This window comes from Devosia sp. GW821-FHT12F11, assembly GCF_058806655.1.
Map to the genome: position 1 here is coordinate 112,722 of NZ_JBXAPX010000006.1, position 54,948 is coordinate 167,669.

Sequence of the window (54,948 nt, forward strand, 5' to 3'; positions counted from 1 at the left end):
TGCCCGAACCGGATTCGCCGACGAGGCCGACCGCCTCGCCAGGGCGGACGGAGAAATCGATGCTGTCGAGCACCTTCAGTTTGGGGCGCGGCGCGAACAGTTTCTGCCGGTTGAGGTTGTAGACCTGGCTCAGCTGCCGGACTTCGAGCAGCGGCCGCGCATCGGCGGGGAAAGGGGTCACGGCACTCATTGCGCGGCCACCTCGCCGGCGAGGCTGATCGGGTGCCAGCAGGCGGCGCTGACGCCGTCGCTGCCCAGCTCCGGCATGATCTCGCGGCACTTGTCGGTGGCGGCAGGGCAGCGCGGGTTGAAGGCGCAGCCGGTGGGCAGGCTGTGCAGCGGCGGCACCATGCCGGGGATCGAGACGAGGCGCGACGAGCCGTCGAGCGCGATATTGTCCATGGTCGGCTGGCTGTCGAGCAGGCCGCGCGTGTAGTGGTGCCTGGGGTTGCGGAACACTTCCTGCACCGGGCCGATCTCGACGATGCGACCGGCATACATGACGGCGACGGTGTCGCACATGGCGGCGATGATCGGCAGGTCGTGGGTGATCATCAGCAGCGCCGAGCCGCGATCGCGGACGGCGCCGTTGAGCAGGCGCAGCACCTGCTTCTGCACGGTGACGTCGAGCGCGGTGGTCGGCTCGTCGGCGATGATCAGCTGCGGGTAGCATGCGAGCGCCATGGCGATCATGATGCGCTGGCGCTGCCCGCCGGAGATCTCATGCGGATAGGCGCGGACCAGCTGCTCGGGGCGCGGCAGGTTCATCTGCTTGATCAGCTCGATGGTCTGCGCTTCGGCGGTTTTCTTGTCGGCGCCGGTATGGCGGCGGATGACCGAGCTGATCTGGTCGCCGACGCGGCGAACCGGGTTGAGCGACGACAGCGGGTCCTGGAACACCATGGAGAGGGTGCGGCCGCGGCGGCTCGACAGCGCCTTGTCCGACTGGGTGACGAGGTCGACGCCGTCATGGAGGATATTGCCATGGGTGCTCCAGCCCATCGGGAGGAGGCCCATCAGCGCCAGCGCGGTCATCGACTTGCCGGAGCCCGATTCCCCGACCAGCCCCATGCGGCCGCCCTGCGGGATGGCGAAGGAGACGCCGCGCACGGCGGTGACGTCACCGTTGGAGACGACGAGGTTTTTGACTTCGATGGCGTGCGGTTTACCGGAGGTCATCAGCTCCTCCGCTTCAGCTTGGGATCGAGCACGTCGCGCAGCCCGTCGCCGAGGAGGTTCAGGCCGAGCACCACGGTGACGATGGCAAGGCCCGGCCACATGGCGAGCGGCGAGGAAATGCCGACGGTCTGCTGCGCTTCGTTGAGCATCATGCCCCACGAGATCGATGGCCGGGTGACGCCGACACCGAGATAGGAGAGGCCTGCCTCGGTGAGGATGCCGGCGGCGAAATAGAGGGTGAACTGGACGATCATTACACCGGCAATATTGGGGATGACGTGGCGCGCCAGGATGAACAGCTTGCCGCGGCCATAGAGCTTGGCGGAGGTGATGAAATCCTCCTGCAGCACGCTCATCGCGGCCGAGCGGATGACGCGGGTGAAGGAGGGGGTGAAGAAGGCGGTGAGCGCGAAGATGGTGGTGAGCGCGCCCGAGCCCATGGTGGCGGCGAGCACCAGGGCGGTAACCATGCCGGGGATCGACAGCATGATATCGGCGCCGCGCGAGATGGTTTCGTCGGCGATCTTGCCATAGGCGGCGGCGACCAGCCCGGCGATGGTGCCGAGGATCAGGCTGATGGTGGCGCCGCCGGCGCCAACCAGGATCGAGGTGCGCGCCCCGACCATCAGCTGCGCGATGATATCGCGGCCGAGCCCGTCGGTGCCCAGCCAATGGTCGACGGTGCCGGGCGGCAGCATGCGGTTCTTGATGTTGGGAATGTTCGGGTTCGAAGGCAGCCAGAAGAACGAAACGATGGCGACGACCAGGAAGCCGATGGTCAGCACCACGCCGACGACCAGCGAGGCATTGAGCTCGAGGCGGCGACGGCGGCGCGGGGCGACTGCTGGGGCAGCGGTGTTAGTGGTGGTGGTGTTCATGCTGCTGCCTCCCGCTCACGCCGCGTTCCGGACGCGTGGATCGAGCACGCCGTAGAGCAGGTCGACGACGAAGTTGACGAAAATGACGAAGATGATGATCAGCATGACGGTCGACTGCACCACGATCACTTCGCGCGCCGCGACGTTGGCGAGGATCATGCGGCTCAATCCCGGCAGCGAGAACACCATCTCGATGATCACGGTGCCGCCGATCAGCTCGGCGATCTGCAGGCCGACAATGGTGACGATGGGGAGCGCCGCGTTGCGCAGGCCCACGCTGAGCAGCGCCTGGGTGCGGGTCATGCCGACGGCGCGGGCGGTGCGCACATAATCCTGGTTCATCACGTCGAGCACGGCGGAGCGGACATAGCGGATCAGCACCGCGGCCATGATCAGGCCCAGCGACAGCACCGGCAACACCAGCGAACGGATGGCGCCGATCGGGCTCTCGCGCCAATCGACCCAGCCGCCGGTGGGGAGCCAGCCGAGCTTCACCCCGAACAGCACCGAGAGCAGAATGCCGGCCCAGAACACCGGCACGGCAATGCCGATCTGGCTGATCAGCGCCAGCACGGCGCCCGAGGGCTTGCCGACATTGCGCGCCGCGTAGGTGCCGACCGGAATGGCGATGATGAGGCCGAGCAGCAGGCCGGAGAGAGCCAGCGGTACGGAAACGGAGAGGCGCGCGGTGACCAGGTCGGCGACGCTTTCCTTGGTGCGGAAGGACTGGCCGAGATCGCCCTGCAGCATGTTGGTGATCCAGTTGAAGTACTGGACCGGCAGCGGCTGATCGAGGCCGTAGGCATGCGCCAGGGCGTTGATCGCCTCGGCGGTGGCGTCCTTGCCGAGGACGATGGCGGCGACATTGCCGCCGGCGGCGCGAATGAGAATGAAGATGGCGAGCGAGGCAACGAACACGGCGCCCAGAAAAAACGCAAGTTTGCGCAGCGCGTAGATTGCCATTCAGCTCAACTTCCTTCCTTGGAGTCGTCTGTCTCGGACTGGCCCACCCACCGGGTCATCCCCGCGAAAGCGGGGATCTCCGTTTGCTGCGCGTACCGAAACAGAGGTTCCCGCTTTCGCGGGAATGACTCCGTGCTTAGTCACAGTCGAGGCCGCCAGCGTTACGCCGACGGCCCGCGGGTTCAATAGTCAGCACTTACCAGTGCAGCTTGCCGATCTCGATCGCGACGAGGACGCGCGGCTCGAGGAAGCCCTTGAGCTCGCCGTCGAACAGGCCGACGCCCTTCTTGGCGATCAGCGGCACGATGACGGCGTCCTTGCGCAGGATGTCCGCCGCTTCCTTCATCTTGGCGAGGTAGTCCTCATCCGTGGTGGCCTTGTCGGCGTCGCTCAGCGCCTGGGTGTATTCGGCGCTGCAGTAGGTGCTCCAGCCGGCCTTGTCCGGGCTGGGGCAGGCCCACTGGGTCGGCTCGGCGTCGCCCGACATCACGGTGATGTCGAACTGCGGCGGACGGCCCTGGAAGATCAGCTGGCTGTAGCGCGCCAGGTCGATGGCGTTGCGGGTGACGTTGAAGCCGGCGCCCTGCATGGCCGGGATCATGATATCGGCCGGCAGCGACAGGTCAGGCACGTCGCTCAGCGAGGCATATTCCAGCGGGGTCGAGGCGAATTCCGGCGCCTTGGCCATCGCACCTTCATAGTCGAACGGGTAGGGGCAGGTCTCGGGGCTTTCCGGCGAGTACCAGGGCTGGTTGGGCAGCGCGAAGGTACAGGTGTTCTCGGCCCCCCACGAGGCGCCGAAGGCGTCGTTGTAGGACTGCCGGTCAAGCGTCGCGGCGAGCGCCTGGCGCAGCGCCGGATCGAGCTTCTGGTTGAACACCGCGTAGGTCGGCTCGCCGATCTGCGGATAGGTGACGAGGGTGAACTTCTTGTCGAGCTCACGCTTGGTCAGCTGTTCCCACAGGTCGATGGTGATCACCGGAACGGCGTCGACTTCACCGGCTTCCAATGCGTTGAGGCCGGCAGTGCCGTCGGTCACGATGCGCACGGTGGCGGCAGTAATGGTCGGCTTGGTGCCCCAGTAGTTGGGGTTGGCCTCGAACTCGAAGGTCGAGTTGGTGGTGTAGGACTTCAGCACGTAGGGGCCGGTGCCGATCGGGTTGGTGGCGATGCTGCCGGCGGCGTGCTCAGGCTGGATCAGCCCGGCGACCGAGCCCATGCCACGCCAGAAGTTCTGGCTCGGCTGCGACAGCGTCACCTTGACGGTCTGATCATCGACCTTCTCGATTGAGCTGACGGCATTGTAGGCCGACGAGTTGTTGACGACCGGCGAGGCCTTCATCGTGTTGAGCGAGTAGATCACGTCTTCGACGGTCACCGGGGTGCCGTCGGAGAAGTTGGTCTTACGGATCTTGAACTCGTAGGTCAGCTTGTCGTCGGAAATGGTCCAGGACTCGGCGACGCCGGGCTCAACCGAGCCGTCCTTGTTGAAATAGACCAGCGGCTCGACGACGTTGGCCGGAATCCACAGGCGCAGTGCCGTGAGGCCGCTGGTGACGTAGTCGAGCGTGCCCGGATCCTGGCGGGCGATCAGCACCACCTTGTTCTCTGCGGCGCGCGGCGAGGCCGCCATGGCTTCGGCGCCGCCAAAGGCTGCCAGCATGATCGCAGCCGCGGCAATGGCGCCGAGGCGCTGGCCGAACTTTCCCTTAGACTGCATGTTGAATCGTCCCTTCCGATTGTCCCTGAAAATCTGTGCGTCGCGCGGCGCCTCCACATCTGTCCCCCTGTGCAGTCGGCAGTGCACCGCGCTTCGTGCTGCCGGCATATCCCATAATGTGGAATGCAAACTCTTTTTGCATGCCGATAGTCTGCATAGGATATGTGCGTATGGCAAGTAGCTTCCCGTTTCAGCCCCAAAACGAGCAGCAAATTAATGTTGGGTCGCTGATTTGCGTTCCGCTATATGGAACGTTGCTTGCGTAAGGGCATGATTTTGCCGCTGCGGCGCACCGGAAGGGCAGCGGGAAACGCCAGGATAGCGCATCGCGAGCGCTGATCGCTGCGTCGAATGGGCTCAGCCGCATCGCGGGGCTTCAGATGACTTCTCAACGGCGCAGCGATTGCCTAGTTTGCACGCCGCCTGGAGGAGACGTTTGACGTGAAGATCGGAATTGTCGGGCTTGGCGCCCGGGTAGGGTACCTGGCGCGGATCGCCGTGCAGCAGGTGCCGGGCGCGCAACTTTGCGGCTATGTCGATCCGACGCCATACGGGATGCCGGAACTGACCGGGGCGGGGATCGATGCGGGTCCCGCCTACGAAACACCCGAGGCGCTGCTCAGGGCCCAAAAGCTCGACCTCCTGATGGTCGGCTCACCCAACCACATGCACCTCGACCACATCCGGATCGGGCTCGAGGCCGGGCTCAATGTGTTCACCGAAAAGCCGGTGGTGACCACCGAGGAAGACACGTATGCGCTGCTCGAACTCCTGAGACAGAGCGGTGGCGCGGACAGCGTGATGATCGGGCTGGTGCTGCGCTACGCGCCGCTCTATCGCGACCTGGTCCAGAGCTATCGCTCCGGCGCACTCGGCAAGATCACTTCGATCGAAGCGAGCGAGCACATCGCGCCCTATCACGGGGCCTTCTTCATGCGCGACTGGCGCCGGCGCAGCGGCTATTCGGGCGGCTTCATTCTCGAAAAGTGCTGCCACGACATCGACCTCTACCAGGGGTTGGTCGGTAACCGGCCGGTACGGGTGGCGAGCTTCGGCGGGCGAAAGACCTTCGTGCCCGAGAACATGCCGACCAAGGCCGGGATCAACGATCTCGACGTGTACTTCCGCAAGCCCGGTGGCTGGGAGAGCGATAGCCGGGTGTGGGACGGCGATGGCGACATTATCGACTACCAGACGGCGCTGGTGGAGTATTCCGGCGGTGAGAACCTCTGCTTTCACACCAACCTGAACGTGCCCGACGAATACCGGCATTTCACCGTCATCGGCACGCATGGCATGGCCGAGGGCGATTTCGTGCGCAACTTCTACCGCGTGCACGATGCGCGGACCGGCGAGCGGATGGTCGACAAGCGCTACGAGACCAAGGGCAGCTCGGTGCATTACGGCGCCGACGAGCAGATGGTGGCCGATATCTTCGCCCACCTGACCGATGGGGCGCCGCTGCCGGTTTCCATCGTCGACGGGCTGGTGGCGGGGATGACGGCGATCAAGATCGACGAGGCGCGGGCCAGCCGGCAGGTGATCGAGCTCACCGAGACCTGGCGGCAGTTCGACAGCTACGGGCTCAGCTGACGGATTCGCCGTTGGAAGGGCTTTGCGGCCTCAAGCGGCGCCGATATGTTCGCGCGGAATTCTCGGAGGACAATCCCATGCACAAATCCATCGCAGCCCTCGGGCTCGCGTCCATCCTGGCGCTCGGCGTCTCCTCGGGGGCTCTGGCCGCCGGCGAGAAGGTGTCGGTGATCACCCCATTCCTTGCGGCGATCGCGACCGGCGAGATGATCGAGGCGTTCAAGGCCAAGGCAGCCGAATATCAGTGGACTGTCGACGTGGTCGACACTGCCGGCGACATGGCGGCCTTTGCCAGCCGCGTCGAGGATGCGACCACCAGCGGCGCCAACGCCATCGTGCTGGTGTCGGTCGATCCGGCGCAGATTCAGGATCAGGTCGACAAGGCCAAGGCGGCGGGCGTGCCTGTCATCACCATCGACGGTGCCAAGAACGCTTCGAGCGTGCTGAACGTCACCTCCGACAATTATGTGCTCGGCGAGACGATGACCAAGTTCCTGTTCGACCAGATCGGCAACAAGGGCAACATCGTGCGCTTCTTCTATTCGGCGCACCCCGGCGTGCATCAGCGCGAGCTGGCGCTCGACGCGGCGCTGAAGGCCAACCCGGAGATCAAGCAGGTGGCCGACCACTACGTGGCGGTGCCCGGCCAGGTGGATGACAGCCGCGCCGCCATGGATGCGATGCTGCTCGCCAACCCGGGCGACGGCGCCATAGACGCGGTGTGGGCAGCCTGGGACGAGCCGGGGATCGGCGCCAACCTCGCCATCGAGGCAGCGGGCCGCAAGGGCATTGTCATCGCCGGCATCGACGGCAACCCGCAGGCGATCGACCTGATCAAGGCCTGCGGCGCCTATGTCGGCACCGTGCGCCAGGGTTTTGGCGAGATGGCCAATATTGCAGCCGGTGAGCTCAACACCATTCTCGCCGGCGGCAGCGCCAAGGCCGACGAACTCTACGCGCCGGTGGAACTGATCACCCGCGAGAGCCTCGGCGTCACCTGTCCCTGACGTTGCTGGACCTTTCCGGGATCAGCCGGCGCTTCGGCGCGACGCATGCGCTCGAGGACGTGAGCCTCGCCCTTTCCGAGGGCGAGGTGCTCGGGCTCGTCGGGCCGAACGGCGCCGGCAAATCGACGCTGATCAAGATCATCGCCGGCGCCGACCGGCCCGATGCCGGAGAGATCCGTATCGACGGCGCGCCGGTGCAGTTTCATTCGGCGCATGATGCCTATGCGGCAGGGATCCGGGTGATCCACCAGGATGCGCCGCTGGTGCCGGGCTTCGATACGGTCGAAAACTGCTATCTCGGCCGCGCCTATCCGCGACGCTTCGGACGGATCGACCGCAAGGCGATGCGCGCGGCGATTGCCGAAGTGGCGGCCGAGATCGCGCCGGAACTCGATCTCGACGTGCCGGTGATGTTCCTGCCGCCGGCCGAGCGGCAATTCGTGCGGCTGCTGCGTGCGGTGGCCGACAAGGGCCGGCTGCTGATCCTCGACGAGCCGACCGCCGCCCTGCCGGCGGAGGATGCCGAGCGGTTCTACGAAGTGCTGCGGCGGACGCGGCAGCGCGGCACCTCGATCATCCTGGTCAGCCACCGGCTCGACGAAATCGCCGATTTCTGCGGCCGCGCCGTGGTGATCCGCGACGGGCGGATCGTGGCGCATTTCGCCGAGGGCGAAGTGAAGCCCGAGGCGATGATCGCGGCGATGGGCGGCAGCGCTTCGGAGCGCTCGACCCGGGAGACCGATACCAGTGCCCCCAAGGTCATCGAGATCGATGGGGTGACGGCGGGCGACCTGACCCGGCCGGCGCAGCTTGATGTGCATGCCGGGGAAGTGCTTGCGCTTTACGGGCTGGCCGGTTCGGGACGATCGAGCCTGCTCAACGCGATCTGGGGGGCGATCCCTTGGGCCGGCAGGATGCGGCTCGCCGGCGCCGATTATGCGCCGCGCTCGCCGCGGCAGGCGATTGCGCAAGGGGTTTCGTGCGTGCCGGCAGACCGGCATCGCAGCGGGTTGTTCCTCAGCGAAGACCTGGTGTTCAACAAGACGCTGCCGCTGCTTTCGGGCTATCGCCGGATGAGCGGGCTGCCGGTCCCTGACACCAGGGCTGAGCGCGACGAGTTCCTCGTCGCCGCGGAACGGGTGTCGCTCAGCTATCGCGACCCACGGCAGCTGGCGCGGACGCTGTCGGGCGGCAACCAGCAGAAGCTGATCTTCTCGCGCTGGGCCAACCGGCACTCGCGGGTGATGCTGCTCGATGAGCCGACCGAGGGCGTCGACGTGATGGCCAAGGCGACGATCAAGGACATCATCCGGGCCATCGCCGCCGACGGCAACGCCGTGCTGGTCTCGACCTCGGATCGTGACGAAGCGCTGGAGCTGGGCGACCGCATCGCGGTGTTCCGGCAGGGCGGCATCGTCAGAATTTTCACCCGCGCGGAGGCGAGCGCCGAAGCGCTGTCGGCTGCCGCGCAGTCTCGGGAGGCGGCGTGACCCGCACCAATCTCAATCGTTTCGGCACACTGATCGCCTTCGTGCTGCTCTGCATCGGCTTCTCGATCGCGGCGCCGGCGGCCTTCGCTTCGCCGGCCAATGTGTTCAACCTCGTCCAGCAGATGGCGACGCTGGCGATCGTCGCGACGGCCGCGACGCTGGTGATGACCATTTCGGAGTTCGACCTGTCGGTCGGGTTCTCGGCGTCGCTGGCGGCGGTGATCTGCTTCGTGTTGTTCGGGCAGGGCTATGACGTGTGGCTGGCGGTGCCGGCGGCGCTGCTGGTAGGCATCGTCGGCGGCGCGGCCAATGGGGTGCTGGTGGCGCGGTTCGGCATTCCGTCCTTCGTCGCAACGCTGGCGCTCGGCACCATCCTTTCCGGCTTCGCCTTCGGGCTGAGTGGCGGGCAGAGCCTGTTCCAGTCGGTACCCGACGGCTTCAAGAGCCTGGCGCGCGGCGACCTGTTCGGCATTCCGGTCCTGGGCTTCTGGATCGTCGCGGTGCTGGGCATCGCCGCGTTCGTCCTGACGCAGACCGAGTTCGGGCGGCGGCTCAGGGCGATCGGCGGTAATGCCCAGGCGGCGCGACTCGCCGGCTTGCCGATCATCCGCGACGTGATCGTGACCTTCGCCATTGCCGGCGGCCTCTCGGCGCTGGCCGGGTTGCTGCTGGCCTCGCGGCTGGGCAGTGTGCAGCACACCATGGGAGAGCCGCTGCTGCTGCCGGCCTATGCGGCGGTGTTCATCGGCACCACCGCGTCGCCGACCGGGGCGCCGACGGTGGCGGGAACGCTCCTGGGCGTGGCGATCACCGGGGTGATGGTCAACGGCATGACCATCGTCGGGGTCGAGCCGTTCGTGCAGAAGATCATGACCGGCGTGATCATTCTCGTCGCCGTGCTGCTGCGCCGGGTGGGGCGGTCGAAGTGAGTATCCTCGTGCTGGATTGCGGCAGCTCGGCGCTGAAGGCGACGGTGTTCGCCGATGATGGCGCAGTGATCGCCACCACCGATGCCGGCTACCCCGAGCAGAGCGCGCCGCATCGGCGGGCGCCGGAGGACTGGTGGCGCGCCGCGGTCGAGGCGGTGAGCAGGCTGCCGCTCGACGGCGTCGCCGCCCTCTCGCTGACCGGGATGATGGAGAACCTGATCGCCGTCGATGCGGTCGGCCAGCCGGTGCGAGATGCAGCGCTCTACTCCGATCCGATCGGCACGGAAGCGTTCGAGGCGGTAGTGGCAGGGCTCGAGGCGGCCGATGCAACCGCCATCCTCGGCAACGCGCCGCGACCGCTGATGACGGCTTTCAAGCTGCTGGCGCTTGGGCCGAAGGGAGCCGAGTGGGTGCTGCCGGGCTCGAAGGATTTTCTGGCGCTGCGGCTTACCGGCGTCGCGGCCACCGATCCGAGCTGCGCCAGCACCACCGGGCTGATGGACATCGGGACGCGCGACTGGTCGGAGGCGCTGGTCGAATTGCTCGACGTCGATCGTGGGCTGCTGCCGCCGATCCTTGCGGCCGAGACGGTGCTGGGCGGGCTCACGGCCGAGGCCGCGATAGCCCTGGGGCTGCCCGCCGGCATCCCGGTGATCAACGGTTGCGGCGATGCCGCGGCCACCACCATCGGCAGCGGAGCGGAGCGGCCGGACGAGGTCAGCATCTACCTGGGCACCAGCGGTTGGGTGGCCGGCGTCACCGCGGTGACGGAACGGACGCCGCGGCCCTATTACCGGCTGTCGCATCCGCTGCATGGCGGGCTGATCGAGGTGGCGCCGATCTTCTCGGCTGGTGCGGCGGCGCAGTGGGCGCGCGACACGCTGGGGCTGACCCTCAACAAGGCCGAGGAGTTGGCGGGCGAAGCCGATGTCGCGCCGGGTGGCGCGCTGTTCCTGCCCTATCTCAACGGCGAGCGCACCCCGTTCGTCGACCTCGAGCTGAGGGCCGGGTTCGTCAATGTCGCGGCCAGCGACAGCGCTGCGACGCTCTATTATGCAGCGCTCGAAGGCGTGGCGTTTGCCATCGCCGCCAACGTGCGGGCCATGGGCGCGGCGGGGCCGGTCTACCTGGTGGGCGGTGGCGCGCAGAGCGCGATTTGGCCGCAGATCATGGCTGACGTGCTGGGGCGCGAGGTCACGGTGCCGCAATATCCGGTACTGGCCGCGAGCCTCGGCGCCTATCGCGCCGCGGCGAAGGCGCTGGGGCTGACGGTTGGAGTGGCAGCGCGGGGCAAGGCCTATCTGCCGAGAGCGGATCGGGCGGAACGGATCGCGCGGCAGCAGCGGCGGTTCGAGCGGGTGACCGGGATGCTGCGCGAGCTGGCGCGGATTTAGGCGCACCGGCCGTAGGGTCAGTTAGTCTCCACCCCCAGCCGCCAGCATATCGCTCAAGTCCCGCGAAAAATGCTTGCGGAACATGGTCAGCTGGGCGGCGCCGAGTGGCGTGGCGCGGGCGCCCAACGTGCCGGCGACGAGGCGGGGGCGCCGGGCGCCGATGACCACCAGTTCACCCAGCGCCTGCTCCGTCGCTGCGACCAGCCGCTCGGTGATCGGCTGCGGCGCGGTGCTGTCGATAATGGCGTGATCGATCTCCAGCACTGCGCCGGTATTGACGATGATCTCGGCGAGGGCGCTGCCTGATGCCTCGACCCAGGGGGCGATGTGCGCTTCCCAATCTGCCCACGGCCAATCCGAGGGGTTGCCGACCGGCAGTTCGATGCCTGCCTCGGCCAGGCGTCGGCCGAGGGCCGTTGTCGAGGCGATGTCGTGGCCGAAGCTGCGGTGGCCGTCATGGCCGTTGACCAGCATGGATCCGAGGTTGGCGGAATTGCCGGTCGGCCCTTCCCACAGCGTATGTTCGGCGGTGATGCCGGCCCCGAGATAGGTCGAAACGAACAGGTGCACCAGGTTGGCTGGGCGCGGCGGCGGCGACATCACCATTTCGGCGAAGCATGCGCAGTTGCCGTCGTTGAACCAGGTGGTGGCGAGGCCCGTCGCCGCTTCGAGCCCACTGCGCAGGTCGAGGGCGCGCCACGCCTCCAACTGGCCGGGCGGCGGGTCGACATTGCCGATCAGGCTGCCGAGATTGCTGGGTGTCGCGAGGCCGATACCGGCAACGCGTTGCTGTTGGGCTGGAGTAAGCCGGGCAATGAGCCCAGCGATGGCCTCGGCCGCCTCGGCGAGGATGGTCGTGGCATCGGGATAAGCAAAATCGCGGCGATAGCGACCGAGATCCTCGCTGCCGAGGTTGATCAGGGTGATGTCGAGATGGCGCCAGGAAATCTCGCAGCCGATGCCATAGGCGCCGCCATAGTCGAGATAGAGCGGCGTTGCCGGCTGGCCGCGGCGGCCGCGCAGCACGTCGCCACGCGTGATGAGGCCGTCGTCCTCGAGCTCGGTGACGATGGCCGACGCCGTCTGCGGCGCGAGGCCGGTGCGGCGCGACACCTCGGCGTTCGAAATGCCGGGGCTGAAGGTGATGGTGGTGAGCACGGCGCGGCGATTGGCGGCGCGCAGGCTGGCATGTTGCACGCCGCGTCCCGCGGGTTCAAAGAAGTCAGCCAATTCTAAGCCCTCGCCGCAACCCAAATTGACGCCGAAGCAACGCCGCCCAGCCCGAAGTACGGGCTGAGCTTCGATTCCTGCGTCCACAAATACTAAGTGGGGTGGCGCGGCGGGGCGTCAACCCGTCAAAGCACTACCAATTGGTCACAGAGCCATCGCGGCGGTGCAGCATGGGTGCCTGCCAGAACTTGAAGCTCTGCTTTTTGATCAGCTCCTCATTGACCTCGATCCCGAGGCCGGGTGCGTCGCTGACCGGGTAGTGCGCGCCTTCCAGGCGCGGCTGCACGGGGAAAAACTCGGTATTGTCGAAGCCGAGATGTTCCGCCGGGCTGGAACGCGTCTCGAGCCAGGAGAAGTTCGGCACCGCGGCCGAGAAGTGAACGGTGGCCGCCGTGCAGATCGGGCCGAGCGGATTGTGCGGCATCATGTCCACATAGTGCGCCTCGCTCCAGCCGGCGACCTTCATCGACTCGGTGAGGCCGCCGACATTGCACACGTCGATACGGTTGAACTGATGGATGCCGCGTTCGATGTAGGGCAGGAACTGCCACTTCGAGGCAAACTCCTCGCCGATGGCGAAGGGCACGTCGGTAAGGGTGCGCAGCGACTCGTAGGCTTCGGGGGTTTCGTCGCGGATCGGCTCCTCGAGGAAGTCGAGCGTGCCGGACGGCATCTTCTGGCAGAAGCTCGCCGCCTCGGCCACCGACAGGCGGTGATGGAAGTCGATGCCGAGGATGACGTCCTCGCCGAGCTCTTCGCGCGCCTTGACCATCCACTTGGCGGTCTTGCCGATATGCTCGCGCGGCTCGTAGATCGCCTCGCCATGGCCGGAGGGCGATAGCCGCATGGCATTCCAGCCATGGGCGATCAGCATTTTGGCCTGCTCGATCATTTCAGGACCGGGTTCGCCCGAGGTGGTGGCGAAGGTCGGGATCTTGTCGCGCTGCTTGCCACCGAGCAGCTCGTAGACCGGCACGCCGAGCGCCTTGCCCTTGATGTCGTAGAGCGCGATGTCGATGGCCGAGATCGCCGCCTGCAGCACGCGACCGCCTTCGAAGTATTGGCTGCGATAGAGCAACTGCCAGATGTGGCCGATCTTGAACGGGTCCATGCCGATGAGGATTTCGGCATAGTGCTCGATGGCGCCGACCACCGCCTTCTCGCGGCCCGACAGGCCGCTTTCGCCCCAGCCGAAAATGCCCTCGTCGGTCTCGATCTTGACGACCAGCTGGTTACGGATCCCCACCCAGACGGCGTAGGGCTTGATGGCAGTAATCTTCAATTGAATGGCTCCTCAGCGGCGGGGTTGTCCCGCTCGATTGTGAAAGAAGGGGGACTGATTGGCAGCAGGGAGTCAATTGGACGAGCGAACGAAGCAGCGGGATGGCGTGGGAGCAGTGCAAGCTCTCGAAAGCAGACGAGAGTCCCGCCCCCACCTGCTCTCACTCGGTCTTGGGTGATCCACCCAGTCTGGCGCGCATGCCGCCATCGACCCGCAGGACCTCGCCGGTGATGAAGGACGCGTTATTGGAGGCGAGGAACAGTACAGCGCTGGCGACCTCGGAAGGGTGGGCCATGCGGCCGAGCGGATGCATGGCGTCGATCTCGGCATAGACCGCGGCGGGGTCGGGCGCGGCGTCGACAGCGTTGCGGAGCAACGGGGTATCGACCGAGCCCGGAGCGATGCCGTTCACGCGCACCCCATATGGCGCGTAATCGACGGCCATCGAGCGGACGAGACCGATGAGGCCGTGCTTGGACACCGAGTAGGCGGTGACGCCGGCCTGCGAGGCCATACCCTGCACCGAGGAGATGTGGACGACGCTGCCTTTGGAAGCGCGCAGCATGGCCATCGAGGCCTTCGAGATGAGGAAGGCGCCCTTGAGGTTGACGTCGAGGGTGCGGTCCCACAACGCTTCATCGGTGGTCTCGACGGTGCCATAGGTCTGGATGCCGGCATTGTGGCTCAGCACGTCGAGGCCGCCGAAGCTCTGTTGCGCCATGGCTGCGGCACGGGTGCAGTCGGCGAGGCTGGCGACCGAGCCGACGCAGATCGCGGTGGCTGCGGCCTTACCGTTGAGCGCCGCCGCGACGTCTTCCAGTCCGGCGGCATCGACATCCATCAGCACCAGCTTGGCGCCCTCGGCCGCGAAGGCCTCGGCGACGGCGCGTCCGATGCCCTTGGCCGCGCCGGTGACCAATACACGTTGCATGAAGTCCTCCCTGTTGATGCCGGGCATATCAGCATCGCAACGGTGTTGGCGAAAGATGGAAACAGGGATTATGAGGGCGTCGCCACCCGCTGCCGGCCGGCGCCCGCCGCCCGCAAGCAGCGGCCCGCAACACCGCCGGTTGTTGTTTGGCGACGTGTAATAAAGAAGTTCCACCGGTAACCATTTTCGCGGTTCTGCCTATAACGTGATCGGGGAAGTCGTTGCGGCGCGTTGACTTTCGACCCAGCAGACGCTTAGTGTTAAAAATGTGTTACAAAGAGGAGGAGGGTATGATGCCTCATCTTAAACTTGCGTACGGAACTCTGGCAGCGGTTTCTTTCATGGCTGCCATGTGGAGCCCGGCCGTTCTGGCCCAAAGCGCTCCGACTGACATTCCCGGCGTCATGAGTATTTGCGCACCGGTGGTGGGCGAAGAGTATGACGGCGACAAGGACCGCTGGGGCCAGTGTATTGCCGCAGTGGACGGTTTCCTCAAGGGCATCGGTGCCCCCTCGGAAGCCGCTAACGAGACGATCGCTGAACTGGTGGCAGCTCTGGTTGAGCTCTACCAGGACGAAGAAACTTGTCTGGTAGAACAGACCGAGCTTCCGATCGCGATTGAAACGGCGGCACAGCTTTCGACCGATGGGGTTCAGCAGGCCCAGATCCTCGAGATCAGTGCCACGATCAAGGATTGCCAGATTATTACGACGGCGGCGATCCCGGTGCCGGAGCTGGCCAGCGCCAACTGAGGCGCCGGCTATCTGCCTAACCCGATGGCAGGATCCAGGTCTCATCGCAGGGTGAGGCAGGGATTGGTGTGTGTAGTGCCGGCAGCGGGCCACACGCTGACGGCGCTTATGAGCGGTAGTGCCATTGCGGTGGCGTACCGTCGATTTGAAGTTCGGCCGAGCTACCGGCTGAGCGCCGCGTTCCCGAGGGCGGGAGAGGATGTAGTCGCTTGGCGGATGCAGCCGAGTGCTTTGGGCTAGGCGACGGAGCATAACTTGCGTGTTTTTCTTTCGTCCGAGATCGGGGATGTGGTCCCGATCGATCGCACGCTGACCAGGCGGGTACCGCAACACGGCCTGCCGCTGGCATTGAAGAACGGAGCCCCTGTGATCGCGGCGAGGCCGCGACGGGCGACCGTGCAGGATGTCCTCAAGCGAACCCTCGACATCGTGCTTTCGGCAGGTGCGCTGCTCGCGCTGGCGCCGACGCTGCTGATGCTGGCGATTGCCATCAAGCTTTCCAGCCCCGGGCCGATCTTTTTCCGGCAATGGCGTCACGGCCGCAACGGCGTGCCGTTCCGCATCTACAAGTTCCGCACCATGCGAACAGATGCCTGCGATCCGACTGGGGTACGGCAGGTCACGGCAGGGGATCCCGGGGTCACGCCGCTCGGGCGCTTCATGCGCTCGCGCAGCCTCGACGAGCTGCCGCAGCTGTTCAACGTGCTCCGTGGCGACATGTCGCTGGTCGGGCCGCGCCCGCATGCCATCGGCATGAAGGCAGCAGGCGTGCTGTATGAGGATCTGGTGCCGTATTACGAGCTGCGGCACGCGGTGCGGCCGGGCCTGTCGGGCTGGGCTCAGGCAAACGGCCTGCGCGGTCCGACGACGGATGCGCTATCGTCCCGCAGCCGGATCGACCACGACCTGGCCTATATCCAGAACCAGTCGCTGGGCCTCGATCTCAAGATCATCTGGATGACGATCAAGAGCGAGTTCCTGTCCGGCTCCGGCAGCTGACGGCAGCCGGCGCCGCCCTGGCGCCCCCGCGTTGCAGGCCAGTTCCCTGTCGTACCAGTGCACCGGCTTCATCGTCATTTGGCGATGGAGTGCTCTTTTCTTTTCGCTCCGATCCGCCTAGAGCATTTCCAGGTCCTTAGCCTGGTCGCACTTTCGAACCGGAAAAGTCTGCAACTTTTCCTGAAAGCGCTCTAGACGTGTCGGGCGAGTGAAGGGAAGCGTGATGCCGAAGACCGACATTGCCCGACGGGTCTACAACCATACCTGGAAGCTCGATCCGATCGTCAGGAGCCTGCTCGATACGGACTTCTACAAGCTATTGATGCTGCAGATGATCTGGGGGCTTTACCCCAAGGTCGACGCCACCTTCTCGCTGATCAACCGCAAGACCTCGGTCCGTCTCGCCGACGACATCGACGAGGGCGAACTGCGCGCGCAACTCGACCACGCTCGGACGCTCCGCTTCGGCAAGAAGGAGATGATCTGGCTGGCGGGTAACAGTTTTTACGGTTCGAAGCAGATCTTCTCGCCCGAGTTCCTGCGTTGGCTCGAGGGCTTCCGCCTGCCGGATTACCACCTCGAAAAGCGCGACGGGCAGTTTGAGCTGACCTTCCACGGCAAGTGGGTCGAGACCACGATGTGGGAGATCCCGGCGCTCGCCATCATCAACGAGCTGCGCAGTCGCGCGGCGCTGAAGGCCTATGGGCCGTTCGCGCTCGACGTGGTCTATGCCCGGGCCAAGGCCAAGATGTGGGAGAAGGTGGAGCGGCTGAAGCTGCTCCCGGAGCTCCGCATCTCGGATTTCGGTACCCGTCGCCGGCACTCGTTCCTGTGGCAGCGCTGGTGTGTCGAGGCACTGAAGGAGGGGCTGGGGCTCGAAGTCTTCACCGGCACGTCGAACGTCCTGCTGGCCATGGACAATGATCTCGAGGCGCTCGGCACCAATGCACACGAGCTGCCAATGGTGCTGGCGGCGATCGCGCCGAACGAGGAGGCGCTGAAACAGGCGCCTTACCAAGTGCTGCAGGACTGGGAGAGCTATTATGGCGGCAATCTCAAGATCGTCCTGCCCGATGCCTTCGGTACCGACGCGTTCCTCCGGCATGCGCCCGACTGGGTGGCGGACTGGACCGGCTTCCGGCCGGACAGCGCACCGGCGATCGAGGGCGGCGAGAGGATCATCAAATGGTGGAAGGAGCGCGGTCGCGACCCACGCGACAAGCTGCTGATCTTCTCCGATGGGCTCGACGTCGACATGATCGAAGAGGCTTATCACCACTTCCATGGCCGGGTGCGCATGGCCTTCGGCTGGGGCACCAACCTCACCAATGATTTCTCGGGCTGTTCGCCGTGGCCCAACCCGCAACTTGAGCCGATCTCGCTGGTGTGCAAGGTGAGCGAGGCGGATGGTCGTCCCGCGGTGAAGCTGTCGGACAATCCGGAGAAGGCTACCGGCGACGCGGCGGAGATCCGCCGCTACATCAGGATCTTCGGCGACAAGGGCCGGGTCTCCCACAAAGTCACCGTCTGACAGACGCTGTTTTTCGTCGCGGCATCGAACCGGAAGAGTCTCACAGCTTTCCCCGATCCGCTTAGTTATCTGAGGTCTTATGCGTTACTCCGCCTGCATCGAGTGGCTGTTCGCCACCGAAGAACCTGACGTTGCCAACCGGGTCCGCGCGGCCAGGGCCGCGGGGCTCGACGCCGTCGAGTTCTGGCGTTTCTCCAACAAGAATTGCGACACCATCAAGCTGGCGCTCGACGAGACGGGCCTGACGCTGGCAGGGATTCTCTGTGAGCCGATCGCGCCGCTGACCAATCCGGAATCGCACCAGTGGTTCCTCGAGGGGGTGCGCACATCGCTGGCGGCGGCGTTGCAACTGGGCGCCAGGGTGATCATCGCACAGGCCGGTGACAACCAGCCGGGGATGGCGCGCGCGGCGCAGCATGCGGCGATCGTCAAGGTCTTGAAGGAAGCCGCGAAGATCCTCGAAGGCTCGGACGTGGTGCTGGCGTTGGAGCCACTCAACGACCGGGTGGATCATCCGGGCTACTACCTCACCTCGACCGAAGAAGGGCTCGACATCGTCGATGAGGTGGGCCGCCCCGAGGTCAAGCTGCTCTATGACATCTACCACGCGGCGGTGATGGGGGAGGAAATCGAGGTGCTGGCCGGCCGGCTCGATCGCGTCGTGCATGTGCATCTCGCCGATACGCCGGGCCGCGGCGAGCCGGGCAGCGGCCGCATGGACTATGCTGAGCGGCTCGAATGGCTCAAGGCGCAGGGCTATGACGGGCTGATCGGGCTCGAGTACAAGCCGAGCGGGCCGACGCTGGAGACGCTGAAGTTCCGCGACCTGGTGTAGGGCCGCAGGTGAACGGAACGGAGACGGTGCGCTCAGCGTGAGTTAAGCTGGGGTGTGCCAGCGTCGGGGTGCTTCAGGAGCATCTCACCGTTTCGTTGAATCGGCGAAATGCTCCAGGTCTTTGACTTGGTCGCGCTTTCGAACCGGAAAAGTCTGCAACTTTTCCTGAAGCGCTTCAGGAGGAGGTCCAGATGCGCTCTCCCACTCGACTCCAGCTTATCCGCAGCCTCGCTTTTTGCGTCGGCACACTTGTCGCCGGCACGGCGCTTGCCGCTCCCAAGGACAACGCGGCAAAGTCCGATTGCCTGCAAAAGGCGCTGCTGCAGTTCAACATCGATGATGCGGGTTGTGCGATCTACCCGCTCACATCGGTGCTCTATGGCGAGTGCAAGGTTCGCGTCGTGCGGGCCTACCAGATTGCCACGGCCAACTGCGTGCTCGATACACCGTCAGCAAGCACCCGGCCGCAACTGCGCAACCCGGGCAGGTTGACCATCAAGCAGTAGCCCGTCAATCTCCGGCCTCGCCCCTCAGCCAATAGCCGGCGGCGCGGATGTAGTCGTTGTTGAAACCGCGGGCGACAAGGTGATGGCGCAGCGCCTTGGCCATCTGTGCCTCACCGGCGACGAAAGCGAAACCTTCGCCGGGTGGGAAGCCGATCTCGGCGACTGCGGGCAGAATGAGGTTGTCAGCCCCGGCTTCGCGGCCGTTGCGATGGATCCAGTGGACCTCGACCGGAGAGCTGGTCTCGAAGCGCTGTTGGTCAGCGGCCTCGGGCACTTCGATGATGGCGACAGCGGCCTTGTTGGCGGGCAGTTCCTCGATGCGGCGGCCGATGGCCGGCAGCGCGGTTTCGTCGCCGGCAATGAAGTACCAGTCGAACGCCTCGGGGACGCGGATGGTGCCGCGCGGACCGCCGATCATCAGTTGGTCGCCGGGCCTGGCGGCTGCCGCCCAACCCGAGGCCGGGCCATCGCCATGCAGCACGAAATCGAGGTCGAGGGTCAGCGCTTCGGCATCGAAGTAGCGCGGCGTGTATTCGCGCACGAACGGCTTTGCGGTGGCATCGGGCCAGACGAGGCCATCGGGATGACGCTCAGGGCGGAGCAGCGGCTTGCCGTCGGAAGGCAGGAAAACCTTGACGTGGTCGGCGTGACCTGGGGACTGAAAGCCCTCGAGTTCCGGGCCAGTCAGCCGGATGCGGCGCATGTGCGGGGTGATGTCGACGACCGAGGCGACGTCGAGGATGCGGATGCGGGTTTCGAGCCGGATGCGCTCGAGCGATCTATTTATGACTTCCATAGTCAAGATTTTAACCGAGGCCGATCCGATCGGTCAAGTGAACACCCTGTAAGCCAGGATTGTTCGATCCAAACAAACAATCCCTTGCGCAGACGGTGCGCTATTCGAGTGAATGCCGGTGCCCTATCTCTACTGCCGAAGCGACCGGCAAGGGGCCGGCACACCAGACAACGATCGGCAACAGCCGACACCGGAACGCGATCGGCAAGTGCCGACGCAGGGATCGGCAAGAGCCGACGCAAGGAGTTAGCGATGATCACTCAGATCAAGGGCCTGCACCATGTCACCTCGATGGCGCGCGATGCGGCCGAGAACAACCACTTCTTTTCCAAGACGCTCGGCCTGCGCCGGGTGAAGCAGACCGTCAACTTCGACGCGCCCGACGTCTATCACCTCTATTACGGCGACGAAGTCGGCACGCCCGGCACGGTGATGACGCATTTCCCGTTCCCGCATATCGCCCGCGGCCGGCCGGGCGTCGGCGAGGTCGGCACCACGGTGTTCTCGGTGCCGCAGGGCTCGCTGGGCTACTGGCAGGAGCGGCTCGCCGCGGATCGCGTCGGCGACCTGGAACTCTCCGAGAGCTTTGGCGAGCAGCGCCTGAGCTTCCGGGCGCCGGAAGGCGATGCGCTGGCGCTGGTCGAGAATGCTGGTGATACCAGGCTGCCGTGGACCGGCAATGGCGTCGATGCCGAGCATGCGATCCGCGGCTTCCACTCGGCCTCGATGCGGCTGCGCGATGGCGGCGCCACCGAGGAGCTCCTGAAGTTCATGGGCTACCAGAACGCCGAGAGCTCGGGCAACATTCACCGGCTGATCCGGCCGGATGGCAACCCGGCCAACACCATCGATATCGAGGTGCTGCCCGATGCCAACCGAGCCGATCTGGGCGCTGGTTCGGTGCACCACATCGCCTTCGCGGTGGAGAACCGGGCGGCGCAGCTCGAAGTGCGCAAGGCCCTGCTCGACACGGGCTATCAGGTGACGCCGGTGATCGACCGGGACTATTTCTGGGCGATCTACTTCCGTACGCCCGGTGGCGTGCTGTTCGAGATCGCGACCAACGAGCCTGGCTTCGACCGGGACGAGGACACCGCGCATCTGGGTGAGACGCTGAAGCTGCCCAAGCAGCATGAGCATCTGAGGGCTACGCTGGAGCAGACGCTGCAGCCGCTCGAGGACAAGGAGCTGGCATGATGACCGAGGCGATCGACAGCTACGTCAACGTAGACATTCCCGGCGCATCCGAGGATGCGCCGGCCTTCTACCTCTTCCACGGCACCGGCGGCGACGAGCATCAGTTCACCGACCTCGCAGCCGAGCTGAAGCCCGGCGCGCGACGCATCGGGGTGCGGGGCGACGTCTCCGAAGGCGGCGCCCTGCGCTACTTCAGGCGCGTCGGCGAGGGCCGCTACGACATGGCGGACCTGGCGCGGGCGACCAAGAAGCTCGCTGGATTCGTCAGCGCGAGCAAAGCCGGCGCGAAACAGGTGCTGGGGCTGGGTTACTCCAACGGGGCAAACATCCTTGCCTCAGTACTGTTCGAGGCGCCGGAACAGTTCGACGTGGCCGTGCTGATGCACCCGCTGATCCCGTTCACGCCGAAGCCGCAGCCGGGGCTGAAGGACAAGCGGATCATCATCACCGCCGGCCGGCGCGACCCGATCGCGCCGGTGCATTCGGCGGAGCTGCTCTCGACCTATTTCAAGGAACAGGGCGCCGAGGTGACGCTGTTCTGGCACGAGGGGGGCCACGAAATCCGCCGCGAGGAACTGCTCGCGGTGCGGGACTTTCTCGGCTGAGGAACGCCGTGGTTCATCGTGTATGTGCGCCAAGCTAGGCTCGTGCCCCACCCACCGGACGTCATCCCAGCGAAAGCTGGGATGACACCGAGTTGGGGGGACCATCGAGCGGCAAGGTCAGCGATGGGCGCTGGCGTCAGATCAACCCATGCTCTTGCATCGCCTGCTGCTCGTCGGGGGTGATGTAGGCGAAGATTTTTGGCGTATCGCCGGCGAGGTTGAGGAAGTAGCGGTTGGTGAAGCCGACGGTGCCTGCCTTGCCATCCTTGCGACGCTTGTAGTCGAACTCCCAGTCGACCGTCGCCATGGCGTTGACGTCATCCAGCTCGGTCACCTTGACACCGGTGACCCGCATGGCGGTGCCGCCCACCTCGCGGTATTTGGCAAAACCCTGGCCGATCATCTTCCTGAATTCGGCATTGTTGGCGCCGCCCATGACGCCCTGCGGGCTCGACTCGACCAGGTAGGGCGCAAAGCTTGCTGTTGTGCCATCGACATCGTCGATGGGGGGATCCTGCAGCGCGTCGTTGCTGCGCTTGGCATAGGCCTCAAAGAAGAGCGTCAGATCGGCGTTCTGTTTCAGCATTGGCCTTCTCCTTTTGCCTGACCAATGCTCCGGGGGCGGATCGGTTGCCTTAACCGACGAAGGCGACCGGTACGCCGGCCTTCACCATCTTTGCCAGTTCATCGGCGTCCCAGTTGGTCAAGCGCACGCAGCCATGCGAGGCGGTTTTGTCGATCAGCGACGGTTCCGGCGTGCCGTGGATACCGAAGGTTGGCTCGCTCAGGTCGATCCACATCGAGCCGACCGGCCCGTTCGGACCGGGCGGGATAGTGAGCACCTCGGTGTTCTTGCCCTGCTGGAAATTGACCTTGGGATTGTAGGTGTATTCCGGCATCGGGGCGACACCCTCGACGATGTGGGTGCCTGATGGAGAGGGGTTCTCCTCGGAGCCGATGGTGGCGGGGTAGGCGGCAATCAGGCGATCGTCGGCGCCGTAGGCACGGACCTGGCGCAGCGACTTGTCGGCCTCGATGCGCACCACCTCGCCTTTGAGATCGGGTCCGTAGGCGGCAACATAGATCGGCTCGCCGACAGTGTAGCCAGCACCGGGGTTAAGAGCTTTCAAGAGGTCGATATCCATATGGAAGCGCTCGGCCAGCGACTCCTCGATCGAGGCGTAGCCGAGGAACTTGCGCTTCGCCTGTTCCGCATAGTCCTTGGGGATAGGTTCGCCGATGGCGTTGAGGTCATCGGCGATGATGGCGTAGTCGCCGATCACCGGATCGCCGGTTTCAAGCGCCGCCAACACCTCGGGGTCGAGCGCCCCGTCCGGCGGCAGGCTGCGCATCAGCTCGAACGCCAGCACGGCCTTGCGAACATTGTCGCCATCGAAGCCATCGATGACACCGGGCGAGGCACCGGCGCGATCGAGCAGCACCTGCAGGCGGACCACGGCCGGATCAGGATGCCGCTCGACCGCGGCAGAGGGATCGGTCGGTTCGGCCGGAGGCGTGTAGACGGCCGGGATAGTGGAGAGGTTGGCGGCGTTCACCGTTTCGGCGGTGAGTGACGGGACCGGCATTGTCGCCGTTTGCTGCGCGTAGGCAGCGGTGGTTACGAGGGCAAAAGCCAGGATGGCGAGCACGCGGCGCATGGTTTCCAATTCCTTAGGAGAAAGGAAAGCGCGCCAGCGGGCTACAGGTTGCCTCAGCGCTCCTCTGCAAGCACCGGGATGGTTAGTATTTGGCTAAAATACCACTAGAGCAGGTAGGGCAAGCGCTCGCCGAGGCCTCACCGCGGTCAGGCCTGCAGGTCGGCCCATTCGGGGTGACGGCGGAACTGCGCCACGACGTAGGAACAGACCGGTACGATCTTGCTGCCGGTGGCGCGGGCGTCGGCGATGGCGGTTTCCACCAGCTTCAGCGCCAGGCCGAGATTGCGATGCTGCGGCGGCACGCCGGTATGGTCGGCGATGATGGTCTTGGCGTCGCGGCGCTGGTAGGTCATTTCGGCTTCGGAGCCGTCGGGGAGATAGACCACGTAACGGCCGCGGCCGTTGGCTTCTTCGTGCGCGACGGGGAGTTCGTCAGACATAACAGGCCTTTCAGTTCGGCGGCGGCTGAGCGCCGGTAATGCATGTCATATGGGGTGGCAGCGGGCAGGCGGAAGGGCGGCGGGGGCAGGTCAGATCTGCGTCATCGGCTCACCCAGTTCGGGGAACAGACGCCGCTCATTGAGGAACGGATGGACCGCCAGGGCGGCGGCCATGTCCTTGAGCGCCAAGGCGCGCTTGCCCAGTTGCAGGTACATCAGGGCGCGGCCGGAAAGGGCGCCGAAATGGCGGGGCTCGATGGCCAGCACCTTCTCGCAATCGGCGATCGAAGCCTCGAAGTCACCAAGCGTATAGTAGATCGTGGCCCGCTGGTTCCAGCCTTCGGCATAATCAGGGTAGTCGGCGACCAGCTTGTCGAGCAGGCGCAGCGCGCCGGCCGCGTCGCCCATGCCGCGGGCGGTCAACACTTCGCGCATGCGGCCGGCGAGGATCGGGTCGGACGGCGTGGTCCAGTAGGTCCAGATCTGCGCGTCGATGGCCTGCGCCGTCGCGGCATCGGGCGCCACCCGCAACTGGGCAAACAGCTTGTCGATGGCCGCACGATCTGCGGCGTCGTCGGCGAAAGCCGAGCCTGCGGCGAGCAGCAGCATGAGCCCCATGAAGAGGCGCGTCAGGATCGAAGCGAGCCGACGTGGGATGCGCAGCATCAGGCGATATTCGACCTCATGCCGGCGCGGCGCAAGTGGGAGTTAGTGCTGGCTGCGGTTAGCGCCGGCCTTGCTCCCCTCCCCCTTGAGGGGAGGGGATGGGGTGTGGGGGGCCATCGGTGGTCACCGCACCACCCCCTCCCTCAATCCCTCCCCTCAAGGGGGAGGGAGGCGACCGCCTCGGCGCGGCGGCGAGCAGGATCGACCGCCAGTAGTGCAGCAGCAGGAACAGCACGACCAGCACCAGTGCGCCGACGATGATCACCAGTTCGAGGCTGAGCCCCATGGATTTCAGCCAGGCCGACAGCAGCATGCCGGGCAGGATGTGCGCCGCGGCCCAGACGAAGGCCGAGGTGACGTTGATGACGGAGAAGTGCCGGTAGTCCATGCCGAACATGCCGGCGATGCCGGGGACGACCGCCTTCACCCCCGGGATGAACCGCCCGATGAACACCGACTTGCCGCCGTGCCGGGCAAAGAACGCTTCGCCGCGGGCGATCAGCGGCAGGTGGTTGCGGAACGGCCAAAGCGTCTTGATGCGATCCTTCAGCCAGAAACCGAGCGTGTAGGAGATCGCATCGCCGACCACGGCGCCGAGCACCGCGGCGAGATAGATCTCCCAGAACGGCAGTTTGCCCTCAGCGATCAGCCCGCCGGCCAGCAGCAGCACCGGGGTCGAGGGAATGAACAGGCCGAGGATGAACACCGCCTCGGTGGCGGCGATCAGGAAGATGAACCACAGGCTGAGCCAGAAATTGCCCGAGATGGCTTCGAGCGCCATCTCCAGCCAGGTCGTCAGCGCAGTGAACATCTCGAGCATCGGCCCTCCATAGCGGGCCGACGTGAGAAGCGTGTGACAGGGGCTTGAGAGTGTTCCTCTAGTGCCCGGCCTCGGGCTTCTGCCAGCGCGCCTGCAGCGAGCGGCCGAACTCGCCCATGAAGGGGGCGAAGGCGAGGAGGATCCGCTTCCAGAAGTGGACGACGAGGAAGGCCACGGTCAGCACGATCGCGCCGACGATGATCACCATCTCGAGGCTCAGCCCGATGGACTTGAGCCAGCCGGTGAGCAGCACACCGGGCAGGATATGCACGGCCGCCCAGACGAAGGCGGAGATGACGTTGATTACCGAGAAGTGCCGGTAGGACATGCTCATCATGCCGGCGATGCCGGGGATCACGGCTTTGACGCCGGTGATGAAGCGGCCGATGAAAATTGCCTTGCCGCCGTGACGGGCAAAGAACACCTCGCCCTGTTCGATCAGCTTCAGGTGGTTCTTGAACGGCCAGACCGTTCGGATCTTGTCCTTGAGCAGGTAACCGACCGTGTAGGAAATGGCGTCACCGATGATGGCGCCGAGCACCGCGGCAAAGAAGATCGGCCAGAAGGGCAGGCTGCCCTGGGCGATCAGGCCGCCGGTCAGCAGCAGGATGGGGAGCGACGGCACGAGCAGGCCGACGATGAACACCGCCTCGCCGATGCAGACGAGGAAGATGAACAGCAACGAAAGCCAGAAATTGTCGGAAATGCCCTGCAGGAACAGCTCGAGCCAGGTCGAGATGGAGTGAAGAAATTCGAACATAGGCTCCTGGAAGCTCCCCTGGAATAGGCGCGGAGCCCCAAGCCCCACGCGGCAGCGTGTCATGAATGGCCGGGCGCCACCAGCCGCCATGGGCACCCGCTTTGCGACTATTTGAAGAGGGGGGTATGAACTCCCCGTGAACGCGCTGTGGCCTTCAATATTGTCGCGCTTTCGAACCGGAAAAGTCTGCAACTTTTCCTGAAAACGCTCTATTGCGTCATTGCTGACCTCGGGGCCGTGGGGGCGAGCGGGCAGCAAAGACAGCAGGAATGAACGATGTCGCTGCCCATCCATCACATGATTTCCAGCGGACCGCAGCCGGTGGCGCCATTCAGCCATGCGGTCGAGGCCGACGGCTTTGTGTTCATCACCGGGCAGATGCCGACTGACCCGGCGGCGCCCGACGCGCCGCTGCCGGAGGGAATCGAGGCCCAGACGCGCCGGGTGATCGACAACCTGAAGCTGATCCTCGGCGGCATCGGACTGGGACTCGAGCACGTAACGATGGCGCGCATCTACCTCACCGAGTTCCAGCGCGACTATGCGGCGCTCAACGCGATGTGGCCGAGCTTCTTTGCGGCCGGAAAACTGCCGGCCCGCACCACCGTCGGTGTTACTGCATTGGCGGTGGGGGCACTGATCGAGATCGACCTGATCGCGCGGCGGCCTTAGAGCAGCGCCAGCCCCGCGCCGGCCGCGGCGCTCAGCAGCACCACCAGCCATGGCGGAGTTCGGATCAGCAGCAGGACCAACGCGGCGATGCCCCAGGCCAGATCGAGCGGGCCGAAAACGGCACTGGTGAACACCGGATCATAGAGCGTCGCCAGCAGCAGGCCGACCACGGCGGCGTTGGCAAGATCGAGCCCGGCGCGCAGGCGTGGGTTGGCGCGCAGCGACTGCCAATAGGGCAGGGCGCCGAACACCAGGAGGAACGAGGGCAGGTAGATGGCGCCGAGCCCGAGCAGCGCGCCGGCAATGCCGTTGGGCGGCGATTGCAGCAGTGCGCCGGCATAGGCGGCGAAGGCGAACAGCGGACCGGGGACCGCCTGCGCCGCGCCGTAGCCGGCGAGGAACAGGTTGCGGTCGATCAGCCCCGGCGTCACCAGCTCGGCCTCGAGCAGCGGCAGGACGACATGGCCGCCGCCGAACACCAGTGAGCCGGTGCGATAGAATTTCTCGGCGACCACCAGCCATGAATTGCCGGCAGCGGCAAGAATCGGCAGGGCGAGCAGCAGGCCGAAGAACAGCGCGAGGAAGATGGTGCTGGTACGATCCAAGGCGAGGCGCGGGGCAGCGGCAGGCGGCGCCAGGAGGTACCCGGCGAGAGCGGCGGCGGCAATCAGCGCCAGCTGGGTGAGGCCGGACGGGAGCAGCAGCGCGATCGCCGCGGCAGCGAGAGCGATGAGGCGGCGCTGGAGGTCCGGGGTCAGCGACTTCGACATGGCCCAGACCGCCTGGGCGACCACCGCGAGCGCCGCCAGCTTCAGCCCATGCAGGATGCCGTCGGCGAACGGTCCGGCAAGACGAGTCGCGCCATAGGCGAAGGCCAGCAGCAGCACGACCGAGGGCAGGGTGAAAGCCACCCACGCTGCGATGCCGCCCCAGTAGCCGGCGCGCAGCTTGCCGATGGCCATGCCGACCTGGCTCGAGGCCGGGCCGGGGAGGAACTGGCAGAGCGCCACGAGATCGGCATAGGCGGCGTCATCGAGCCAAGCGCGGCGCTGTACCAGCTCGGTGCGGAAGTACCCGAGGTGAGCCACGGGGCCGCCGAAGCTGGTGAGGCCGAGCAGCAGGAAGACGCGGAAGACTTCGGCGACGCTGCCTTGGCTTTGTTTTGCTGTGCTGGTTCCAACCACTCGATGTCATCCCGGCCTGCGCCGGGGTGCCCCGGTGGGTTGGGAAGCCACGTGCCCCAGACTGGCGTCACAATCAACTCGTCACCTTCGCCGTCCGTCCATAGACCAGCAGCATGACGATGATCACGAGGCCATAGATGATCTGCCGGCCCGCTTCGGGCATCTGCATGATCGACAGCACTGAGTTGAGCAGCACGATGAGGATTACCCCGACCACGGTGCCGATGAAGCGGCCGCGGCCGCCGAGGATATGGGTGCCGCCGATCACCACCGCGGCGATGGCCGGCAGCAGGTAGGCATTGCCCATGCCCTGGTAGGCCTTGGCGGAATAGCCGGCGAGCAGCACGCCGGCGAGCGCGGCACAGAGACCGGAGATGACGAAGGCGCCGACGATGACCCAGCGGGTGCGGATGCCGCTGAGATACGATGCGGCCTCGCGGTTGCCGGTGGCGTAGATGGCCTTGCCGAAGGCGGTGCGGCTCAGAATCGCGGCGATGACGATGGAGACGGCGGCCCAGACGAAGATGGCGACGGGAATGCCGAGGATCTTGTCGGCGGCGAGGTAGCGCATCAGCGGCGTCGCCGAATCCTGCGGGGCGAAGCCGCCGGTATGGGCGATCATCAGCCCGCGCATGACGGAGTCGACGCCGAGGGTGAAGATCATCGAGGGGATGCGGAGGTAAGCGACGCCAAAACCGTTGAACAGCCCGACCAGCAGGCCGATGGCAAGGCCGGTAGGGATGGCGGCGGGGCCGCCGACGGTGGTCGCCATCATGGCGGCGGCGGTCATCGTCCAGGGGACGCTGAGGTCGATGTGACCGAGCAGGATCACCATCATCATCCCGGCCGCGACGATGCCGAGGAAGGCGCCGGTCTGCAGCTGGGTGAGCAGGTAATTGGGGCTGAGCAGCGGCATCGTGCCGAGCGTTGCGACGGTATAGATCGAGCCGAGCGCCAGGATCACCAGCACGAAGCCGGCGGAGATGACGATCGGCAGATCGTCGGATTTCAGGCGGGGCAGGGTGAGGTCGTTGGCCATGGGTCCGGTCCTACCTGAAGAGTTCGAGACGGTTCTTCACCCGCAGCGTGCGGATGGCGCCGAGGCTGACGGCGGCGAGCAGCACGATGCCTTCGACCAGCGGCTGCAGCAGCGGATCGATCGACAGGATGCGGAAGTAGAACGAGATGGCGCGCAGGATCAGCGCGCCGATCAGCGCGCCGATCACCGTGCCGACGCCGCCGAGCAGCGAGATGCCGCCCAGCACCACGGCGGCGATGGAGTTGAGCGTATAGGCGCCGGCCTGCGGGATATCGGCGTTGCCCGAGCCGGTCTGGATGGCGAGATAGAGCCCGGCGCAACCGGCAAAGAACCCGGCGAGGGTGAAGGCCCAGAGCTTGGCGCGATTGATCGGCAGGCCGGACATGTACGCGGCGCCCTCAGACGAGCCGATGGCATAGAGGGTGCGGCCGGTGACGGTGCGGCGGAACGGGATCCACACCGCCGCGGTGATGATGACGAGGATGAGCAGCGGCACCGGCACCCAGGCGATCGGCTGCAGCCAGGCGGCCTCGCCGTCCTCGAACAGGTGATAGGTCTCGGCGAGGTCCTTGATCGAGTTGGTGACGGCCCAGTTGAGGTCCAGATCGACCTCGCCGCCCGGTTGCGGACGGATCAAGAGGGCAAGGCCGATGGCGACGGCGCCGGTGGCGAGCGTCGCAATGATCGGCTGCAGCCGGCCGTAGACGATGACGAGGCCGTTGACGAGGCCGAAGCCGGTGCCGGCGGCCACCGAGACGAGGCAGCCGAGGATGATCTGCCAGGGTTCGCCCCGCACCAGTTCGCTGGCGATGCAACTGGTGAGGGTCATCACCGCCCCGACCGACAGGTCGAGGCCGCCGACGATCACCGTCATCGCCTGCGCCATGGCAACGAAGGCGAGCGCCACCGATTCATTGGTGTTGGCGATGAAGACGTTGGTGGAAAAGCCGCGCGGGTGGATGAAGTTGTAGACGAGGTAGAGCGCGGCGAGCAGCAGGATGGCGCCATAGAAGCCGCGGTTCTGGCGGATCGACATGGCGAGCGCCGAGGCGCGCGGCGGGGTGGTGGCGGTGACGGCGCTCATACGGGCACCGCCTCTCTGGCCGGAGCATCGGCCGGCCTGGTTATGTTGAGCGCGGCGGCGACCAGCGCCTCCTCGGTGATGGCCTCGCCACTGAACTCGGTGACGATGCGGCCGTCATACATCACGGCGACGCGGTCGCAGCAGCCGATCAGCTCGGCATAGTCGGTGGAGTAGAAGAGGATCGCGGTGTCCTTGTCGGCCAGTTCGCGCATCAGCCGGTAGAGTTCCTGCTTGGTGCCGACGTCGATGCCACGGGTGGGGTCGTTGAGCAGCATCACCTCGGGCTTCGTCAGCAGCCACTTGGCGATCACCACCTTCTGCTGGTTGCCGCCGGAGAGGCTGGCGACCGGATCGTCGGGCTTGTTGAGCTTGATCTGCAGCTGCGCGATGGCGTCGGCCACGGCTTGCCGCGACTTCGCGGGATCGATGAACGGCCCCTGCCGGACCTTGTCGAAGCTGGCGACCAAGAGGTTATCGGCGATCGACATGGGCAGCATCAGGCCCTCGGTCTTCCGATCCTCGGGTACCAGTGCGATGCGGCTGCGGCCGCCCTTGGCGTCGGCGGGCGAGGCGGGAATGCCGCCCTCGCCGCCAACCGTGACCTTGCCCTCGACGCCGCGCAGGACACCAAACAGCGCCAGCAGCAATTCCTTCTGGCCCTGGCCATCGAGGCCGCCCAGCCCGACGATCTCGCCCTTGCCGACCGACAGCGAGACCCCGTTGAGACGGTTCTCCCATTTGAGGTCGGTGACGGCGAGATGCGGCTTGCGGCTGAACGCCGGCGGCTTCACCGGAAACTGGTGGACGATGTCGCGGCCGATCATCAGCTTGACGATCTCCTCCTGGCTGCGGGCGCCCTTGTCGAAGGTTTCGATGTGGCGGCCGTTGCGGAACACCGAGAGGGTGTCGCAAAGCGCCTCGACCTCGTGCATGCGATGCGAGATGAACAGCATGCCGGTGCCCTCGGCCTTCAGTTCGGCAAGCACGTTGTAGACGGTTTCGACGTCGCGGCTGGTGAGCGCCGAAGTTGCCTCGTCGAGGATCAGCAGTTTGGGGTTCTTGCCGAGCGCCTTGGCGATCTCGACCATTTGCCGGCGCGACAAGGACAGGTCGCGGATCAGGGCGCGCGGATCGACGTCCTCGCAATGGATCCGGGCCAGCAGCGCCTCGGCGCGCTCGCGCTGGGCACGGCGGTCGATGAGGCCGAAGCGGCGCGGCGGATCGGAGATCGAGATGTTGTCGGCGACCGACAGGTCGGGCATCAGCGACAGCTCCTGGAACACGCAGACGATGCCGGCCTTGGCTGCCTCGGAAGGGCGCGAGAAGCGGTGCTGCGTGCCGGCGACGGTGAGCGTGCCGCTATCGGGCTGCACCACCCCGGCCATGATCTTGATCAGGGTGGATTTGCCGGCGCCGTTTTCGCCCAGGATGGCGTGGATGGAGCCCTCGCGGCACGCAAAGTCGACCCCTTCGAGCGCCCGTGCGCCCGAGAAATACTTGGAAACGCCGCTCAGTTCGGCGAATGGCCGCGCGGCCTGCCCGTCCAGCATCGTCAATCCTCAGTCGTCGAGTGAAGGGGAGAAGCGGTGCCGGGCGATGGGACCCGGCACCGCCTTTGACGTGCGGAGGTCTACTGCACGTTCTCCTCGGTCTGGGCCATGATGGCCGGGCCCGAGATGTTCACGCCGCAGGGCGGGAATTCGTTGACGGTGAAGAAGTTGTCCGGCAGGTCGGTCCAGAAATTCTCGCCGTCCTTGAGCGCCGTGTAGTCGACGGATGGCAGCGGCACCGAGATGAGCTGCGGCATCACTTTGCCCTCGAGCGCCGAAATGGCCGCCTTCATCGAGATGGCGACGAGGCCCGGCGACTGGCCGATCGAGAGGCCGACAAGACCCTCGCCGGAGTGCTTGGCGACGAGCTTCCTGAACCCGTTCTCGGCTTCGCCGCCTACCGGTACGAACGGGTGCTTGGCATCGAGCAAGGCCTGTACGGTGCCGGTCGAACCACCCTGGGTGATGACGCCGTCGAAGGTGCCGTGCACGGCGAGCGCGTCGGCGGTGACCTTCTGCGCGGTGCCGTCATCCCAGTTGCCGACCACCTGGACGATTTCCCAGGGGCCGGGGGTGGCGTCGAACACCTCGTGGATGCCGATCGAACGATCGCGGTCGACCGAGTTGCCGGCGAGGCCGCGGACTTCGAGAATCTTGCCCGAGGTCTTGCCCTTGGCCGCCAGCTCCTTGAGCACGAAGTTGCCCCAGTCGCGGCCCATCTGCAGCTGGTCTTCGTTGACCATCATCACCGCGTCGGTGTCGAGGATGTTGTCGAACGGCACGATCACGACGTTCTCGCGGTCGGCGAGGCGGATGACGCGATCGAAGCCTTCCGGCGACACCGCGATGGTGACGATGGCGTCAAAGCCCTGGTTGATGAAGTCCTCGATGGCGCCGAGTTGGGCCGGCGCGTCGGTGCCGGTCGAGACGACCTTGAACTCCTTGATCTTGTCCTTGATCGCCGGGTCCTCGGCGAAGGCCTTGGCGGTCTTGATCATCTGAATGCGCCAGGTGTTGCCGACATAGCCGTTGACCACGGCGATACGGTACGGGCCGGGCTTGGCTTCCCACTGGAAGTACTTGGTCTCGGCATTCCATGGGGCAAAGCAGGTGGGGTCGGCGCCGGGGCCGGCGACCACTTTGGGTCCGGCATAGCTGAGACTGGTCGAGACAAGCAGGCCGACAAGGGCGGCCGAGGCAATGCGTAGTGCGTTCATAGGTTTCTCCTCCCAGAGAACGATCTGAAACAACTAGGCAGTCGCTGGTCAGTCAGTGTCCGGCAGTTCCCTGCCGTCTACCGTCGTCGGGGCCGTTAGCGGCCCATGCGGCACGCCGTTCGGCGTCGCCAATCCGTAGAGTCCTTGTGGTCGCGTGGTCGAACCGGAAGGCGCGAGCGACCTTCCTCAACACGCTCGGTAGCTACTCCTTGAACAAAGCCAGTCCTGCTTCGAGGTGCTGGCTCATGCGATACTGAAAGGCAAAGCGGTTGCGGCTCTCCAGCGCATCTGCGATGCCACCGTGTTCGTCGAAGCTGACGCCATGGGTCTTCATGCGGTTGACGCCGCTTTCCATGATCTTGAGCATCACCGGCTTCATGATCCGATAGATCTCGTTGACCTGCTTGTTGCCGAGGATGCCGACGAGCGTCGCGTGAAAGCGAAAGTCGTGCTGGGCGGCAAGGTGCAGTTGCTCTTCCTCGCGCATGGCGTCGTTGGCCTCGCGCAGCCGGACGATGTCGTCGGACGTGGCGCGCTCGAACAACTGGTCGACGGCGCCGACCTCGATCAGCTGCCGGAAGCCCTGGGTGTCGAGGAAGGTCTGCCGGCTCAGCTCGAGCGTGTTGAACGAATAGAGCTCGAACACCGCATCCATGCGCCGGTCGATGATCACCGCACCCACCTTGGGGCGGACGTCGACCACGCCATAGGCTTTGAGGATGCGCATCGCTTCACGCACCGTGGTGCGGGACGAGGTGAACATCTCACCCAGTTCGCGCTCCGACGGCAGTGGATCGCCGACCCCGAGATTGCGCTTGTCGATCAGCGCCTTGATCTGTCCGACCAAGGTTTCGACGGCGGAATCGTAGAGGTGCACGGCGCCCTGTTTCTGGCGCGCGCCACGTTGTTTCAGCCGAACGACATTGCTCCTGGCCGTCATGACCGGATTGCCTCGACACGAGCTGTAGTAGATCCCTCAATCCTACATTTGTAGGACCAGCGGCACGGTAGTTTCAGTGTTTTGGGCTGTCAATAGCCCCGCAATGGAAGCTTATGCGAGATTGTGACGCCGACTGGTATGACAAATAGTAGTTCAAATTGATCTGACAACGATTGCACAGATATCAAATGGCGCGGAAAAATCATTGAATGCTAACATGTTAGCAAGGGTGAGCCGCGAGTGAATGTGGAACACCGAAAAACCCCGCAGCAGGTGCTGCGAGGCTGTGAAAAACCTGCCGGCGACCGGCGCAGGAGCAGGGTGATCTGCCTCAGTTCGGTGTGTAGGTCAGCGCCACGACGCCATCGGGCAGGGGTGTGGCTTCCAACAGGCGAAGCTTACTCTCAATGCCGGAACCGAAGACGCCCTGGCCACCACCGAGCAGGATCGGGTTGAGGAACAGGTGCAACTCGTCGATCAGGCCGCGCTCGAGGCAACTGCGGACGAGGAGGGGACTGCCGAAACTGACGATGTCGTCGCCCGGCTGCTGCTTGATGGCAGTGAGCTCAGCGGGATCCCGCAGCAGAAGGGAGGTTTCCCAACTGGCCTCGGCTTCGGGCAGGCTGGTGGAGACGACGATCTTGGTGGCGTGCGCGATCCAGTCGGCATGGGCGCGCTCGCCAGGGGTGGCGTCGGGATCGTTCGGGACGCTCGGCCAGTAGCCCTGCATGCCCTTGTAGGTCTTGGGACCAAAGACCACGGCATCGGCATTGGCGGTCAGCTGCTTGGCGCGAGCAGCGATGTGGTCGTTGTAGGTCACCCAATGGAAGCCGCCAGCGGCATCGGAGGCATAGCCATCCAGCGAGATATGCAGGTGCATCTTGAGTTTGCGCATGGTTGGTCCTCATTGGTTAAGTCATGGCTTAACTAAAGCGAAGCCGGGCTGGAAGTCAATAGTTAGTAGGCTGCTTAAGTGATGCGCTTGCCGTGCGTGCCGCCAGCCACCGGCGGCGGCGGCGGTCAGCGAGCTTCGGCACCCAAAGCAAAGGGCGCCGGTCTTGCGACCGACGCCCTTCAAAACTCAGTGGCAAACCCTCAGGCCGGGTAGGCCTTGGTCTTCTGCTGCTGCTCGCCCAGGCCTTCGATGCCCAGCTTCATGGTCTGGCCCGGCTTCAGCCAGATCGGCTCTGGCTTTTGGCCCATGCCGACGCCCGGTGGGGTGCCGGTGGTGATCACGTCACCCGGCTGCAGGCTCATGAACTGGCTGAGATAGGCGACAAGGTGGGCGACGCCGAAGATCATGGTCTTGGTCGAACCGTCCTGGTAGCGGTGGCCATCGACGTCGAGCCACATGCCGAGGTTCTGCACGTCCTTGATCTCGTCCTTGGTGACGAGCCACGGGCCGATCGGGCCGAAAGTGTCGGCCGACTTGCCCTTAGTCCACTGGCCGCCGCGCTCGGTCTGGAAGTGGCGCTCGGAAAGATCGTTCACCACGCAGTAGCCGGCGACGTAGTCCAGCGCGTCCTTTTCCTCGATATACTTGGCTTCCTTGCCGATGATGACGCCGAGCTCGACTTCCCAGTCGGGCTTCAGGGTGTTCTTGGGCAGGATCACGTCGTCGTTCGGGCCGATGATGGCGCTGGTGGCCTTCATGAACAGGATCGGCTCGGCTGGGATGGCGGCGCCGGTCTCGGCGGCGTGGTCGGCATAGTTGAGGCCGATGCACATGAACTTGCCGACATTGCCGACGCAGGGGCCGATGCGCGAGCCCTTGTCGAGCACCGGCAGGCTGCCATGGTCGGCCGCCTTGATCTTGGCCAGGCCCTCGGCACCGATCGAGGCGCCGTTGATGTCGGGCACCACGGACGAGAGATCGCGATAGGTCCCGTCGGTGTGCAGGATGGCGGGCTTTTCGGCGCCCTTGGCGCCGACGCGCAGAAGTTTCATGTAATGCTCCTCAGATTTGGCCTAGGGGGATAGGGCCAGACCCGCGCGGAGTCGAGGCCAACGATGGTCGAATCCGTTCGGTGCGCGGCATCGGGCGCGATCTCGCTATTCGGGGCGGACGATGCCCTTCTTGAGCAGCACGTTGCCGTAGAGGCGGCGCTCGCCGGTCTGGATCACCGCGTAGGCGCCGTGCACGCGCTCGTAGAAGGCGAAGCGCTCGAGCAGGCTGAGTTTCATCTCCGGCTCGTGCTTCTTGATCAGCTTGTCGAAATCCTTGTGGGTCTGCTCGCGCTTCTTGGCGTCGCCGACCACTTCCATGCCGAAGGCCTGCTCGTCGACGAAGGTGTCGAGCGGCATCACCGTGAGGATGGCGTCGAGCACGTCGGTGGCGCTGATGCCGTCGAGACGCACCAGTTGCGGGCCGGCGCTGTCGCCCGGGTAGTTGGCATCGACGATGGCGATCTCGTCGCCATGGCCCATGGCGCGCAGGATGTAGAGCAGGTCAGGGCCGAGGATCGGCGGAATGCCCTTGAGCATGAGGTTCTCCCTTGGTGGTCTTGTTGCCGTTCAGCCGAACGGGAAGGCGGAGTATGCCGGATCCTCGCGCAGCAACTGGCCATCGGCGAAGAGCTCGGCGTGCTCGACGGCAAAGGCGATGAGCTCGGCCATCACCGAGTCGATATGCGCACGCATGGCGGCCGAGGCGATCGCGGCGTCGCCGGCGGTGATGCCGTCGAGGATTTTCTGGTGCTCGGCGAGGGTGACGCTCAACCGGCGCGGGGTGAGGATCAGGCGGCGGGCCCGGTCGAGATTGGCGCGGGTGTTCTCGATGACGCCCTTCACCTTGGTGAAGCGCATGTCGCCGAAGATGATGTCGTGGAACTCAAGGTCGCGCTCGTGGAAGCCGTTCTGGTCGTCGATCTCCACGGCGGCGCGCTGGTAGCTCATGTTGCGCTGCAGCGTGTCAATCAGTTCCGGGCTGTGGTTGCCTGTGACGACGCGCACTGCTTCGGCTTCGAGCGCCTTGCGGATCAGCATGTATTCCAGCACGTCGGCGATGCGGACCAGCGACACGGTGGAGCCGCGCTGCGGCAGGATATCGACCAGGCCTTCGGCCTGCAGGCGAGCCAGCGCCTCCGAAACCGGGAAGCGGGAGACGCCGAGGCGCTCGCAGATGGCGCCCTTGTCGATCACTTCGCCGGGCTTCAGATCGAGCGAGACGATGGCCTGGCGCAGCGTATCGGTGACGAACACCGTGACGTTGCCGCGCGTCGGTGTCGCCGGTGCGCTGAGAAAATGGTAGGGACTTGCCTCGGTCTTCATGCTAACATGTTAGTTGGACTGCCGGAGCTTTTCAATCGCACCTGCTTGTCACCCGAGTGGTTTTCCGCCGCAAGCGAGCCGTCTCGGGCGTACAATGGTTTTGAGGTGGTTTTGAGTGGTGTCGGCTGTTCCTGCCCCGAATCCAGGATCAAAAGAGCCGCCCCCGATGTCCGATGTCATGTCCCGCCCCGCTGCCGCCAAGACGCTGCTGCTCAACGCCCAAGACAATGTCGCGGTGGCGCTGAGCAATCTCGATGTCGGCACCGATACGCCGCAGGGAGTCACCACCACCAAGCGCGTGCCCAAGGGCCACAAGTTCACCGTGCGGCAGGTCGCGGCCGGCGAGCCGATCGTCAAGTTCGGGCAGATCATCGGCTTCGCCAAGGACAATATCCCGCCGGGCGAATGGGTGCATGAGCACAATGTGACGATCGGCGAGGAGCATGGCGCGTTCAAACGTGACTACGCCTTCGGCGAGGGCATCGTGCCGGTGGATTTCGTGCCGGAAGCGCAGCGGGCGACGTTCCAGGGCTTCCGACGCTCGAACGGCCAGGTCGGCACGCGCAACTATATCGGTATCCTCACCTCGGTGAACTGCTCGACCACCGTGGCCGGGTTCATCGCCCGGGAAGTCGAGCGCTCGGGCATTCTCGAGCAATATCCGAATGTCGATGGCATCGTGGCGTTGAAGCAGGCCAATGGCTGCGTCATCGACTATCGCGGGGTGATCTTCGACATCTTGAAGAAGACCACCTGGGGCTATGCCACCAACCCGAACATGGGCGGGGTGATCATGGTGGGGCTGGGCTGCGAGGGCTTCCAGATCCCGCGGCTGAAGGAGGCCTATGGGGTCACCGAGAACGAGACGTTCCGCACCATGACGATCCAGGAAGTGGGCGGTACGCGCAAAACCGTCGAAGCCGGCGTCGAGGCGGTGAAGGCCATGCTGCCGATCGTCAACAAGGCGAAGCGCGAGACGGTGCCGGCGTCGGAGCTGATGCTGGCGCTGCAGTGCGGTGGCTCGGACGGCTATTCCGGCATCACCGCCAACCCGGCCCTGGGCGTCGCAGCGGACATCCTGGTGCGGCACGGCGGCACGGCGATTCTCTCCGAGACGCCGGAGATCTATGGGGCCGAGCACCTGCTCACCCGGCGCGCCAAAAACCGCGAGGTCGGCGAGAAGCTGATCGATATCATCCACTGGTGGGAAGATTACGCCGATCGTAACAACATGGAAATGAACAACAACCCGTCGCCGGGTAACAAACTCGGCGGACTCACCACTATTCTGGAGAAATCTCTGGGTGCTGCTGCAAAAGGCGGGACAACGCCGCTCAATGCAGTGTATCACTATGCCGATCCAGTGACCGAAAAGGGGTTCGTGTTCATGGATACGCCCGGATACGATCCGGTTTCAGCGACCGGGCAGGTCGCAGGTGGTGCGAATATACTATGCTTCACCACCGGCCGTGGCTCTGCCTACGGCTGCAAGCCGACGCCTTCGATCAAGATCGCCACCAACTCGGACATCTATCACAAGATGATCGACGACATGGACATCAATGGCGGCGAAGTGGTCGAGGGCGGCTCGCTCGAACAGAAGGGGCAGGAGATCTTCGACAAGATCCTTGCCGTTGCCTCGGGTGAAAAGAGCAAGTCGGAACTCCTGGGCTACGGCGACAACGAGTTCGTGCCTTGGCAGATCGGTGCAACCTTCTGATGCGGCGCGCCGTCCACGTGGTGATCACTGGACGGGTGCAGGGAGTGGGCTTTCGCGCTTTCGTCGAGCGCGAGGCCGCAGCGTTGCGGCTCGAAGGCTGGGTCCGCAACCGGCGTGACGGCACGGTCGAGGCGGTGTTTGCCGGCGATGAGGGCGAAATCCAGCACATCCTGATGGAACTCAACGCCGGCCCGCCCGCCGCCGCGGTGACCGACGTGCGGACCGGACCCTATGAAGGCCCGATCCCGCCGGGCTTCAGTTCGCTGCCGACGGCGTGAGACTCTCATTTTGTTGCGCTTTCGAGCCGGAGTGGCCCACAATCCACGCTTTCGGGCATATGGGGTAAGTTATGGTTGTGCCCCACCCACCGGCTGTCATCCCTGCGAAAGCAGGGACCCATTTCACCGCCCGCGCCAGCGGATAATTGGTCCCTGCTTTCGCAGGGATGACAGCGAGTTTGGGGCGGCGCCTGGTGGCGGGGTTGCAGGCAGCGCTCCGCTCGATTTGACTTTGCGGCGGGACCCCCTACATTCATGCCATGTCTTGCTTCGCGACCATCACCGTTATGGCACCGCGCCGGGAAACCCCGGTCGCAGGCATATAGCCCCATGATCCGCGCCTAGGCGCCGCCGGGTCTGGGGCATCCCGAACCCACGCGGCGGTTTCCGCTCGGGTTCACCAACCAGGCGCCACATCCCAAAACAGCAGCGTGAACCGTCGCGGGCGAAGCCCGCCGACGTTCGCGCATCGAAAGGAATTTTTCTCAGATGCAATCCATGCGTCGCTATGACCTGCAACCGCGTATCGTCCTCGGCGAGGACGACCATCGCAAACTCATCGCCCTGGCGCTGGCCGGCAGCGGACACAGCTCCGATGCGGCCGACGATCTCTTGTACGAAATCGAACGCGCCCGCGTTGTGCCGACCCCCAAGCTCGGCTCGAGCGTGGTGCGGATGGGCTCGACCGTGACCTATCGGCCCGACAATGGCGCAGAGCGCACCGTGCAACTGGTCTATCCGGTCGATGCCGACATCGCCCAGGGCAAGATCTCGGTGCTGACCCCGGTCGGCACGGCATTGATCGGCCTTGATGTCGGGCAGTCGATCACCTGGGAAGCGCGCGACGGCAACAAGCACGTGCTGACCGTGACGGCGGTCGAGCCGCAGGCGTGATTCGCGGCTACGGGTCGCCCAGCGCTCGGCTGCGCGGTCGGTTCAATCAACAAAACCAGACGGTTGGACTGTCACAATTGTGCGGCCCAACCGTCATCGACCGGGCATCGCGGCTGGTTAATGAAGTGTTGCGGCCAAGCTGGCCGCGCCGCACTTCGGAGGCTCCCATGGCCCAGCAACGTGCCCACCATTCCGCCGCGATCACCGGCATGCGCTCAACCACTGGGCAAGCACTGGCGATCCGCTACGACCTCAGCTCCAACACCATCGCCTTCGTCGAGGACGACTGGTTCGCCGACACCGTGCGCAGCACCAGTGTGCCGCCCCGCACCGTGGTGCGGCAGCGGCTCGGCAACAATGTGACGCGGCTGAAGCCACGGCGGCGCTAACGGCTGTCTCGGAATACGCCCGCGACATCCATGCTTTGATGCAGGATGCGGATTACGTCGATCGTTTGATTGTCCGCACGCGTGAAATAGAGCATATGTGAGCCGGCCGCACACTTGAAGTATCCCGGCCTCACATCGGCGGCGGACCGCATTGGGATGCGCCCAGCAACAATGCCATCGAGGCGATCCCTGATAGCCACGACATAGCGTGTGGCCTGATCCTTGTCCCACTGCTCGGCGGTGTAATCCCAAATGCCCACGAGGTCCGCCTCGGCCGCTGGGCTGAGGCGGTAAGCAATCACGGTGCTCTCTTGCGCGCTATGAATGCGTCAAAGTCGAACGGCCTCGGAGTACCGCTGCGCTCGCCTTCGATCAGCGCCGCCCGCAGAGCCTCCAGCTTTGCATCGTGTTCTTCAAGCAGACGCAGCCCGGCTCGAACGACTTCACTGCTTGAGCCATAGCGGCCCTTAGCAACCTGGGTATCGATGAAATTTGACAACTCGTCACCCAGGACGATCGATGTTGATTTGGACATCTCGGTTCTCTGCGATACCAATAGATAGTATCTGATAGTGCCCGCCGCGTCCAGCTAAGGCCGCGTCGCCCCGTTCACCGCCAGATAGATGCTGTGCAGGCTCTGCGTGGCGCAGATGAACAGGCGGTTGCGGCGGGGGCCGCCGAATTCGACGTTGGCCACGGTGTCGGGGGTCAGGAGCTTGCCCAGCAGTACGCCCGATGAATTGAAGCAGTGGACGCCGTCGCCGGCCGAGGTCCAGACATTGCCGCGGTCGTCGAGGCGGAAACCGTCGGGGAGCCCAGTATCGGTGACGCAGAAGACGCGACCATTGCTGACGGTGTTGTCGGCGTTGACGTCGAATACCCGGATGTGACGCGGCAGGTCGGCGCCGTGGCTATAGGCGCTGTCGGCGACATAGAGGCGCTTCTCGTCGGGCGAGAAGGCGATACCGTTGGGGCGGACGAAATCGTCGATCGCGACCTTCAATACGCCGGTGGCCGGATCGAGGCAGAAGACATAGCAGCCATCCTGCTCGAACTCGCCCTTGAAGCCTTCGTAGTCCGAGAGAATGCCGTAGCCCGGGTCGGTGAACCAGATGGTGCCGTCGGACTTCACCACCACGTCGTTGGGGGCGTTGAGCTTCTTGCCGCGATAGCTGTCGGCGAGGACGGTGATGGTGCCGTCGAGTTCGGTGCGGACGACGTTGCGGCCGCCATGCGAGCAGGAGACCAGCCGGCCTTCGCGGTCGCGGGTGTTGCCGTTGATATAGTTGGAATTGTGCCGATAGACCGAGGCGCCGCCGTCGGGGGTCCAGCGCATCATGCGGTTGTTGGGGATGTCGGACCAGACCAATTGGTTGGCGTCGCCGAACCAGCATGGGCCCTCGGCCCAGCGGCAATCGGAATAGAGCGTTTCGAGCTTGGCGCTGCCCTGGATCAGGTGCCCGAACTCTTTCTCGTGATGCTGATAGACGCCGGCCATAGCTTCCCCCTCCATACTGGTGGTCGCGGTCGAACTGCGAAAACCTCACAACTCTTGCTGACCACGCTCCGCTGATTTTGCGGCGCATCCAATCGGAAGTTCTGGAGCCGGGCAAGGCTACTTGCGTTCATGTCGGATGAGGTGCGAGCTTCCTCCTCAAGGAGAATTCCGATGCCGATCACCGCTGCGCTCAACGCCCGCCTCAAGGATCCCTCGCTGCTGCGCGCTGCCGCTTTCATCGGCGGGCGATGGTTGGAGACGGCGGAGAACGGCACGACGTTCGAGGTGACGAACCCCTCGACCGGCGCGGTGCTGGCGGTGCTGCCCAATTGCGGCGTGGCGGAAGCCAAGCTCGCGATCACGGCAGCCGAGGCGGCGCAGCGGGGCTGGGCGAAAAAGACCGGCAAGGCGCGTGCCGCAGTGCTGCGCAAGCTCCATGACCTGATGGTAGAGAACGCCGACGACCTCGCAGCGATCATGACCGCCGAGCAGGGCAAGCCCGTGCCGGAGGCCAAAGGCGAGGTGCTTTACGGCGCCGCCTATGTCGAGTGGTTCGGCGAGGAAGCCAAGCGCGTCTATGGCGACACCATTCCCGGCCACCAGGAAGACAAGCGGATCATCGTGATCAAGCAGCCGGTGGGGGTGGTGGCGACGATCACGCCGTGGAATTTCCCCAATGCCATGCTGGCCCGCAAAGTGGCGCCGGCGCTGGCGGCGGGATGTGCCGTGGTGTCGAAGCCGGCGGCGGAGACGCCGCTTTCCGCCATCGCCATTGGCGTCCTGGCGGAACGGGCCGGGCTGCCGGCGGGGTTGTTCAACCTGTTGCCGTCGACCCATTCGTCGGATCTCGGCAAGGAGTTCTGCTCCAACGAGGTGGTCAAGAAGCTGAGCTTCACCGGTTCGACCGAGGTCGGCCGCATCCTGATGCGGCAGGGGGCGGAGCAGATCAAGCGGCTGAGCCTCGAGCTCGGCGGCAATGCGCCGTTCATCGTGTTCGACGACGCCGACCTCGATGCGGCGGTCGAAGGGGCGATGATCTCGAAATATCGCAATAACGGGCAAACCTGCGTCTGCGCCAACCGCATCTATGTGCAGGCGGGCGTCTACGATGCATTCGCAGCGAAGCTGACCGCGGCGGTGGAGAAGCTGAGGGTGGGCGACGGGTTCGGCGAGGGGATCACCACCGGACCTCTGATCGACGAGAAGGCAGTGGAGAAGGTCGAGCGGCACCTGACCGACGCGCTGCGCAAGGGCGGCCGGCTGCTGACTGGCGGCAAGCGCAAACAGGGGCTGTTCTTCGAGCCGACCATCGTGGCGGATGCGACCGCCGACATGGTGCTGGCGCGCGAAGAGACGTTCGGGCCGCTGGCGCCGCTGTTCTGCTTCGAGACGGTGGAGGAGGTGATCCGGCTCGCCAACGCCACCGAGTTCGGTCTGGCGTCATATTTCTATGCGCGCGATCTGAGCCGGGTGTTCGAGGTGGCCGAGGCACTCGACTATGGCATGGTCGGGATCAATACCGGGCTGATCTCCACCGAGGTCGCGCCATTCGGCGGCGTGAAGCAGTCAGGGCATGGGCGCGAGGGGTCGAAGTACGGGATCGAGGATTATCTCGATATCAAGTACCTGTGCTTGAGCGTTTGAACGGCTGACTGAAGTAGCGGTGCAAACCAGGCTCGCCCAACTAAAGCCTGATCAACCCCGCCGCCGTCGGCTTGAACCCGCACGCCTTGTAGAACCCGTCGAGCTTGTCTTCGTAATCGACGTGCAGCCAATGCGCGCCGCGTTCACGGGCGGCGTCCGTGACCTGCCGCACTAGTTCTGTGGCAATCCCGCGGCGCTGGAAAGCCGGGTCAACTGTCGTATCGAGCAGGAACGCATGCACGCCGCCGTCCCAGGCGACGTTGACGTAGCCGACCATGCGGTCGCCGGCATAGGCGCATGCATGGGTCAGGCTGCGGGTGAGAATGAAGGCGAGGTCGCCGTTCCAGTCGTCGCCCCAGGCGGCGCGCCACAGCGGCGCCAGCTCTTCCTCGCTCGGGAACGGGTCGAGCCGATAGGCGATCCCGGTGTCAGTGTTGCCTTTAATTTCTTGCATGCAGTTCCGTTCCGGCGAGGCCTTCGATGATCGGGCAATCGGGCCGGTGATCGCCGTCGCAGGCGTCGGCGAGGGTGGCGAGGGTGTGGCGCATCTCGCCGAGCAACCGGATCTTCTGGTCGAGTTCGGCGATGTGGCTCTGGGTCAGCGCCTTGACGTCGGCACTCGAACGCTGCGTGTCGCCCCAGAGGCGCAGCAGGTCGCGGATCTCGTCCATCGAGAAGCCGAGGTCGCGGGCGCGGCGGATGAAACCGAGGCGGTGGATGTCATGATGGCTGTAATCGCGATAATTGCTGTCGCGCCGGTCGGCATTGGGAATGAGGCCGATGGATTCGTAGTGGCGGATCATCTTGGCGGATACGCCGGTAAGCCGGGAGGCCTCGCCGATCTGCATGGGAACACCTATCTGAACAATGTGCTTGACCTTACCATGATGGGAAGGTGCAGAACAGGGCCCAGTACGATTTCGTTTGTCGCGTCTTAGCGGCGCTCAGCCGCCAGGAGACGTTCTACAGGAGCCGAGCATGGATCACGTTGAACACAAGCATTCGCACGGGGCAGGGGGCGCGGTGACCCGCGACCCGGTCTGCGGCATGACCGTCGATATGGCCAAGACGCCGCATCGCACCATGCATGAGGGACGTGAGATCGGCTTCTGCAGCGGCGGCTGCAAGACGAAGTTCGAGGCGGAGCCGGCAAAGTACCTGACGGCAACCGATCCGGTCTGTGGCATGCAGGTGGACCGGACCACGGCCAGGCACATGCTGAAGCACGAGGGTACGCGCTACTACTTCTGCAGCGCCGGCTGCCTTGGCAAGTTTGAAGCCGATCCGCAGAAGTATCTCAACGCGCCGAAAGACGACGCGTGCGGCTGCGGGGATGGACACGGGCATGACCACGGCGCCACGGCTAAGGGCGGCGGCCACGATCATGCGGGCCACGATCATGCGGGTCACGACCACAGCCACCATGGCCACTCGCATGGTGCGCCGCCGGTCGATCCATCGACGGTCGCGGCAGGGACCAAGTGGACCTGCCCGATGCATCCGGAGATCGTCAAGGACGGGCCGGGCGATTGCCCGATCTGCGGCATGGCGCTGGAGCCGATGGTGGCCTCGCTCGACGATGGCCCGAACCCCGAACTCATCGACTTCACCCGCCGGCTGTGGGTGAGTGCCGGGCTGTCGATCCCAATCCTCATCATCTCGATGGGAGGCATGGTCGGCCTGCCGGTGCGTGAGTGGATCGGCGAGCCGCTGGCCACCTGGATCGAGATGGCGCTGGCGACCCCGGTGGTGCTGTGGGCGGCCTGGCCGTTCTTCCGGCGCTTCTGGAATTCTCTGCGCAACCGCTCGCCCAATATGTGGACGCTCATCGGGCTCGGGGTGGGGGCGGCCTACCTGTTCTCGGTGGTGGCGGTACTGTTCCCGCAGTTCTTCCCGATGAGCATGACGCATATGAACGGTGTCCCGCCGGTCTATTTCGAAGCCGCGGCGGTGATCGTGGCGCTGGTGTTCGTCGGCCAGGTGCTGGAACTGCGGGCCCGCGACGCCACCGGCAAGGCGATCCGGGCGCTGCTCAACCTCGCGCCGAAGACGGCGCGCAAGGTGTGGCAGGGCAAGGATATCGAGGTGCCCATCGAAGAGGTGCGGGCCGGCGACTGGCTGCGGGTGCGGCCGGGCGAGGCTGTGCCGGTCGATGGCGAGGTGCTCGAAGGGCAGTCGTTCGTCGATGAATCGATGCTGACCGGCGAACCGGTGCCGGTGGAAAAGCTGAAGGGCGAGCCGGTGACCGGCGGGACGCTGAATGGCGAAGGCAGCTTCGTCATGCAGGCCACCCGCGTCGGCAGCGAGACCCGGCTCAGCCAGATCGTCGAACTGGTCGGCAAGGCGCAGCGCAGCCGTGCGCCGATCCAGGCGCTGGCCGACAAGGTGGCAAACTGGTTCGTGCCGCTGGTGGTGGTGATCGCCATTGTTGCGTTCGCGGCGTGGATGATCTGGGGCCCCGGCCTCGCCGAGGCGATCGTCGCGGCGATCTCGGTGCTGATCATCGCCTGTCCGTGTGCCCTGGGGCTGGCGACGCCGATCTCGATCATGGTGGCGACCGGGCGCGGCGCGCATGCCGGGGTGCTGGTGAAGGACGCCAAGGCGCTCGAGGGCTTTGCCCGGGTCGACACGCTGATCGTCGACAAGACCGGCACGCTCACCGAAGGCAAGCCGACGCTCGACCAGGTGATCCCGGTGAAGGGCGTCGACGAAGGCTTCGTGCTCGCTGTCGCCGCGGCGCTCGAAAAGCACTCCGAGCACCCGATCGGCACGGCCGTGGTCAAGGGCGCCGAGGCGCGGGGCGCGCGGGTCTACGAGGCCGATGGCTTCACCTCGCTCACCGGGCGCGGCATCAAAGGCAATGTCGGCGGCAAGCTGGCGCTGCTCGGCAACCTCAAGCTGTTTGGGGAACAGGGCATCGCGGTCGACGACAAGCTGGCGGGGCTGCTCGAGCAGCAGGCGGGCTCGGGCAAGACCGCAATCCTCGTCGCCCATGATGGGGTGGCGATCGGCGTGGTGACCGTGTCGGACCCGATCAAGGCAGGGGCAAAGGAAGCCATCGCGGCGCTGCGGGCCGATGGCGTGGCGGTGGTCATGGCGACCGGCGACGCCCGGGGCACGGCCGAAGCCGTCGGGCGCGAGCTCGGCCTCAGCGAGGTGCAGGCCGGTATGGCGCCCGAGGACAAGCACACGCTGATCGAAGCGCTGAAGCAGAAGGGCAAGTCGGTGGCGTTCGCCGGTGACGGCGTCAACGATGCGCCGGCGCTCGCGGCAGCCGATGTCGGCGTGGCGATGGGCACCGGGGCCGATGTAGCGATTGAAAGCGCCGGCATCACGCTGCTCAAGGGTGAGCTCGGCGGCATCGTCAAGGCGCGGAAGCTTTCGAAGGCGACGCTCGGCAACATCAAGCTGAACCTGCTGTTCGCCTTCGGCTACAACGCGCTGGGCATTCCGGTGGCGGCGGGCGTGCTCTACCCGCTGACCGGCTGGCTGCTCTCGCCGATGCTCGCCGCAGCGGCAATGGCACTGAGCTCGGTGAGCGTCATCGCCAACGCGCTGCGGCTGAACTCGGCGAAGCTGTAGTCACAGCGGGGCCGGTGAAAGCACCGGCCCCAGTAGACCAAACTCACATCGCCGGCGGGCTGATGGTGATCGACGGGTCGTAGCGATAGACGGCCTTGGTCTCACTGGTCTGCCCGCCGACGGTGGCTTTGGTTTCGACGATGGCGGGCAGGTTCGTTGCCGGGTCGACGAACAACTGGTTGGTGCTGTCGACGCCCATCATCGACATGTCGTACTTGAACGCCTTGAGGTCGCGGCCGTCGACGTTCTGGGTGCCGAGGCATTCCGGCGCCTTGATCTGTTCGTTCATGGCGGCGACGTTCAGCACCGTCGCGGTGATCTGCGCGGCGACCGCTTCGGGCATTGCCGTCCAGCCCTGGCCGGCCATGTTGCTCCAGGCCTTGCCATCAAGCACGATCATCTCCTGCTTGAGGCCGCCCGTTTCGATGGTCGAATGGAAACCGCCGGGCGGCACGACGTTCGACGTCATCTTCATCTCTGGTGAGTCGACGCTCATCGCGTAGGGGCCGGAAGCCATGGAGCGGTTGAGAATATCCTTGATGTCGCTGAGGCAGTCGGCCTGGGCCGGCACCGTGAAGGCAAGGGCGGCGAATGCGGCAAGGGTGGCAATGCGCATGTGAGTCTCCGTTAAACCGGGGGACCCTGCGTCGCCGAGGATGAAGCGGTGATGAACGGCGGGGGCCGCACCGGATTTGCCTCGGTTCCGATGAACGCCCAACGTCGCATTGACCACTGACATGTCAGAGAACTAGAAAGCGCCAAGGTTTCTCCGGGGCGCACATGGCCAATCTCGACAAGTATCTCACCATCGAAGACCTGATGAAGGCCGCGAAGCGCCGTGTGCCCAAGATGTTCTTCGATTATGCGGACTCGGGTTCGTGGACCGAGAGCACCTATCGCGACAACACCACCGACTTCGAGAAGATCAAGCTTCGCCAGCGCGTGGCGGTCAATCTCGAGAACCGCAACCTCGCGACGACAATGATGGGCCAGCCTGTTTCCATGCCAGTTGCCATCGCCCCGGTCGGTTCGACCGGCATGCAGTCGGCCGACGGCGAGATCAAGGCGGCGCGGGCGGCGGAGAAGTTCGGCATCCCGTTCACACTCTCGACCATGGCGATCTGCTCGATCGAGGACGTGGCCGAGAACACCACCAAGCCGTTCTGGTTCCAGCTCTACGTGATGCGCGACAAGCCGTTCATCGAGCGGCTGATCGACCGCGCCAAGGCGGCCAAGTGCCCGGTGCTGGTATTGACCATGGACCTGCAGATCCTCGGGCAGCGCCACAAGGATATCCGCAACGGGCTGAAGGCGCCGCCGCCGATCACCCCGAAATTCCTGTTCGAGATTGCCACCAAGCCAGCTTGGGCCCTGGGCATGCTGGGCACCAAGCGGCGCACCTTCCGCAACATTGCCGGCCACGTTACCGAGGCGGTGGACCTGGCATCGCTCAGCCAGTGGACGGCGACGCAGTTCGACCTGACGCTGAACTGGAAGGATATCGCCTGGATCAAGAAGCGCTTCGGCGGTCCGGTGATCGTCAAGGGCATCCTCGATGCCGAGGACGCGCGCTTGGCGGTGGAGAACGGCGCCGACGGCATCATCGTCTCCAACCATGGCGGCCGGCAGCTCGACAGCGCGCCTTCGACCATCCGGGTGCTGCCCGAGATCGTCGATGCGGTGGGCAACCGGACCGAAGTGCTGATGGATTCCGGCATCCGCTCGGGCCAGGATGTGCTGAAGGCGCTGGCGCTCGGCGCCAAGGGCACCTTTGTCGGCCGCGCCATGGCGTTCGGGCTGGGCGCCGGCGGCGAGGCGGGCGTCACCCGGGCGCTGCAGATCATCAACAAGGAGATGGACGTCACCATGGCCCTGATGGGCGAGCGCGACGTCAAGAATATCGGGCTCCACAACATCTACTCGAACGACCTGCTGAAGCGGCAGGGCTATTGAACGGTCGCGGGCGGGGACCGCTCCCCGCCCGCAGCTTGTCAGGCGGTGACTGCCGCCTCGCGCTCGTCGGCGATCGCCCAGTTGTAGATGCAGCGATCGAGGCCGATGGCGATCTCGACCACCAGCACATCGATTTCGCGCGTCCCGCCCTTGCCGGTGACCACGGCCTTCTGCGGGAAATCGGTGCGGCGCGAGATGGAGGCGACCTCCATCCATTTGTCGCCGTTGTCCACTTCGATATCCATGGTGATCTCTGAATAGGCCGGCAGCCGGTCTGACGGAACGATGCGGGTCGGCAGCCGGGTCACCGCGGCGATCATGCGGCGCACCGGTTCGAGCACCGCCGTGTGGTAGTCGTTGGCGGTGTCGGCGGCATAGGCGCACTGGAACTCCATCTGCCAGAACTCTTTGAGCCGGACGTGCCGGGTCGACTGGTCCTGCTCGCGGCGGAACGACTTGCCGGCCTGCCAGACGCAGAAGGGCAGCCGCGTTCGGGCATGAGTGTTGAGCTGGTGCGTCATGTAGACATAGGTCGAGGGGGTGGTCTCGGGCCGAAGCACCAGCTCACGTTCGGTGTCGGAGCTGCGTTGCTGCAGGTAGACATCGTCCGCGCCGTAGGCGGATGAGATCAGTTCGCGCGGCGTCAGGATCGGCGCTTCGACGCGGCGGATGTCCCAGGCTGGGTTGATCGAGCGGAGGAGGACCGTCACCTCGGCCGAGATGTAGGAGATGGCGCTGTCGCGCAGGCGGATTTCGCGCTCGTTCCAATGGACGAGCCCGTTGGCGTCATAAAGGGAAAGCATGCTGCTCTCTCGTTCTAGCGGTATGGGGATGTGGTTCGGGCTTTACGTCTCCGGTGGGCGGAGACGGCGCACGCCGGACCCCCGCGTCTAACCGAAGACGCCCATACCTCGACGACCGGCGCCACGGAGCGCGGCCGGAACGGTGGATGCAGCAATGTTCAAAAGCTCGAACATGGGCGCGAACCTATGCGAGCGCGTGCCGCGGTGCAAGCACCAGCGTCAGACGCCCCAGGCGCCGCCCGGTGCGCCATCCGGACGCCAGGTGAGCTGCTGGTAGACTTTCTTTGCCACCGCCTGCATCTGCGCTTCGGGCAGGTCGCCGACCACCGTGCAGGTGATCTTGTCGTTGGCCCAGTAGAAGGCATCGAGGTTGTTGCGCGCCGTGAACTCCTTGTCGGTGCGGCGGTCGGGCAGGGCGGCGGTGATGTAGACGGTCACCCGCTCCTGTGCGGCATTCTCGTACATCAGCTGCGCGGCCGGGCCGGTGGGTTCCGCGCCATAGCCGGGCAGCAGCCGGCCGCCGACCAGAGTGAAGCCGTCGGCAGCAAGGTCGGGTGGATTGATCGGGCGTTCGACGCGGTTCGACAGCCACGACACCAGGTGATCCCTGTCGGCAGCGGCGACTTCGACGGCGTGGCGGTTCTCCTTGACGTAGAGCGCGTGTGCCGAGACCGCCGAGGCGATCAGTTCCTGGCGCGGCGGCGGGCTGAAGTAATCCCGGCCGGCCCAGCCGAGCGTGCCGCCCAGCGCCAGCGTCACCACTGCCGCGGCGGCGGCCTGCGACCAGCCGAAGCTGCGGGTGGCGGCGGGCGAGCGGGCGATCAGGTGCGGGTCGAGCCGCGATGGCACGGTCTCGTCGGCGGTGCTGCCGAACAGCGCGGTCAGCGCCTCGTTCTGGCGCCGCCAGTTGACCAGCTCGGCGGCCTTGTCGGGATGGGCAGCGAGCCAGGCTTCGACCTCGGCGGCCCGTTCCGGCGGCAGCTGGCCATCGACAAAGGCGTGCAGATCAGTTTCGGAAATGGGGGCGAGGTTCGTCATTTGACCGACCTCAATCTGGGTTCCTCGCCGCTGCCGGTCAACGCGCGCAACGCCGCACGGGCGCGGCCGAGGCGTGACATCAACGTGCCGGCGGGAATGCCGAGAACATCGGCGGCGTCCTGGTAGCTCATGCCTTCGAGCACGACCAGCAGCAGCGCCTCGCGCTGGTCGTCGGGCAGGCGGTCGATGGCGCGGGACATTTCGGCGAGGGCGATGCGGCCCGGCTGGGCCGGAGCCACCGCGGGTTCGGAAACAAGGCTGTCGATGGGAACGTGCTCTCCACGGCGGCGCTCGAAGCGAAGGTCGTTGCGCCACAGGTTGATAAGGATGCGGAACAGCCAGGCCTGCAGCGGCCCGGTGGGGGCGAACAGGCTCCGCTTGCGGATCGCCCTTTCGAGGCAATCCTGGACGAGGTCGTCGGCGCGGTCGGCATTGCGCGTCAGCGCGCGCGCATAGCGGCGCAACGCCGGAACCGTCGCCTCGATCTCATCCAGGAAGTCCATGTGGCTCTGGCCGGCTTACTTCTCGACGGCAGTGTGCCAGACCTCGCCGACCATGTCGCCGGTGGTGTCGCCGGGCTTCTCGTCCTTGACCCAGAAGTAGAGCGGCCAGCCCTTGTAAGCCCACATCTTGGAGCCGTCGGTGCGATCGACCAGGGTGAAATCGCCCTCGGGTTTGGCGCCGGCATCGGCGATCAGCGGGGGCCAGTTCTCAGCGCACTTGTCGTAGCAGTTGGTGACGCCGACGGCGTCCTTGTCGAAGGTGTAGAGCGTCATGTCGTTGGCGCCGACCAGCACTTCCTTGCCGCCGATCTCCATGGTCTTGATGGCGCCGCCGACATAATCCTCGGCGATGGCGGCGGTGGCGAACAGGGCGAGCGCGGCAGCGCCGAGCGTGACTGCAAGTTTCATGATGTCCCTCCGTTGGGCTTGGCGGGCACGGGCATTGGGCCGCGCCTCATTGTCTCCAACACCGCAGCTTGGGGTTTATTCCCGCGGCCGAACGATTTTCTCGAGGAATTTGATCACGCTGCTACAGCGTGGCTGTTCGCGGCGGGTGGACAGCCGCAGCGGCGCCTGTTCATCTAGACCCAAGGCCGGATGGGACGGCCAGGCATCAAGCCAAGGAGGACTACCTGAATGAAGAGGCGTGAATTCTTCAAGTCGGCCACCGCGATCACCGCCAGTGCCGCAGCAGCGACAACCCTTGCCGCACCGGCGCTGGCGCAGAGCCAGCCCAAGGTGAGCTGGCGGTTGGCATCGTCGTTCCCCAAGGGGCTCGATACCATCTATGGCGGCGGTGAAACGCTGGCGAAGTATGTGAGCGAGGCGACCGACGGGAATTTCACCATCGACGTGTTCGCGGCCGGCGAGATCGTACCGCCGTTCGAGGTGGTGGACGCGGTTTCGGCGGGCACGGTCGAGATGGCGCACACTGTCGGCTATTACTTCTCCGGCAAGGACGTCGCCTGGGCGGCACTGGCCGCCATCCCGTTCTCCCTCAATGCGCGTGGCATGAGCGCCTGGTACTACCACGGCGGCGGACTGGACCTGTCGAACGAGTTCTTCGCCAATTACAACATCGTCGGCTTCCCGTGCGGCAATACCGCCGCGCAGATGGGCGGCTGGTTCCGCAAGGAGATCAACTCGGTCGCGGACCTGCAGGGCCTCAAGATGCGGATCGGCTTTGCCGGGGCGATCATGAGCAAGCTCGGGGTCATTCCGACGCCGATGCCGGGTGGCGAAATCTACAACGCGCTGGAAAAGGGCACCCTCGATGCGGCCGAGTGGGTGGGGCCCTATGACGACGAGAAGCTCGGTTTCCAGAAGGTCGCGCCCTACTACTACTATCCGGGCTGGTGGGAAGGTGGCCCGACCGTGCATGCGCTCATCGGCAAGGCAAAGTTCGAGGAACTGCCGCCGGCCTACCAGTCGGTGCTGAAGACTGCCTGCCAGGCGACCAGCAACGACATGCTCGCCAAATACGACTACGTGAACCCGACGGCACTCAAGAAGCTGGTCGCGGCCGGAGCGCAGCTCAAGCCGTTCAGCCCGGAGATCATGGAAGCGGCCTTCAAGGCGTCGAACGAGGCCTATGCCGAGTTCGAGGCATCGAGCCCGGCGTTCAAGAAGATCTGGGGTTCCATCAAGGATTTCCGCAAGGACCACTACCTGTGGAACCAGGTGGCCGAACTCAACTTCGACGCGTTCCTGCAGGCCCAGCAGCGGGCCGGAACCCTCGAAGGCAACGCGATGTAAGCAAGCGGGAGGCGGTGGTACGAACCACCGCCTCCGTCCACCCGCCGTTCGGTGGTCGTCCCCGCGCAAGCGGGGATCTCTGTTTTTGGGGCGCCCATTGCAGGACGGAGGTTCCCGCTTTCGCGGGAATGATCCGGTGGGCGAGGCAGGGCCGCAGTTAGTTGAAGCTCGGCGGTGGTGGCGCCTCATAGCCCGGCGCGGGGGCGCCGAACGAGGGTGGAGGCGGCGCCTGGAACGTGGGGGACGGTACTGCCTCGCCGCCGGTGGGGGGCAGGACGATCTGCACGGTGTCGAGATCGACCTCCGGCGCCTTGTCGAGGAAGAAGGTCACCAGCTCGGGGAACGCGATGAGGATGCCGACCAGGATCAGCTGCAACACCAGCCAGGGGATCGCGCCCATGTAGATGTCGCGGGTCTTCACCTTGTCGCGGGGGACGATACCGCGCAGGTAGAACAGCGCGAAGCCGAAGGGCGGGTGCATGAAGCTGGTCTGCATGTTGGCGCAGATCATCACGCCGAACCAGACCAGGTTGATCCCCATGGCTTCGGCGACCGGCGCCAGCAGCGGGATGACGATGAAGGCGATCTCGAAGAAATCGAGGAAGAACGCCAACACGAAGATGAAGATGTTGACGAAGATCAGGAAGCCGACCACGCCGCCCGGCAGCTGAGACAGCATATGCTCGATCCAGTGACCGCCGCCGACGCCCTGGAAGACCAGGCTGAAGACGCGGGCGCCGAGCAGGATGAACACCACCATGGCCGTGAGCCGCATGGTCGAGTTCATCCCCTCCCACATCAGGCCCCAGCTCAGCCGGCGGTTGAACCAGGCGAGGAGAACGGCGCCGACGACGCCCATGGCGCCGGCTTCGGTCGGGGTGACAAGGCCAAGGATGATGGTGCCGAGCACGATGAAGATCAGCGCCAGGCTCGGCACCGTGCCGCGGATGATCTTCTTCCACAGCGGCCAGCCGCGCAGCGTGCGCGCCTCGGGTGGCAGGGCCGGCACATCCTCGGGACGGATGATCGACAGGATGAACACCCAGCCCATGAACAAGAGGACCTGGACGATCGAGGCGCCGGTGGCGCCGATATACATTTCGCCCGGCGAGCGCTGCAGCTGGTCGGCGAGCACGATCAGCACCAGGGAGGGCGGGATCAACTGCGTGATGGTGCCGGAGGCGGCGATGACGCCGGTGGCGTGGCGCACATTGTAGCCGTAGCGCATCATCACCGGCAGCGAGATCAGCCCCATGGCAATCACCGAGGCGGCGACCGTACCGGTGATGGCGCCGAGAATGGCGCCGACAATGATCACCGCATAGCTCAGCCCGCCGCGAATGCCGCCGAACAGCTGGCCGAAGCCATCGAGCAGATCCTCGGCGAGGCCGGATTTCTCGAGGATCACCCCCATGAAGGTGAAGAACGGAATCGCCAGCAGCAGCTCGTTACTGAGCACGCCGTAGAGCTGGTAGGTGAGGTTCCCCAGGAAGTTCGGCGCAATCAGCCCCAGCTCGATGGCGACGAGGCCGGAAAACAGGCCGATCGCCGCAAGCGAGAAGGCCGCCGGGTAGCCGATGATGAGAAACACCACCAGCCCGCCGAACATGATCGGCGCCATGTTTTCGCGGATCAGGTCGATCATTGCAGCGGCTTCTCGTAGGCGAACTCGCGGACATAGTCCGTGGTGAGCGCGGCAATGCACTTGATGATCTCGGCGATGCCCTGCAGCAGCAGCACGCTGAAGCCGAGCGGCAGCATCAACCGCACCGGC

General features: G+C 65.2%; 58 protein-coding genes (2 of these 58 running past the window's edge). 21 read left to right on the forward strand and 37 right to left on the reverse strand.

Translation table 11 applies throughout. The features are described from left to right. The 5 genes from AC1ROK_RS18155 to AC1ROK_RS18175 all read right to left on the reverse strand — a co-directional run. Positions 1–190, reverse strand: partial view of an ATP-binding cassette domain-containing protein gene (locus tag AC1ROK_RS18155; RefSeq protein ID WP_492849466.1) — the 5' end (the start) only. It extends 650 nt beyond the left edge of the window; 190 of the gene's 840 nt are visible here — the first part of the coding sequence; its start codon is at positions 188–190; its stop codon lies off the left edge, out of view. Next, entirely contained in the window at positions 187–1,179 is a 993-nt protein-coding gene (locus tag AC1ROK_RS18160) for an ABC transporter ATP-binding protein (protein ID WP_492849468.1), read from the reverse strand. Before AC1ROK_RS18160 ends, AC1ROK_RS18155 begins: the two co-directional genes overlap by 4 nt. Then, the gene (locus AC1ROK_RS18165) at positions 1,179–2,057 is read right to left on the reverse strand and encodes an ABC transporter permease (RefSeq protein WP_492849470.1); all 879 of its coding nucleotides are present in this window, start codon (positions 2,055–2,057) and stop codon (positions 1,179–1,181) included. The genes AC1ROK_RS18160 and AC1ROK_RS18165 overlap by 1 nt, the downstream gene beginning before the upstream one ends. Positions 2,058–2,072: 15 nt before the next feature. Further along, a complete protein-coding gene (locus AC1ROK_RS18170) occupies positions 2,073–3,020 on the reverse strand; it encodes an ABC transporter permease (RefSeq protein WP_291309151.1) in 948 nt (315 codons plus the stop codon). Positions 3,021–3,216: 196 nt separating this feature from the next. After that, positions 3,217–4,740, reverse strand: a complete 1,524-nt coding sequence (locus AC1ROK_RS18175; protein WP_492849473.1) for an ABC transporter substrate-binding protein — start codon at positions 4,738–4,740, stop codon at positions 3,217–3,219. A 441-nt stretch (positions 4,741–5,181) separates the two neighbouring features. On the opposite strand from AC1ROK_RS18175, the gene AC1ROK_RS18180 reads away from it, so the two are divergent. The 5 genes from AC1ROK_RS18180 (at position 5,182) to AC1ROK_RS18200 (ending at position 11,153) form a co-directional block, all read left to right on the forward strand. Further along, complete coding sequence (locus AC1ROK_RS18180) at positions 5,182–6,333, forward strand: Gfo/Idh/MocA family protein (RefSeq protein ID WP_492849475.1); 1,152 nt, start codon at positions 5,182–5,184, stop codon at positions 6,331–6,333. 77 nt (positions 6,334–6,410) lie between these two features. Further along, entirely contained in the window at positions 6,411–7,340 is a 930-nt protein-coding gene (locus tag AC1ROK_RS18185; protein ID WP_492849477.1) for a substrate-binding domain-containing protein, read from the forward strand. 2 nt (positions 7,341–7,342) lie between these two features. Then, positions 7,343–8,830 carry a sugar ABC transporter ATP-binding protein gene (locus AC1ROK_RS18190; RefSeq protein WP_492849479.1) on the forward strand — a complete coding sequence of 496 codons (1,488 nt, stop codon included), beginning with the start codon at positions 7,343–7,345 and terminating at the stop codon, positions 8,828–8,830. Continuing rightward, positions 8,827–9,759 (forward strand): ABC transporter permease, encoded by a 933-nt coding sequence (locus tag AC1ROK_RS18195; protein WP_492849481.1) that lies wholly within the window; start codon positions 8,827–8,829, stop codon positions 9,757–9,759. The genes AC1ROK_RS18190 and AC1ROK_RS18195 overlap by 4 nt, the downstream gene beginning before the upstream one ends. Beyond that, positions 9,756–11,153, forward strand: a complete 1,398-nt coding sequence (locus AC1ROK_RS18200) for a xylulokinase (RefSeq protein WP_492849483.1) — start codon at positions 9,756–9,758, stop codon at positions 11,151–11,153. The genes AC1ROK_RS18195 and AC1ROK_RS18200 overlap by 4 nt, the downstream gene beginning before the upstream one ends. Positions 11,154–11,174: 21 nt before the next feature. Here AC1ROK_RS18200 and AC1ROK_RS18205 read toward each other — a convergent pair whose 3' ends face one another. The 3 genes from AC1ROK_RS18205 to AC1ROK_RS18215 form a co-directional block, all read right to left on the reverse strand. After that, positions 11,175–12,350 carry an ROK family transcriptional regulator gene (locus tag AC1ROK_RS18205; RefSeq protein ID WP_492849485.1) on the reverse strand — a complete coding sequence of 392 codons (1,176 nt, stop codon included), beginning with the start codon at positions 12,348–12,350 and terminating at the stop codon, positions 11,175–11,177. A 166-nt stretch (positions 12,351–12,516) separates the two neighbouring features. Next, positions 12,517–13,665 (reverse strand): mandelate racemase/muconate lactonizing enzyme family protein, encoded by a 1,149-nt coding sequence (locus AC1ROK_RS18210; RefSeq protein ID WP_492849487.1) that lies wholly within the window; start codon positions 13,663–13,665, stop codon positions 12,517–12,519. Positions 13,666–13,825: 160 nt separating this feature from the next. Beyond that, entirely contained in the window at positions 13,826–14,596 is a 771-nt protein-coding gene (locus AC1ROK_RS18215) for an SDR family NAD(P)-dependent oxidoreductase (protein WP_492849489.1), read from the reverse strand. A gap of 290 nt (positions 14,597–14,886) precedes the next feature. Here AC1ROK_RS18215 and AC1ROK_RS18220 point away from each other — a divergent pair, with 290 nt between their 5' ends. The 5 genes from AC1ROK_RS18220 to AC1ROK_RS18240 all read left to right on the forward strand — a co-directional run bounded on the left by AC1ROK_RS18220 (position 14,887) and on the right by AC1ROK_RS18240 (position 19,219). After that, positions 14,887–15,348: a hypothetical protein gene (locus tag AC1ROK_RS18220; RefSeq protein WP_492849491.1), complete on the forward strand. Its 462-nt coding sequence runs from the start codon at positions 14,887–14,889 to the stop codon at positions 15,346–15,348. Positions 15,349–15,603: 255 nt separating this feature from the next. Continuing rightward, positions 15,604–16,347, forward strand: a complete 744-nt coding sequence (locus AC1ROK_RS18225; RefSeq protein ID WP_492849493.1) for a sugar transferase — start codon at positions 15,604–15,606, stop codon at positions 16,345–16,347. Positions 16,348–16,570: 223 nt separating this feature from the next. After that, on the forward strand, positions 16,571–17,878 hold the full coding sequence (pncB, locus tag AC1ROK_RS18230) for a nicotinate phosphoribosyltransferase (protein WP_492849495.1): 1,308 nt from the start codon (positions 16,571–16,573) through the stop codon (positions 17,876–17,878). A 79-nt stretch (positions 17,879–17,957) separates the two neighbouring features. Beyond that, a complete protein-coding gene (locus AC1ROK_RS18235; RefSeq protein WP_492849497.1) occupies positions 17,958–18,713 on the forward strand; it encodes a TIM barrel protein in 756 nt (251 codons plus the stop codon). Positions 18,714–18,904: 191 nt separating this feature from the next. Further along, positions 18,905–19,219, forward strand: coding sequence for a hypothetical protein (locus AC1ROK_RS18240; RefSeq protein WP_492849499.1), 315 nt, complete (start codon positions 18,905–18,907; stop codon positions 19,217–19,219). 4 nt (positions 19,220–19,223) lie between these two features. Here AC1ROK_RS18240 and AC1ROK_RS18245 read toward each other — a convergent pair whose 3' ends face one another. Next, positions 19,224–20,015, reverse strand: coding sequence for a siderophore-interacting protein (locus AC1ROK_RS18245; protein WP_492849501.1), 792 nt, complete (start codon positions 20,013–20,015; stop codon positions 19,224–19,226). A 252-nt stretch (positions 20,016–20,267) separates the two neighbouring features. On the opposite strand from AC1ROK_RS18245, the gene AC1ROK_RS18250 reads away from it, so the two are divergent. Together AC1ROK_RS18250 and AC1ROK_RS18255 are read left to right on the forward strand one after the other, a co-directional pair. After that, positions 20,268–21,212 carry a VOC family protein gene (locus tag AC1ROK_RS18250; protein WP_492849503.1) on the forward strand — a complete coding sequence of 315 codons (945 nt, stop codon included), beginning with the start codon at positions 20,268–20,270 and terminating at the stop codon, positions 21,210–21,212. After that, positions 21,209–21,817 (forward strand): alpha/beta hydrolase, encoded by a 609-nt coding sequence (locus AC1ROK_RS18255; protein WP_492849505.1) that lies wholly within the window; start codon positions 21,209–21,211, stop codon positions 21,815–21,817. Before AC1ROK_RS18250 ends, AC1ROK_RS18255 begins: the two co-directional genes overlap by 4 nt. A gap of 136 nt (positions 21,818–21,953) precedes the next feature. On the opposite strand, the gene AC1ROK_RS18260 is transcribed toward AC1ROK_RS18255, so the two are convergent. From AC1ROK_RS18260 to AC1ROK_RS18285, 6 genes are all read right to left on the reverse strand, one after another. Beyond that, on the reverse strand, positions 21,954–22,403 hold the full coding sequence (locus AC1ROK_RS18260) for a DUF6841 family protein (RefSeq protein ID WP_492849507.1): 450 nt from the start codon (positions 22,401–22,403) through the stop codon (positions 21,954–21,956). Positions 22,404–22,452: 49 nt separating this feature from the next. Continuing rightward, the gene (locus tag AC1ROK_RS18265; protein ID WP_492849509.1) at positions 22,453–23,475 is read right to left on the reverse strand and encodes a L,D-transpeptidase family protein; all 1,023 of its coding nucleotides are present in this window, start codon (positions 23,473–23,475) and stop codon (positions 22,453–22,455) included. Between the two features lie 146 nt (positions 23,476–23,621). Further along, positions 23,622–23,915, reverse strand: coding sequence for a GNAT family N-acetyltransferase (locus AC1ROK_RS18270; protein WP_492849511.1), 294 nt, complete (start codon positions 23,913–23,915; stop codon positions 23,622–23,624). 90 nt (positions 23,916–24,005) lie between these two features. Then, a complete protein-coding gene (locus AC1ROK_RS18275; protein WP_492849513.1) occupies positions 24,006–24,581 on the reverse strand; it encodes a tetratricopeptide repeat protein in 576 nt (191 codons plus the stop codon). Between the two features lie 58 nt (positions 24,582–24,639). Beyond that, a complete protein-coding gene (locus AC1ROK_RS18280) occupies positions 24,640–25,401 on the reverse strand; it encodes a DedA family protein (RefSeq protein WP_492849515.1) in 762 nt (253 codons plus the stop codon). A gap of 58 nt (positions 25,402–25,459) precedes the next feature. After that, positions 25,460–26,161, reverse strand: a complete 702-nt coding sequence (locus AC1ROK_RS18285) for a DedA family protein (protein ID WP_492849517.1) — start codon at positions 26,159–26,161, stop codon at positions 25,460–25,462. Between the two features lie 276 nt (positions 26,162–26,437). Here AC1ROK_RS18285 and AC1ROK_RS18290 point away from each other — a divergent pair, with 276 nt between their 5' ends. Next, positions 26,438–26,833 (forward strand): RidA family protein, encoded by a 396-nt coding sequence (locus AC1ROK_RS18290; RefSeq protein WP_492849519.1) that lies wholly within the window; start codon positions 26,438–26,440, stop codon positions 26,831–26,833. Here AC1ROK_RS18290 and chrA read toward each other — a convergent pair. The 10 genes from chrA to AC1ROK_RS18340 all read right to left on the reverse strand — a co-directional run bounded on the left by chrA (position 26,830) and on the right by AC1ROK_RS18340 (position 37,117). Continuing rightward, on the reverse strand, positions 26,830–28,017 hold the full coding sequence (gene chrA, locus AC1ROK_RS18295; RefSeq protein WP_492849521.1) for a chromate efflux transporter: 1,188 nt from the start codon (positions 28,015–28,017) through the stop codon (positions 26,830–26,832). The two genes, AC1ROK_RS18290 and chrA, sit on opposite strands and share 4 nt — an antisense overlap. 73 nt (positions 28,018–28,090) lie before the next feature. Continuing rightward, the gene (locus tag AC1ROK_RS18300) at positions 28,091–29,056 is read right to left on the reverse strand and encodes an ABC transporter permease (protein ID WP_492849523.1); all 966 of its coding nucleotides are present in this window, start codon (positions 29,054–29,056) and stop codon (positions 28,091–28,093) included. A gap of 10 nt (positions 29,057–29,066) precedes the next feature. Continuing rightward, positions 29,067–30,140: an ABC transporter permease gene (locus AC1ROK_RS18305; RefSeq protein WP_492849525.1), complete on the reverse strand. Its 1,074-nt coding sequence runs from the start codon at positions 30,138–30,140 to the stop codon at positions 29,067–29,069. Continuing rightward, a complete protein-coding gene (locus AC1ROK_RS18310; RefSeq protein ID WP_492849527.1) occupies positions 30,137–31,690 on the reverse strand; it encodes a sugar ABC transporter ATP-binding protein in 1,554 nt (517 codons plus the stop codon). The genes AC1ROK_RS18305 and AC1ROK_RS18310 overlap by 4 nt, the downstream gene beginning before the upstream one ends. An 80-nt stretch (positions 31,691–31,770) precedes the next feature. Beyond that, positions 31,771–32,907, reverse strand: a complete 1,137-nt coding sequence (locus AC1ROK_RS18315; RefSeq protein WP_492849529.1) for a sugar ABC transporter substrate-binding protein — start codon at positions 32,905–32,907, stop codon at positions 31,771–31,773. Positions 32,908–33,109: 202 nt separating this feature from the next. Then, complete coding sequence (locus AC1ROK_RS18320; protein ID WP_492849531.1) at positions 33,110–33,847, reverse strand: FadR/GntR family transcriptional regulator; 738 nt, start codon at positions 33,845–33,847, stop codon at positions 33,110–33,112. 331 nt (positions 33,848–34,178) lie between these two features. After that, positions 34,179–34,742 (reverse strand): dihydrofolate reductase family protein, encoded by a 564-nt coding sequence (locus AC1ROK_RS18325; RefSeq protein WP_492849533.1) that lies wholly within the window; start codon positions 34,740–34,742, stop codon positions 34,179–34,181. Between the two features lie 200 nt (positions 34,743–34,942). Continuing rightward, positions 34,943–35,794, reverse strand: coding sequence for a fumarylacetoacetate hydrolase family protein (locus AC1ROK_RS18330; protein ID WP_492849535.1), 852 nt, complete (start codon positions 35,792–35,794; stop codon positions 34,943–34,945). A gap of 105 nt (positions 35,795–35,899) precedes the next feature. Continuing rightward, the gene (locus AC1ROK_RS18335; RefSeq protein ID WP_492849537.1) at positions 35,900–36,331 is read right to left on the reverse strand and encodes an RbsD/FucU family protein; all 432 of its coding nucleotides are present in this window, start codon (positions 36,329–36,331) and stop codon (positions 35,900–35,902) included. Positions 36,332–36,361: 30 nt separating this feature from the next. Then, entirely contained in the window at positions 36,362–37,117 is a 756-nt protein-coding gene (locus AC1ROK_RS18340; protein ID WP_492849539.1) for a GntR family transcriptional regulator, read from the reverse strand. A 166-nt stretch (positions 37,118–37,283) separates the two neighbouring features. Between AC1ROK_RS18340 and AC1ROK_RS18345 the strand changes: the two genes are divergently transcribed. The 4 genes from AC1ROK_RS18345 (at position 37,284) to AC1ROK_RS18360 (ending at position 40,398) form a co-directional block, all read left to right on the forward strand. Continuing rightward, a complete protein-coding gene (locus AC1ROK_RS18345) occupies positions 37,284–38,837 on the forward strand; it encodes a UxaA family hydrolase (RefSeq protein ID WP_492849541.1) in 1,554 nt (517 codons plus the stop codon). Then, positions 38,837–39,115, forward strand: coding sequence for an acylphosphatase (locus AC1ROK_RS18350; RefSeq protein WP_492849543.1), 279 nt, complete (start codon positions 38,837–38,839; stop codon positions 39,113–39,115). The genes AC1ROK_RS18345 and AC1ROK_RS18350 overlap by 1 nt, the downstream gene beginning before the upstream one ends. Positions 39,116–39,604: 489 nt before the next feature. Next, positions 39,605–40,009 carry a nucleoside diphosphate kinase regulator gene (gene rnk, locus AC1ROK_RS18355; RefSeq protein WP_492849545.1) on the forward strand — a complete coding sequence of 135 codons (405 nt, stop codon included), beginning with the start codon at positions 39,605–39,607 and terminating at the stop codon, positions 40,007–40,009. A 167-nt stretch (positions 40,010–40,176) separates the two neighbouring features. Next, complete coding sequence (locus tag AC1ROK_RS18360) at positions 40,177–40,398, forward strand: hypothetical protein (protein ID WP_492849547.1); 222 nt, start codon at positions 40,177–40,179, stop codon at positions 40,396–40,398. Here the strand turns inward: AC1ROK_RS18360 and AC1ROK_RS18365 are convergent. The 3 genes from AC1ROK_RS18365 to AC1ROK_RS18375 are packed head-to-tail and all read right to left on the reverse strand — an operon-like array spanning position 40,395 to position 41,896. Continuing rightward, a complete protein-coding gene (locus tag AC1ROK_RS18365; RefSeq protein WP_492849549.1) occupies positions 40,395–40,700 on the reverse strand; it encodes a type II toxin-antitoxin system RelE/ParE family toxin in 306 nt (101 codons plus the stop codon). The two genes, AC1ROK_RS18360 and AC1ROK_RS18365, sit on opposite strands and share 4 nt — an antisense overlap. Next, entirely contained in the window at positions 40,697–40,933 is a 237-nt protein-coding gene (locus AC1ROK_RS18370) for a type II toxin-antitoxin system ParD family antitoxin (RefSeq protein ID WP_492849551.1), read from the reverse strand. Before AC1ROK_RS18370 ends, AC1ROK_RS18365 begins: the two co-directional genes overlap by 4 nt. A 54-nt stretch (positions 40,934–40,987) precedes the next feature. Continuing rightward, positions 40,988–41,896 (reverse strand): SMP-30/gluconolactonase/LRE family protein, encoded by a 909-nt coding sequence (locus AC1ROK_RS18375; RefSeq protein WP_492849552.1) that lies wholly within the window; start codon positions 41,894–41,896, stop codon positions 40,988–40,990. 171 nt (positions 41,897–42,067) lie between these two features. On the opposite strand from AC1ROK_RS18375, the gene AC1ROK_RS18380 reads away from it, so the two are divergent. Beyond that, the gene (locus AC1ROK_RS18380; RefSeq protein WP_492849554.1) at positions 42,068–43,540 is read left to right on the forward strand and encodes an NAD-dependent succinate-semialdehyde dehydrogenase; all 1,473 of its coding nucleotides are present in this window, start codon (positions 42,068–42,070) and stop codon (positions 43,538–43,540) included. Positions 43,541–43,580: 40 nt separating this feature from the next. Here AC1ROK_RS18380 and AC1ROK_RS18385 read toward each other — a convergent pair whose 3' ends face one another. Together AC1ROK_RS18385 and cueR are read right to left on the reverse strand one after the other, a co-directional pair. After that, positions 43,581–43,994, reverse strand: coding sequence for a GNAT family N-acetyltransferase (locus AC1ROK_RS18385; RefSeq protein WP_492849556.1), 414 nt, complete (start codon positions 43,992–43,994; stop codon positions 43,581–43,583). Continuing rightward, positions 43,981–44,388: a Cu(I)-responsive transcriptional regulator gene (gene cueR / locus AC1ROK_RS18390; RefSeq protein WP_492849558.1), complete on the reverse strand. Its 408-nt coding sequence runs from the start codon at positions 44,386–44,388 to the stop codon at positions 43,981–43,983. The genes AC1ROK_RS18385 and cueR overlap by 14 nt, the downstream gene beginning before the upstream one ends. Positions 44,389–44,518: 130 nt before the next feature. Between cueR and AC1ROK_RS18395 the strand changes: the two genes are divergently transcribed. Further along, a complete protein-coding gene (locus tag AC1ROK_RS18395) occupies positions 44,519–47,122 on the forward strand; it encodes a heavy metal translocating P-type ATPase (protein WP_492849560.1) in 2,604 nt (867 codons plus the stop codon). A 43-nt stretch (positions 47,123–47,165) separates the two neighbouring features. Here the strand turns inward: AC1ROK_RS18395 and AC1ROK_RS18400 are convergent, their stop codons facing one another. Continuing rightward, positions 47,166–47,738, reverse strand: coding sequence for a hypothetical protein (locus tag AC1ROK_RS18400; RefSeq protein ID WP_492849562.1), 573 nt, complete (start codon positions 47,736–47,738; stop codon positions 47,166–47,168). A 164-nt stretch (positions 47,739–47,902) separates the two neighbouring features. Between AC1ROK_RS18400 and AC1ROK_RS18405 the strand changes: the two genes are divergently transcribed. Further along, a complete protein-coding gene (locus AC1ROK_RS18405; RefSeq protein WP_492849564.1) occupies positions 47,903–49,075 on the forward strand; it encodes an alpha-hydroxy acid oxidase in 1,173 nt (390 codons plus the stop codon). 38 nt (positions 49,076–49,113) lie between these two features. Here the strand turns inward: AC1ROK_RS18405 and AC1ROK_RS18410 are convergent, their stop codons facing one another. The 4 genes from AC1ROK_RS18410 to AC1ROK_RS18425 all read right to left on the reverse strand — a co-directional run bounded on the left by AC1ROK_RS18410 (position 49,114) and on the right by AC1ROK_RS18425 (position 51,827). Next, positions 49,114–49,878, reverse strand: coding sequence for an aminoacyl--tRNA ligase-related protein (locus AC1ROK_RS18410; protein WP_492849566.1), 765 nt, complete (start codon positions 49,876–49,878; stop codon positions 49,114–49,116). A 219-nt stretch (positions 49,879–50,097) separates the two neighbouring features. Beyond that, positions 50,098–50,916, reverse strand: coding sequence for an anti-sigma factor family protein (locus tag AC1ROK_RS18415; RefSeq protein WP_492849568.1), 819 nt, complete (start codon positions 50,914–50,916; stop codon positions 50,098–50,100). Further along, a complete protein-coding gene (locus tag AC1ROK_RS18420) occupies positions 50,913–51,419 on the reverse strand; it encodes a sigma-70 family RNA polymerase sigma factor (RefSeq protein WP_436092050.1) in 507 nt (168 codons plus the stop codon). Before AC1ROK_RS18420 ends, AC1ROK_RS18415 begins: the two co-directional genes overlap by 4 nt. 15 nt (positions 51,420–51,434) lie before the next feature. Beyond that, positions 51,435–51,827: a COG4315 family predicted lipoprotein gene (locus tag AC1ROK_RS18425; RefSeq protein ID WP_055882892.1), complete on the reverse strand. Its 393-nt coding sequence runs from the start codon at positions 51,825–51,827 to the stop codon at positions 51,435–51,437. A 228-nt stretch (positions 51,828–52,055) separates the two neighbouring features. On the opposite strand from AC1ROK_RS18425, the gene AC1ROK_RS18430 reads away from it, so the two are divergent. After that, positions 52,056–53,174 (forward strand): TRAP transporter substrate-binding protein, encoded by a 1,119-nt coding sequence (locus AC1ROK_RS18430; RefSeq protein WP_492849571.1) that lies wholly within the window; start codon positions 52,056–52,058, stop codon positions 53,172–53,174. A gap of 157 nt (positions 53,175–53,331) precedes the next feature. Here AC1ROK_RS18430 and AC1ROK_RS18435 read toward each other — a convergent pair whose 3' ends face one another. Together AC1ROK_RS18435 and AC1ROK_RS18440 are read right to left on the reverse strand one after the other, a co-directional pair. Beyond that, positions 53,332–54,819, reverse strand: a complete 1,488-nt coding sequence (locus AC1ROK_RS18435) for a TRAP transporter large permease (RefSeq protein WP_492849573.1) — start codon at positions 54,817–54,819, stop codon at positions 53,332–53,334. Further along, positions 54,816–54,948, reverse strand: the 3' end of a protein-coding gene (locus AC1ROK_RS18440) for a TRAP transporter small permease subunit (RefSeq protein ID WP_492849574.1). Its footprint extends 473 nt past the window's final position; 133 of the gene's 606 nt are visible here — the last part of the coding sequence; its start codon lies off the right edge, out of view; its stop codon occupies positions 54,816–54,818. The genes AC1ROK_RS18435 and AC1ROK_RS18440 overlap by 4 nt, the downstream gene beginning before the upstream one ends.

Coding starts and splice junctions, on each gene's coding strand:
- AC1ROK_RS18345 (WP_492849541.1), top strand. CDS start 37,284: ATGTCCGATGTCATGTCCCGCCCCGCTGCCGCCAAGACGCTGCTGCTC.
- AC1ROK_RS18220 (WP_492849491.1), top strand. CDS start 14,887: ATGATGCCTCATCTTAAACTTGCGTACGGAACTCTGGCAGCGGTTTCT.
- AC1ROK_RS18350 (WP_492849543.1), top strand. CDS start 38,837: ATGCGGCGCGCCGTCCACGTGGTGATCACTGGACGGGTGCAGGGAGTG.
- AC1ROK_RS18255 (WP_492849505.1), top strand. CDS start 21,209: ATGATGACCGAGGCGATCGACAGCTACGTCAACGTAGACATTCCCGGC.
- AC1ROK_RS18435 (WP_492849573.1), bottom strand. CDS start 54,819: ATGATCGACCTGATCCGCGAAAACATGGCGCCGATCATGTTCGGCGGG.
- AC1ROK_RS18175 (WP_492849473.1), bottom strand. CDS start 4,740: ATGCAGTCTAAGGGAAAGTTCGGCCAGCGCCTCGGCGCCATTGCCGCG.
- AC1ROK_RS18285 (WP_492849517.1), bottom strand. CDS start 26,161: ATGTTCGAATTTCTTCACTCCATCTCGACCTGGCTCGAGCTGTTCCTG.
- AC1ROK_RS18420 (WP_436092050.1), bottom strand. CDS start 51,419: ATGGACTTCCTGGATGAGATCGAGGCGACGGTTCCGGCGTTGCGCCGC.
- AC1ROK_RS18360 (WP_492849547.1), top strand. CDS start 40,177: ATGGCCCAGCAACGTGCCCACCATTCCGCCGCGATCACCGGCATGCGC.
- AC1ROK_RS18170 (WP_291309151.1), bottom strand. CDS start 3,020: ATGGCAATCTACGCGCTGCGCAAACTTGCGTTTTTTCTGGGCGCCGTG.
- AC1ROK_RS18290 (WP_492849519.1), top strand. CDS start 26,438: ATGTCGCTGCCCATCCATCACATGATTTCCAGCGGACCGCAGCCGGTG.
- AC1ROK_RS18235 (WP_492849497.1), top strand. CDS start 17,958: ATGCGTTACTCCGCCTGCATCGAGTGGCTGTTCGCCACCGAAGAACCT.
- AC1ROK_RS18250 (WP_492849503.1), top strand. CDS start 20,268: ATGATCACTCAGATCAAGGGCCTGCACCATGTCACCTCGATGGCGCGC.
- AC1ROK_RS18410 (WP_492849566.1), bottom strand. CDS start 49,878: ATGCTTTCCCTTTATGACGCCAACGGGCTCGTCCATTGGAACGAGCGC.
- AC1ROK_RS18315 (WP_492849529.1), bottom strand. CDS start 32,907: ATGAACGCACTACGCATTGCCTCGGCCGCCCTTGTCGGCCTGCTTGTC.
- pncB (WP_492849495.1), top strand. CDS start 16,571: ATGCCGAAGACCGACATTGCCCGACGGGTCTACAACCATACCTGGAAG.
- AC1ROK_RS18260 (WP_492849507.1), bottom strand. CDS start 22,403: ATGCTGAAACAGAACGCCGATCTGACGCTCTTCTTTGAGGCCTATGCC.
- AC1ROK_RS18320 (WP_492849531.1), bottom strand. CDS start 33,847: ATGACGGCCAGGAGCAATGTCGTTCGGCTGAAACAACGTGGCGCGCGC.
- AC1ROK_RS18325 (WP_492849533.1), bottom strand. CDS start 34,742: ATGCGCAAACTCAAGATGCACCTGCATATCTCGCTGGATGGCTATGCC.
- AC1ROK_RS18395 (WP_492849560.1), top strand. CDS start 44,519: ATGGATCACGTTGAACACAAGCATTCGCACGGGGCAGGGGGCGCGGTG.
- AC1ROK_RS18425 (WP_055882892.1), bottom strand. CDS start 51,827: ATGAAACTTGCAGTCACGCTCGGCGCTGCCGCGCTCGCCCTGTTCGCC.
- cueR (WP_492849558.1), bottom strand. CDS start 44,388: ATGCAGATCGGCGAGGCCTCCCGGCTTACCGGCGTATCCGCCAAGATG.
- AC1ROK_RS18280 (WP_492849515.1), bottom strand. CDS start 25,401: ATGCTCGAGATGTTCACTGCGCTGACGACCTGGCTGGAGATGGCGCTC.
- AC1ROK_RS18305 (WP_492849525.1), bottom strand. CDS start 30,140: ATGAGCGCCGTCACCGCCACCACCCCGCCGCGCGCCTCGGCGCTCGCC.
- AC1ROK_RS18160 (WP_492849468.1), bottom strand. CDS start 1,179: ATGACCTCCGGTAAACCGCACGCCATCGAAGTCAAAAACCTCGTCGTC.
- AC1ROK_RS18400 (WP_492849562.1), bottom strand. CDS start 47,738: ATGCGCATTGCCACCCTTGCCGCATTCGCCGCCCTTGCCTTCACGGTG.
- AC1ROK_RS18310 (WP_492849527.1), bottom strand. CDS start 31,690: ATGCTGGACGGGCAGGCCGCGCGGCCATTCGCCGAACTGAGCGGCGTT.
- AC1ROK_RS18265 (WP_492849509.1), bottom strand. CDS start 23,475: ATGCGCCGCGTGCTCGCCATCCTGGCTTTTGCCCTCGTAACCACCGCT.
- AC1ROK_RS18240 (WP_492849499.1), top strand. CDS start 18,905: ATGCGCTCTCCCACTCGACTCCAGCTTATCCGCAGCCTCGCTTTTTGC.
- AC1ROK_RS18370 (WP_492849551.1), bottom strand. CDS start 40,933: ATGTCCAAATCAACATCGATCGTCCTGGGTGACGAGTTGTCAAATTTC.
- AC1ROK_RS18335 (WP_492849537.1), bottom strand. CDS start 36,331: ATGCTCAAGGGCATTCCGCCGATCCTCGGCCCTGACCTGCTCTACATC.
- AC1ROK_RS18430 (WP_492849571.1), top strand. CDS start 52,056: ATGAAGAGGCGTGAATTCTTCAAGTCGGCCACCGCGATCACCGCCAGT.
- AC1ROK_RS18300 (WP_492849523.1), bottom strand. CDS start 29,056: ATGGCCAACGACCTCACCCTGCCCCGCCTGAAATCCGACGATCTGCCG.
- AC1ROK_RS18380 (WP_492849554.1), top strand. CDS start 42,068: ATGCCGATCACCGCTGCGCTCAACGCCCGCCTCAAGGATCCCTCGCTG.
- rnk (WP_492849545.1), top strand. CDS start 39,605: ATGCAATCCATGCGTCGCTATGACCTGCAACCGCGTATCGTCCTCGGC.
- AC1ROK_RS18185 (WP_492849477.1), top strand. CDS start 6,411: ATGCACAAATCCATCGCAGCCCTCGGGCTCGCGTCCATCCTGGCGCTC.
- AC1ROK_RS18270 (WP_492849511.1), bottom strand. CDS start 23,915: ATGTCTGACGAACTCCCCGTCGCGCACGAAGAAGCCAACGGCCGCGGC.
- AC1ROK_RS18215 (WP_492849489.1), bottom strand. CDS start 14,596: ATGCAACGTGTATTGGTCACCGGCGCGGCCAAGGGCATCGGACGCGCC.
- AC1ROK_RS18245 (WP_492849501.1), bottom strand. CDS start 20,015: ATGGAAGTCATAAATAGATCGCTCGAGCGCATCCGGCTCGAAACCCGC.
- AC1ROK_RS18340 (WP_492849539.1), bottom strand. CDS start 37,117: ATGAAGACCGAGGCAAGTCCCTACCATTTTCTCAGCGCACCGGCGACA.
- AC1ROK_RS18375 (WP_492849552.1), bottom strand. CDS start 41,896: ATGGCCGGCGTCTATCAGCATCACGAGAAAGAGTTCGGGCACCTGATC.
- AC1ROK_RS18165 (WP_492849470.1), bottom strand. CDS start 2,057: ATGAACACCACCACCACTAACACCGCTGCCCCAGCAGTCGCCCCGCGC.
- AC1ROK_RS18330 (WP_492849535.1), bottom strand. CDS start 35,794: ATGAAACTTCTGCGCGTCGGCGCCAAGGGCGCCGAAAAGCCCGCCATC.
- AC1ROK_RS18405 (WP_492849564.1), top strand. CDS start 47,903: ATGGCCAATCTCGACAAGTATCTCACCATCGAAGACCTGATGAAGGCC.
- AC1ROK_RS18275 (WP_492849513.1), bottom strand. CDS start 24,581: ATGCTGCGCATCCCACGTCGGCTCGCTTCGATCCTGACGCGCCTCTTC.
- AC1ROK_RS18415 (WP_492849568.1), bottom strand. CDS start 50,916: ATGACGAACCTCGCCCCCATTTCCGAAACTGATCTGCACGCCTTTGTC.
- AC1ROK_RS18385 (WP_492849556.1), bottom strand. CDS start 43,994: ATGCAAGAAATTAAAGGCAACACTGACACCGGGATCGCCTATCGGCTC.